This is a genomic window from Oscillibacter sp. MSJ-31, assembly GCF_018918025.1.
GTDB lineage: Bacteria > Bacillota > Clostridia > Oscillospirales > Oscillospiraceae > Hominicoprocola.
This window is the reverse complement of sequence record NZ_JAHLPT010000001.1, coordinates 1-57,671: the sequence shown is the minus strand read 5'-3', so window position 1 is coordinate 57,671 and position 57,671 is coordinate 1. Positions and strand designations below refer to the sequence as shown.

30 protein-coding genes and 1 tRNA gene (1 of these 31 running past the window's edge) are annotated in these 57,671 nt (G+C 56.1%); 4 read left to right on the top strand and 27 right to left on the bottom strand.

Annotated elements, in window-relative coordinates; translation table 11 throughout:
- The 9 genes from KQI17_RS00150 to KQI17_RS00110 all read right to left on the bottom strand — a co-directional run.
- Window positions 1–42, bottom strand: partial view of a glutamine--tRNA ligase/YqeY domain fusion protein gene (locus tag KQI17_RS00150; protein ID WP_022019101.1) — the 5' portion only. The gene continues 1,686 nt to the left of window position 1, outside the view; only the first 42 of its 1,728 coding nucleotides appear in the window; its start codon is at window positions 40–42; its stop codon lies beyond the left edge, outside the window.
- A gap of 64 nt (window positions 43–106) precedes the next feature.
- Window positions 107–712 (bottom strand): toprim domain-containing protein, encoded by a 606-nt coding sequence (locus KQI17_RS00145; RefSeq protein ID WP_216494205.1) that lies wholly within the window; start codon window positions 710–712, stop codon window positions 107–109.
- A gap of 2 nt (window positions 713–714) precedes the next feature.
- On the bottom strand, window positions 715–1,758 hold the full coding sequence (gene holA / locus KQI17_RS00140; protein WP_216494204.1) for a DNA polymerase III subunit delta: 1,044 nt from the start codon (window positions 1,756–1,758) through the stop codon (window positions 715–717).
- An 8-nt stretch (window positions 1,759–1,766) separates the two neighbouring features.
- The gene (locus tag KQI17_RS00135) at window positions 1,767–4,010 is read right to left on the bottom strand and encodes a DNA internalization-related competence protein ComEC/Rec2 (protein WP_216494203.1); all 2,244 of its coding nucleotides are present in this window, start codon (window positions 4,008–4,010) and stop codon (window positions 1,767–1,769) included.
- A complete protein-coding gene (locus tag KQI17_RS00130; RefSeq protein ID WP_022019105.1) occupies window positions 4,007–4,210 on the bottom strand; it encodes a helix-turn-helix domain-containing protein in 204 nt (67 codons plus the stop codon). The genes KQI17_RS00135 and KQI17_RS00130 overlap by 4 nt, the downstream gene beginning before the upstream one ends.
- 625 nt (window positions 4,211–4,835) lie before the next feature.
- Window positions 4,836–5,177 carry a histidine triad nucleotide-binding protein gene (locus tag KQI17_RS00125; protein ID WP_216494202.1) on the bottom strand — a complete coding sequence of 114 codons (342 nt, stop codon included), beginning with the start codon at window positions 5,175–5,177 and terminating at the stop codon, window positions 4,836–4,838.
- A 15-nt stretch (window positions 5,178–5,192) separates the two neighbouring features.
- Window positions 5,193–5,369 carry a DUF4250 domain-containing protein gene (locus tag KQI17_RS00120; RefSeq protein ID WP_022019107.1) on the bottom strand — a complete coding sequence of 59 codons (177 nt, stop codon included), beginning with the start codon at window positions 5,367–5,369 and terminating at the stop codon, window positions 5,193–5,195.
- Window positions 5,369–8,035, bottom strand: coding sequence for an alanine--tRNA ligase (gene alaS / locus KQI17_RS00115; protein ID WP_216494201.1), 2,667 nt, complete (start codon window positions 8,033–8,035; stop codon window positions 5,369–5,371). Before alaS ends, KQI17_RS00120 begins: the two co-directional genes overlap by 1 nt.
- A gap of 35 nt (window positions 8,036–8,070) precedes the next feature.
- Window positions 8,071–8,517, bottom strand: coding sequence for a DUF3887 domain-containing protein (locus KQI17_RS00110; protein ID WP_216494200.1), 447 nt, complete (start codon window positions 8,515–8,517; stop codon window positions 8,071–8,073).
- Window positions 8,518–8,848: 331 nt separating this feature from the next.
- Between KQI17_RS00110 and KQI17_RS00105 the strand changes: the two genes are divergently transcribed.
- Window positions 8,849–9,799, top strand: a complete 951-nt coding sequence (locus tag KQI17_RS00105; protein WP_216494199.1) for a DMT family transporter — start codon at window positions 8,849–8,851, stop codon at window positions 9,797–9,799.
- A 51-nt stretch (window positions 9,800–9,850) separates the two neighbouring features.
- On the opposite strand, the gene KQI17_RS00100 is transcribed toward KQI17_RS00105, so the two are convergent.
- Together KQI17_RS00100 and mltG are read right to left on the bottom strand one after the other, a co-directional pair.
- Entirely contained in the window at window positions 9,851–11,074 is a 1,224-nt protein-coding gene (locus KQI17_RS00100; protein ID WP_216494198.1) for a U32 family peptidase, read from the bottom strand.
- A gap of 56 nt (window positions 11,075–11,130) precedes the next feature.
- Window positions 11,131–12,315: an endolytic transglycosylase MltG gene (gene mltG, locus KQI17_RS00095; protein ID WP_216494197.1), complete on the bottom strand. Its 1,185-nt coding sequence runs from the start codon at window positions 12,313–12,315 to the stop codon at window positions 11,131–11,133.
- A 113-nt stretch (window positions 12,316–12,428) separates the two neighbouring features.
- Between mltG and KQI17_RS13735 the strand changes: the two genes are divergently transcribed.
- Entirely contained in the window at window positions 12,429–12,557 is a 129-nt protein-coding gene (locus tag KQI17_RS13735) for a hypothetical protein (protein WP_256445936.1), read from the top strand.
- A 71-nt stretch (window positions 12,558–12,628) separates the two neighbouring features.
- On the opposite strand, the gene KQI17_RS00090 is transcribed toward KQI17_RS13735, so the two are convergent.
- The 5 genes from KQI17_RS00090 to KQI17_RS00070 all read right to left on the bottom strand — a co-directional run bounded on the left by KQI17_RS00090 (window position 12,629) and on the right by KQI17_RS00070 (window position 18,232).
- The gene (locus KQI17_RS00090) at window positions 12,629–13,300 is read right to left on the bottom strand and encodes a thymidylate kinase (protein ID WP_216494196.1); all 672 of its coding nucleotides are present in this window, start codon (window positions 13,298–13,300) and stop codon (window positions 12,629–12,631) included.
- On the bottom strand, window positions 13,297–14,019 hold the full coding sequence (locus KQI17_RS00085) for a WecB/TagA/CpsF family glycosyltransferase (protein ID WP_216494195.1): 723 nt from the start codon (window positions 14,017–14,019) through the stop codon (window positions 13,297–13,299). The genes KQI17_RS00090 and KQI17_RS00085 overlap by 4 nt, the downstream gene beginning before the upstream one ends.
- A gap of 138 nt (window positions 14,020–14,157) precedes the next feature.
- Entirely contained in the window at window positions 14,158–14,979 is an 822-nt protein-coding gene (locus KQI17_RS00080; protein ID WP_216494194.1) for a VanW family protein, read from the bottom strand.
- A gap of 27 nt (window positions 14,980–15,006) precedes the next feature.
- Window positions 15,007–17,844 (bottom strand): M56 family metallopeptidase, encoded by a 2,838-nt coding sequence (locus KQI17_RS00075; protein ID WP_216494193.1) that lies wholly within the window; start codon window positions 17,842–17,844, stop codon window positions 15,007–15,009.
- A gap of 1 nt (window position 17,845) precedes the next feature.
- A complete protein-coding gene (locus KQI17_RS00070; RefSeq protein ID WP_216494192.1) occupies window positions 17,846–18,232 on the bottom strand; it encodes a BlaI/MecI/CopY family transcriptional regulator in 387 nt (128 codons plus the stop codon).
- Window positions 18,233–18,448: 216 nt separating this feature from the next.
- Here KQI17_RS00070 and KQI17_RS00065 point away from each other — a divergent pair.
- Window positions 18,449–18,524, top strand: a tRNA-Ala gene (locus KQI17_RS00065).
- 583 nt (window positions 18,525–19,107) lie between these two features.
- On the opposite strand, the gene KQI17_RS00060 is transcribed toward KQI17_RS00065, so the two are convergent.
- From KQI17_RS00060 to KQI17_RS00020, 9 genes are all read right to left on the bottom strand, one after another.
- A complete protein-coding gene (locus KQI17_RS00060; protein ID WP_216494191.1) occupies window positions 19,108–24,186 on the bottom strand; it encodes an InlB B-repeat-containing protein in 5,079 nt (1,692 codons plus the stop codon).
- A gap of 97 nt (window positions 24,187–24,283) precedes the next feature.
- Complete coding sequence (locus KQI17_RS00055) at window positions 24,284–28,699, bottom strand: leucine-rich repeat domain-containing protein (protein ID WP_216494190.1); 4,416 nt, start codon at window positions 28,697–28,699, stop codon at window positions 24,284–24,286.
- A 124-nt stretch (window positions 28,700–28,823) separates the two neighbouring features.
- Entirely contained in the window at window positions 28,824–31,571 is a 2,748-nt protein-coding gene (locus tag KQI17_RS00050) for a leucine-rich repeat protein (RefSeq protein ID WP_216494189.1), read from the bottom strand.
- A gap of 242 nt (window positions 31,572–31,813) precedes the next feature.
- Window positions 31,814–39,853 (bottom strand): InlB B-repeat-containing protein, encoded by an 8,040-nt coding sequence (locus KQI17_RS00045; RefSeq protein ID WP_216494188.1) that lies wholly within the window; start codon window positions 39,851–39,853, stop codon window positions 31,814–31,816.
- A 72-nt stretch (window positions 39,854–39,925) separates the two neighbouring features.
- Window positions 39,926–41,893: a hypothetical protein gene (locus KQI17_RS00040; protein ID WP_216494187.1), complete on the bottom strand. Its 1,968-nt coding sequence runs from the start codon at window positions 41,891–41,893 to the stop codon at window positions 39,926–39,928.
- Window positions 41,890–43,257 carry an O-antigen ligase family protein gene (locus KQI17_RS13825; RefSeq protein ID WP_216494186.1) on the bottom strand — a complete coding sequence of 456 codons (1,368 nt, stop codon included), beginning with the start codon at window positions 43,255–43,257 and terminating at the stop codon, window positions 41,890–41,892. Before KQI17_RS13825 ends, KQI17_RS00040 begins: the two co-directional genes overlap by 4 nt.
- Before the next feature lie 129 nt (window positions 43,258–43,386).
- Window positions 43,387–48,441 carry an MBG domain-containing protein gene (locus KQI17_RS00030; protein WP_216494185.1) on the bottom strand — a complete coding sequence of 1,685 codons (5,055 nt, stop codon included), beginning with the start codon at window positions 48,439–48,441 and terminating at the stop codon, window positions 43,387–43,389.
- A gap of 492 nt (window positions 48,442–48,933) precedes the next feature.
- Entirely contained in the window at window positions 48,934–49,608 is a 675-nt protein-coding gene (locus KQI17_RS00025; RefSeq protein ID WP_216494184.1) for a dockerin type I repeat-containing protein, read from the bottom strand.
- Between the two features lie 35 nt (window positions 49,609–49,643).
- Entirely contained in the window at window positions 49,644–50,753 is a 1,110-nt protein-coding gene (locus tag KQI17_RS00020) for an S-layer homology domain-containing protein (protein WP_216494183.1), read from the bottom strand.
- A gap of 203 nt (window positions 50,754–50,956) precedes the next feature.
- Here KQI17_RS00020 and KQI17_RS00015 point away from each other — a divergent pair, with 203 nt between their 5' ends.
- On the top strand, window positions 50,957–51,283 hold the full coding sequence (locus KQI17_RS00015; protein WP_216494182.1) for a helix-turn-helix domain-containing protein: 327 nt from the start codon (window positions 50,957–50,959) through the stop codon (window positions 51,281–51,283).
- Window positions 51,284–51,343: 60 nt separating this feature from the next.
- Here the strand turns inward: KQI17_RS00015 and KQI17_RS00010 are convergent, their stop codons facing one another.
- Entirely contained in the window at window positions 51,344–55,183 is a 3,840-nt protein-coding gene (locus KQI17_RS00010; protein WP_216494181.1) for a hypothetical protein, read from the bottom strand.
- Window positions 55,184–55,695: 512 nt separating this feature from the next.
- Window positions 55,696–56,991, bottom strand: a complete 1,296-nt coding sequence (locus KQI17_RS00005; protein WP_216494180.1) for an ATP-binding protein — start codon at window positions 56,989–56,991, stop codon at window positions 55,696–55,698.
- Window positions 56,992–57,671 lie beyond the last annotated feature (680 nt).

Sequence of the window (57,671 nt, the reverse complement as noted above, 5' to 3'; positions counted from 1 at the left end):
GCCTTCGCTCTCGGCGACGGCGGCCTTGACTTCCTCAGCCATACTGAATCCTTCCTTTCTTCGCGCCTGCCTGCGGCAAGCAAAATAATGTTTGATTATAGTCCCTTTATTCCCTGTTTGCAACAATTTTATTGCATTCCTCGACAAGTTCTTCGCGCGTCGTCAGCGTGCCGAGCACGTCGAGCAGCGCCGCGGTGGACAGATGCTCCGGCAGCGCCAGCGCGCGCAGCAGCGCGGCGCGCTTCGCTTTGCTCCCCGCACCGATCAAGCCGAGGTCAAGAAGGTCCGCGTGTGTAACGGGATTTTCCTTTACGCTCGTCCCCTCTCCCTCAAAGGTCGCGCCCGCCGCGCGGAGCGCGGAAAGCAACACCTCGGGCGGCATCCCCTCCACGCCGAGCTTGCCCTCCTTGCCTGCTTTGCGCTTGCGCTTTTCCTTGCCGTACACATCGGGAACATAGGCGTGCAGCACGCGGCCCGTCGGGATAGCTCCCTTGAGACGGTTGCGGATCACAAAGCCCGCGCCGTCGGGATCGGTGAAGAGAATGATGCCGCGCGTCTCGGCGAGACGGCGCAGCAGCGCCGTTTTCTCGCGGTCGTTGAAGATACCGAAACCGCCCAGCTCCAAAACGGAGGCGTCCACCACCTGCAAAAGCGTATTTTTGTCGTAGCGGCCCTCGACCACGATGACCTCTTGGATTTTCGGCTTTTCCATCGTCACGCCCTCTGCGCGAGCTGCATGAGCAGCAGCTTCAGCTCGCCCTCGCGGTCGATGCCCTTTTCGCTCTTCATGCGCCGGTCGAGCTTCTGGCAGAGCGCCAGACTGTTCGCGCACCACTCGTGCGTCGTTTTCCGCGCCGCGTCGAGCAGCAGCCGCGCGGGATAGTCCGAGCGCATATTCCACAGGTCCATCAGCCAGAGCTTGTCCTTGCCCGAATCGAGCGCGAGACGCGCGGTGTAGAGCCGCCGCAGCTCCTTGGAAATAACGCCGAGGATCATGATCGGCTCCTCCTGCTTTTTGAGAAGTTGCCCCAGAAGCTCGCTCGCACGGTCGTAGTCGCCCTTTGTGACGGCGCTCGTCATGTCGAACACCACCGCGTCGAGCACCGGATCGGCGACCGCGTTGATGTCCTCGACCGTCACCGCCCTGCCCTTGGCGTAGGCGCCGATCTTCTCGATCTCCGGCACGAGGCCGGTCATCAGGCTGCCGCAGGTGAACATCAGGTGCTCCGCCGTGCGGGCGTCGATGTCATGTCCCGTTGCACGGAAGCGGCGGGCGATCCAGTTGATCAGGTCGCTCTTGTCCTGCGGCTCGAACCGGACCTCCTGCACCTTGTCCGAAAGCGCGGCATAGAGCTTTTTGTAGGTCTTGTTCGGCTTATACTCCACCAGATCGTAGACGAAGATCAGGCAGCAGTATTCCGGAAAATCGCCCAGCAGGGCGATGAGACGCGTCCGCTGCTCCTCACCGAGCTTATAGAGGTCGCAGTCCGTGACGACGATGAGCGTGCGCTCGGCCATCATCGGCATCGCCTCGGTCATCTCCGTCAGCTCCTCCATCGTCAGGCCCTTGCCTGCGACGCGGTGGAAATTGAACTCCTCAAAGCCCGCGGGGACGAGCTTCTTCTGCACCTCCTTGAGATAATACTCGCGCAGGTAGCTCTCCTCACCGCAGAAAATATAGACCTCGCCGAGCGTGCCGCCCGCCAGGTCGGCCTTGAATTTCTGATAGCCCTTAGCGGCTGTTTTCTTCTCTGCCATGATCCGCCTCAATTCACTGTGATATAAATATTTCCCTGCAGGTCCGTCCGGTAAACGGTCACGCCCGCGTCCGTCAGGCGCAGCAGCGCGTCCCGCGTCGGATGCCCGTAGCTGTTGCTGCCGACGCTCACCACGCCGACCTCCGGCGTGACGGTCTCCAGCAGCTCCTCGCTCGTCGAGTAGCGCGAGCCGTGGTGTCCGACGAGCAGCACCTCAATGTCCGGCAGCGGGTAAGCATCCAGGAGCGCCCGCTCCGTTTTGCTGTCCATGTCGCCGGTGATGAGCGTGTCGAACGTGCCCAGTGAGCAGACGATCGTCAGCCCCAGCTCGTTTTCTCCGCCCTCGCCCACCGGCGGATAGAGCGTCAGCGACGCCTCGCCGACGGCGGTCTGCGTTTCCTCCGTCACATAGCGCACCTCCACGCCGTAGCGCTCCGAGAGCGCGAGAACCTCGGACTTTTCGCCGTCCTCCTCCGCAATGTCGGGAAGGTAGAGCGCATCGACGCCGACGCGGGCAAGCAGCAGCGCCAGACCGTTGGCGTGGTCGGCATGGTAGTGCGTGAGCACCACCGCGTCGAGCCGCCGGATACCGGCGCTGAGCAAATGATCCGCGGCCACATCGCCCGCGCTGATGTAGGAATTGCTGCTGCCGCAGTCCACGAGCACGCCGTGGCGCTCGGAGAGCAGCGCGACGCTCTCGCCCTGTCCGACGTCGAGCGCCGTGACATGCAGGCTCCCACGCTCAAATTGCAGCGCGTTGAACCGCGCTGTCACAAGAAGCATCGCCACGGCCAATGCGCCGGCGATCCACCAGCGGTACCTCCCCCGCCGCGCGATGGCGCAGACGGCGAAGAGCGCATAGACATAGAGCAGCCACAGCACGGAAAGCGCGGTGTTGAAATAGAGCGCGTGGAGCGGCAGGCTCTCCAGCAGCCCCGAAACAAAAAGCACATACCGCACGCCGAGCGACACGAGCGGCACAAAGGCCGCGCCGACCGCCGGGACGGTCATGCTCAGCAGCAAGCCGAGCAGCCCCGCGCCGAACACAAGGCTCACCATCCACAGGCACAGGAGATTGCTCAGGAGCGAGACCACGGAGAACGTACCGAAATAGTACGCCCCCAGCGGCGTGGAGAACGCCAGCGCCCCGAGCGTCGTCGCGAACGATGTGAGCACGAAGCGCAGGAGGCGGCTCTCGGTATGGATGGCCCCTGTCAGCTTCGGCGTCAGCCACACAAGGCCCGCCACCGCCGAGAACGAGAGCTGCAGGCTGATGCTCGCGATGGCGTATGGATTTTTGAGCAGGATCAGCAGCAGCGCAAGGCCGAGCGCCGTCGGCGGGTCCTTCTCCCGCCTGAAAAGCGGCGCGAGCTGCGTCATCGAGAGCATCACGCAGGCGCGCAGAATGCTCGGCGACGCGCCGACCATCACCGCGTAGAGAAACAGCAGTGGGATCGTCACCGCGCAGCGTGTGCGCCGGTGCGACGCGCGGAGCAGTCGGTCAAGCAGCTCGACGAGGAACATACAGTGCAGGCCCGAGACGGCGGTGATGTGATAGATGCCCGCCTCGCTCAGGTTCGACGAATCCTCCACGTCAAGATAGCGCTTGTCGCCGAGGAGCAGGGCGCGCAGAAAGCCGCCCTCCCGCTCGCCGTAGACGGTCTCGATGGTCTCGCCGAGCTTCCTTGCGATGCGCTGCGGCGCATAGCGCAGCGCGCCCGCGTCACCCGTCTCATACGACGGCTCGCCGCGGCTGTAGAGCAGCAGATAAACGCCCTTGGACGTAAAATTGCGGATGTGGCTGCCGTCGCCCGAGGGATCGGTCGCGCTGTTGAAAAGCACCGTGTCCCGCACGTGCTCGCCCGGCTCAAGGGCGAGCAGGTCGAAGCCGCCGTAGTAGACGGCTCTCCCGCGCAGGCCGCGGCCCAGGATACGCACCGTCGCCTTCGCGCCGTAATTCGTCTCTACGGCGTAGGAGCAGAGCTCCAGCTCCACGTCCTCCGTCGCGCCGATGAGCGCCTCGTTCGGCACGGCGATGAAGCGCGTGTAAGCGGCGTTCCAGCCGAAGGCGAACGCCATGCCGAGCGCACACAGCAGCACGCGCCGCATCGGACCGCGCAGGAGAAGCCCGAGCGCCCCGAGCACCAGCACAATGCCCGCCGCCGGAAGCCACAGCGCGGGCGCGAGAAAATACTGCGACGCGATGCAGCCGAGCGCAAAGGCGGCGCAGAAGCAAAAGAGCGGGCGCGTCACGGCTCGTCCTTCAAGCCGAGCAGATAGTCGGTGCTGACCCGATAATACTGCGCGAGCTTGACAATGACCCATGAGGGCGTTTCACGCTCACCGCTCTCATAGCGTCGGTACACGCTGCGGTGCATATTCAAAAGCTCTGCGATCTCCTGCTGGGTCTTGTCATGGTCCTCCCGCAGGTCGCGCATACGCTTGATCTCCATGTGCATCACCTCAAGGCGATGTTACCAAATGGAAACATTCTCCTCGAAATAATGTGCCCATGCGGAGCCATGCTTAATATAGCAGTTTTTTCCAAAAGATGCAATCCGCATTTTGCGCCGTGCGACGCAAGGGATTTGCCGCGCAAGGCGCGGCTACCAATCAAAGGGGACCATTCTTGACGGAAGAATGGCCCCCTTTCAATCCCCCAAGACCGCAAGGTCTGCGCCCTTGACCTGCCATTGACTGTCCCTGCAAGAGCAAAGCTGCACGCGCTGTGCAAAGGAATGCCTGCCAGTTTTTATTGCGGCTTTCGGTTTGGCTTGCGCCTATGTCCGCTTGGCCGCTACCGCTGCGGGGTTTCGAGAGAAATTTTCAACGGCAGCTCGTACCAGCACCGCAGCAGCGGCTGAGCGGAAAGAGAAGCACGCCAAATCGTTCAGAAGAAAAATACCGACATACGGTTGCTGAAATGAAATGAAACATCGGCAGTTCGGGGGTCAAGGGGCTTGCCCCTTGCGCTCTCTTGGGGTTCCAAAGGGGGGATTCTCTACGGTAGAGAATCCCCCCTTTGATTTGTGACCGCGCAGGGCGCGGCAAGCCCATACCTTTCGGTATGTTAAGTTCTCAGCCCGGAGGCCACGTCATATCCCGCCCCGCGAGCACATGGAAGTGCAGGTGCGGCACGCTCTGCCCCGCCTGCTCGCCGATGTTGGAGACCACGCGGTAGCTCTCGATGCCCATTTCCTTTGTCACCTTGGCGATGACCTCAAAGATGTGCGCGACCACGGCGCTGTTCTCGGCGTTGATGCCGGAGACGGACGCGATGTGTACCTTGGGGATCACAAGGAAGTGCGTGGGAGCCTGCGGCGCGATGTCGTGGAAGGCGTAGCACAGCTCGTCCTCATAGACCTTGTTCGAGGGGATCTCCCCCGCCGCGATGGCGCAGAACAGACAATCGTTCTTCATGGTTTCGTTCTCCTTTCAAAGAAATTGATTCCGGTCGGAATGGTAATGATAATCCGCCTCGGCCAGACGCGCACAAAGCTCTCCCTTGTCCACGTCCAGCGAGGAGCACAGCTCATCCAGGCTCTCGTACTCGTCGCGCAGGCGGGCGTTGCAAAAGCTCATGAGCATCACAGGATCGTTCGGCAGCTGCATCAGCCGACCACCTTGAGCACCAGATCATCCACCGCCGCGAGCGCGTCGTCGACCTTGCTCACCTCGGTGCCGCCGCCCATGGCGCTGTCGGGCTTGCCGCCGCCCTTGCCACCGCAGATGGGCGCGATGGCCTTGATGATGTCGCCGGCCTTGACGCCCTTGGCGACCGCATCCTTGCCGCAGACCGCCAGCAGCGTGACCTTGCCGTCGTGGACGGAGGCCAGCACGCCGACGACGCCCGGCTCCTTATCGCGCAGGAAGTCGCCGAGCTTGCGCATGGCGTTGGGGTCCATGCCGTCGCGCTGGGCGGTGATGACCTTCAGGCTGCCGACCGTCTTGGCGGCGGTCAGGAAGCTGCGCGCCTCGCCGAGGGACGCCTCCTCCTTGAACTTTTCGAGCTTCGCCTTGATGTCCTTCAGCTCGCCGATCTGGGCCTCGAGCTTGCTCTCCAGCTCCGCCTGCGTGGTCTTGAGCATCTGCGCCACGCGGACGATGCGCTCCTGATTGCGGCGGATCTCGGCAAGCGTCTGCTTGCCGGTGATGGCCTCGATGCGACGCACACCGGAGGCGACGCTGCCCTCGCTCTTGATGCGGAACAGGCCGACCTTGGCGGTGTTGTCAAGATGCGTGCCGCCGCAGAATTCCATGGACACATTGCCCATCTCGACCACGCGGACCACATCGCCGTACTTTTCGCCGAACATGGCGACGGCGCCCTTCTTCTTCGCCTCCTCGATGGGCAGCACCTCGGTCACGACGGGGATGCCCTCGAGCACGGCGTCGTTCACAAAGGCGTCGATCTCCGCGAGCTGCTCGGGCGTGATGCCCTCGAAGTGCGTGAAGTCGAAGCGCAGGCGGTCGGGCTCAACAAGGGAGCCGGCCTGATGGACGTGGTCGCCCAGGACGTGCTTGAGGGCCGCGTCGAGCAGATGGGTGGCGGTGTGCGCGCGGCGCACGCTCTTGCGGCGCTCGACGTCGATGCTCGCGGTCACGGTGTCGCCGAGCTTGAAGCTGCCGGAGACGACCTTGCCGGTGTGCATATACTTGCCGCCCTTGTTCTTCTGCACGTCGGCAACTTCAAATTTTGCGTCGCCGCAGGTGATGACGCCGTGGTCGGCGACCTGGCCGCCCATCTCGGCATAGAACGGAGTCTTGTCGAGCACGACGATGCCCTCGACACCGCTCATCATCTCCTCGGCCTGCTCGCCCTCGACCACCAGCGCGACGAGCTTCGCGTCGTCGATGGAATCGTGGTCGTAGCCGACAAACTCGGTGGACGGAATGTCCTTACCGAACTCGACGCCCGCCCAGCCGAGGTCGCCGAGCGCCTTGCGCGCCTCGCGGGCGCGGTTCTTCTGCTCGGCCATCGCCTTGGCGAACGCCTCCTCGTCCACGCTCAGCCCCTCGTCCGCCGCCATCTCGCGCGTGAGGTCGATGGGGAAACCGTAGGTGTCGTAGAGCTTGAAGGCGTCCTCGCCGGAGAACTTTGTCTCGCCCTTAGCCTTGTGCTCGGCGAGCATATCGGAGAAGATCTTCATGCCGCCGTCGATGGTCTTGGCAAAATTTTCCTCCTCGGTGCGGATGACCTTGGTGATATAGCTCTGCTTCTCGCGCAGATCCTTGTACTCGCACTCATTGACCGCCACGACGGTGTCGACGATCTCATAGAGGAACGGCCGATTCACGCCGAGGAGCTTGCCGTGACGCGCCGCGCGGCGCAGCAGGCGGCGCAGGACGTAACCGCGGCCCTCGTTGCTCGGCAGCACGCCGTCGCAGATCATGAAGCTCGCGGAGCGGATGTGGTCGGTGATGATGCGCAGGGAGACGTCGCGCGCGTTGCTCTCGCCGTAGTGCGCGCCGGTGATCTCGCTGACCTTGTTGGTGATGTGCATGACGGTATCGACGTCGAACAGGGAGTTGACATTCTGGCTGACCATCGCCAGACGCTCCAGACCCATGCCGGTGTCGATGTTCTTCTGCTTGAGCTCGGTGTAGTTGCCGTGACCGTCGTTGTCGAACTGGGAAAAGACGTTGTTCCACACCTCAACATAGCGGTCGCAGTCGCAGCCGACCGTGCAGCCGGGCTTACCGCAGCCGTACTCCGCGCCGCGGTCGTAGTAAATTTCGGAGCAGGGGCCGCACGGACCGGAGCCATGCTCCCAGAAGTTATCCTCCTTGCCGAAGCGGAAGATGCGCTCGGCGGGGATGCCGACCTCGTCGCGCCAGATGGCGAAGGCCTCGTCGTCCGCAGGGGTCGTCTCGCTGCCGGCGAACACAGAGGGGTACAGGCGGTCCGGCTCCAGGCCGACCCACTCGGGGCTGGTAAGGAACTCCCACGACCAGGCGATCGCCTCATGCTTGAAGTAGTCGCCGAACGAGAAGTTGCCGAGCATCTCAAAGAAGGTGCCGTGGCGCGCGGTGTGACCGACGTTGTCGATGTCGCCCGTGCGGATGCACTTCTGGCAGGTGCAGACGCGGCGGCGCGGCGGCTCCTCCTCGCCCTTGAACCAGGGTTTCATGGGGGTCATGCCCGCGTTGATGAGCAGGATGGACTTGTCGTTCTGCGGGATCAGGGAAAAGCTGGGCAGGCGCAGGTGGCCCTTGCTCTCAAAGAAGCGGAGGAACATCTCTCTCAGCTCGTTGAGGCCGTAAACAGGATGGGACATTGTTGATTTCTCCTTTGTATGATAAATTTTTTGTCTTATTTTTTCTTGATCTCCATTCCGATCAGCTGCATATCGGGGTCAAAGGCGATGCGGAAATAGACGCTCTTTTTCTCGTACTTTCGCCGGATGACCGCGATGGCGTGCGGCTCGTCGGTGTCTGTCACGCCGGTGACCATCGTGTCCGTCACCTCCTTCGGCTCTCCGAGGCCGTCGGTCGCCGTGTCCATCACGTCCTCCAGGGCCGAAGCGGTCGTCGCATCGCGCACATCGCTGCGCAGTTCCTCGTAGACCTCGTCGTATTCGCCGCGGATCAGCTGGTCCATCACGCCGAGTCCGGCGCTGAGGACCGCGTCCTCCTCCATTCCCTTTGGCAAGGGATTTCCCTTTACCGCGCACGCGGTACAGAGGAGCAGGAGCGCCAATGCCGCAAGCGGCAGTCCTATTTTCTTTTTCGTTTTCTTCACCTCGCTTTGTAAACACAAAAAGACTCCGCCCCGAAATAGGGGCGAAGCCTTGCTTCACGGTACCACCCTAATTATCTCCCCGCAGGGAGCATCTTAGCCGTCCGATAACGGGGACGAAGCGTTCCGCTCATCACGGACTGCTCAAAAGCGGCTGCCGTACATCGTTTGCCGAGGGCTTGCACCGTTCCCCTCTCGCTGAAGGCCCGTGTGTACGACTGACTTTTTCATCGCGTTTATGGAGCTATTATATCCGAATTTCTTTTTTTGTCAAGCGCCCGCTTGCAATTCCTCCGCCTTTGCCGTATACTTTTTACACTTGTGCTACCGTATTTTGAAAAGAGGGAAACCTATGAAGCGTTCCTATTCCGGCTATCTGTACATCGTCCTCTGCGCCGTCATTTTCAGCACGATGGAGGTCATGCTCAAAACCGTTCACGGTGTCTTCGCGCCCATGCAGATCACCTGCCTGCGCTTTCTCATCGGCGGTCTCCTGCTCATTCCCTTTGCCCTGCGCTCGATGAAGAAAAAGGGCGCCGCCTTCACCCGCGCCGACGCCGGCTTCTTTGCGCTCACGGGCTTTCTGTGCGTGGCGTTCTCGATGGTGCTCTACCAGATGGCGGTGACCTACACCAAGGCGTCGGTCGTCGCCGTTATCTTCTCCTGCAACCCCATCTTTGTGACCGTTTTGGCCAGTCTTCTGCTGCACGAGCGGATCCACCGCAACCACCTCATCGCCCTCGCGCTCGAGCTGCTGGCGGTTCTCATCATCATTGACCCGCTGCACGCCTCGCTCGATCCCACCGGCGCGTTGCTCGCCATTGCCTCAGCGCTGGTGTTTTCGTTCTACAGCGTAGTCGGCAAGAAGCGCACGCCGCGCTTCGGCGGCATCGCCGTGACCTGCTTCAGCTTCCTCTTCGGCTCCGTGGAGCTGCTGGCTGTTCTGCTGCTCGGCCGCACGGCGGCGTTCGGCGGACTGTTTGCCTCGCTGGGGCTGGACATTTTTGTGAATGTTCCTCTGTTCTCCGGCATCCCGCTCTCCGCGCTGCCCGCGCTCGCCTACATCTGCGCGGTCAATTCGGCGGCAGGCTACGTCTGCCACATGATGGCGCTGGAGAAGACCAGCGCGCAGGAGGCGTCTCTCATCTTCTTCCTCAAGCCGATGATCGCGCCGCTCTTCGCGTTTCTCTTCCTGCGCGAGGAGATCACGGCGAATATGCTCCTCGGCATCGTCTGCTTCCTCGTCGGCTCCGGCATTGCCATCCTGCCGGGCCTGATCGCGCAAAAAAAGCAGCGCACCTGACGCATTCCGTAAAAAAATGCCGCTATCGGACGACAGCGGCATTTTCTCTTTTCAATCCCTTGCGCTCAGGTCGACCGCGTGGCGCACAAAGCTCATCGCCGGCACGCTGCGCGGCAGCTGCATGGTGAATATCATGCGGGGATTTCTCGGCTCGAGCAGCGTGAAGCCCTCGCCGTCGCGCATCTCGGGAACGACCATGGAGAACGGCTTGCAGTCCGGCCCCACGACCTCCACCGTGTCGCCCGCGCGGAACTTGTTGCGCAGGCTGAGCGTCGCCATGCCGTTCGCGTCGCAGCTCTCGACCACCGCCACGACTTGCCAGTCGCGGATGTAGCGGGAATTGTCGTAATACTGCCCCGGCTGACCGTAATAAAAGCCGGTCGAATAGTGGCGGTGACTGACGTGCTCGACCTCGTCGAGCCAGACCGGGTCGGGCGTCTCCCCCGCCGCGACCTCGTCGAGCACATGGCGGTAGGCCCCCGTGACGATGGCGGCATAGTATTCGCTCTTCGCGCGGCCCTCGATCTTGATGCAGTCGATGCCCGCGTCCATGATGTCGTCCAGATGACCGATCATGCACATATCGCGGGAGTTCATGATGTACGTTCCCTTCTCGTCCTCAAAGACCGGGAAGTATTCGCCCGGCCGTTTCTCCTCCATCAGGGCGTACTGATAGCGGCAGGGCTGGGCGCAGGCGCCGCGGTTGCTGTCGCGCCCCGTCATGTAGTTTGAGAGCAGGCAGCGGCCCGAATAGCTCACGCACATCGCGCCGTGGCAGAAGGTCTCCAGCTCCAGCTCGGGTGGGAGCTTCTCCCGCATTTCGCGTATTTCCTGTAAAGACACTTCCCTTGCCAGCACCACGCGCTTCGCGCCCAAATCATACCACGCCCTTGCGCACTCATAGTTGGCGATGCTCTGCTGTGTGGAGATGTGGCGCTCGCACCTCGGCGCGTACCTCCCCGCCAGCGTGAACGCGCCGAGGTCGGCTAAAATCAGCGCGTCGACGCCCAGATCGTTCAGCCGCTCCAGATGCTCGGGCAGCCGCGCGACCTCGTCGTTGCGCGGCATGGTGTTTACCGTGACGTGGACGCGCACGCCGTGGTCATGCGCGAAGCGCACGGCCTCCGGCAGCTCGTCGGCGGTGAAGTTGCCCGCGAACGAACGCATCCCGAAGCTCGTGCCCGCGAGATACACCGCGTCCGCGCCGTAGAGCACCGCCATTCTCAGCTTTTCCATATCGCCCGCAGGGGCGAGCAGCTCCGGTTTCTTTCGCATAGTAGCTCCTCTCTCAAAAGCAGCATGGCCTGTGGCCATGCTGCTTTTTTCGGTCCTCAGCCGCCGTACTGGCTGGAGTTGACAAAGTTGACGTGCTCGCGGTAGGTCTTGAAGAAGTGATGCACGCCGTCCTTGCCGAGCGCGTAGAAATAGTAGTTCGTGTCCGCCGGCTCCAGCGCCGCGCGGATGGACGCGAGGCCCGGATTGCAGATGGGCGTGGGCGGCAGACCCTCGTGCATACGCAGGTTGTAGGGCGTATCCTTATCGAGGTCCGCCTGCGTGAGCGGGCCGGCATAGTTCTCGCCGTTCGCGTAGCCAAGACCGTAAATGACCGCCGCATCGATCTCGAGCTTGTGGTAGGTCTCGCCGACATTGTTGAGGCGGTTGTAGATCACGGAGGCGATGTTCGTGCGGTCCTTGCCGTCCGTCTCCTTTTCAATGAGCGAGGCAATAATGAGGATCTCCTCAAGCGAATAGCCGGACTCCTCCACCTGCGTCATCAGCTCATCGTCCATGCGCTGCGAGAAGTTGTCGAGCAGGCGGCAGATGGCGTGAGACGGGTCCTCGTTGACGAAGAACTCATAGGTGTCCGGGAAAAGATAGCCCTCGAGCCTGGCGATGCCGGACTTGCCGGAGTCGAGGAAGCTGTAGTCGAAGCTCCCGCGCTCCGCCGCACTGAGCAGCGCATCCTCGCTGTTGACGCCGTACTTGGCCAGCAGCGAAACGATCTGCCGCACGCTGTAGCCCTCCGGGATCGTAACGGTGACGGTATCGGCGTTGATGGTCGCGTTGCGGTTGCTCATGCCCTGAATGAGCGCGTTGTAGTCCATGTCGGTGTTGAGCTCATAGGTGCCGATGCCGATCTTGTCGCCCGCGTGGCGTACCGCGCCGAAGAGCTTGAAGAACCACTTGTATTCGATCAGCCCCTCGTTTTTGAGCTTTGTCGCAATGGAGTTGACGTCGTCGTCCTTCGTGACCTCGATGGTCGCGGTGACGGGCTCCTTATTGAACGCGCACATATCGTTCGCCAGCAGCCAGCCGACGCCCGCCAGGATCGCCGATACGGCGACCACAAAAATCAGCCAAAGCAGAAAGCGGCGCTCGCGGCCCTTGCGGCGGTTCCGCCGGCGGCGCTCCTCGCTCGCGGCGCTCTGCGCGGAATGGGCCGGACGCTCGCCGCCCTCGCGGCGGACCTGCCCGGCGTCCCATCGCGCGGTGTTGTATTTTTCCTCGTGATCCATAAAAGAACAGCACTCCTTTTCAAGAATCCTAAAAGTTTTTTCAGCGGTCAGGCCCCCATTTGCATTTTCCCGCATAGGATAAGGCAGAGCATGACAAGTGAGGTGAAACGTAAATGTGCAACAACAATGACTGCTCCTGCGTGTGGCTGATCCTGATCATCATTCTGATCCTCTTCGGCTGCGGCGGCTGTGGAAACAGCTGCGGCTGCGGGAACAACAGCAACAGCGGCTGCTGCTGTTAAGCGCGCTCGATCCTCCTGTGAAGATGGGACGCACCGCGTCCCTTTTCACATGCCGCCGCGCGGGACAGGCCTCAGCCCAGCAGGGCCTTGACGCGCGCATAGACCTCCTCATGGATCTCCTCGATGCCGCGCATCCGACCATCCCGTGTGCAGTCGACGCGCTGCCAGCCGCAGCGCGCGGCGACACCGCGCGCGTTCTCGCGGCACTCGCGCAGATAGGCGTCGTCCGCCTCGTGGATATCGGCGGCGGTGTGCGTCGCCCTTTCGCGCTCGCGCATGAGCCGCTCGGTCACCTCGGTCGGCACGTCGAGATAAAAGACCAGCGACGGCTCGGGAAGCCCGAGCAGCCCGTACTCAAAGCCGAAAAGCCAGTCAAGAAATTTCTCCCGCTCGCCGTCCGGCAGCTTGGACGCCTGATGCACGGCGTTGGAGGTCGTGTAGCGGTCAGCGATGAGCAGCCCGCCCGATTCGTAATAGCCGCCCCAGTCCTGCTTGTAGGAGGCGTAGCGGTCCACAGCGTAGAAGGTGGAAGCCGCGTAGGCATTCACATCGTCGGGATGCGAGCCGAACGCGCCGCCGAGGTACAGCTCGACGAGCGCGGCGGACTTTTCGCCGTAGCGCGGGAAGTTGAGCTTGCGGCAGTCCACGCCCTCGCGCTCCAGCCGCTCAAAGAGGAGCCGGGACTGCGTGGCCTTGCCGGAGCCGTCCGTCCCCTCAAAGACAATGAGCCTTCCCTTGTTCATTTCCGCTTCTCCCCCGCCACATGGACCAGAAAGAGCGGCAGCTTCATCATGCGTCCCGCGCGGGACGGATTTTTGATGAGCCGGTAGAACCACTCAAGATTGTGCTTGCAGTAGAATTCCGGCGCGCGCTGCGCCACGCCCGCGAACACATCCAGCGAGCCGCCGAGACCCAGCAGCAGCTTTGCACCCGTGGCCGCGCCGTACTGTGCCATCCACTTCTCCTGCTTCGGCGCGCCGAGGCAGACGAGCGCCATGTCCGCGCCGCTCGCGCGGATCTCCGCGGCGATGGCGTCGGATTCCGCGTCGGTAAAATAGCCGTCGTGCGTACCGGCGATCTGCAGCCCGGGCAGCTTCTCGCAAAGGTTCTTCGCCGCCTGCTCCGCCACGCCCGGCTTCGCGCCGAAAAGATAGACCCTTTTCCCGGTCTCCGCGCAATGTGCGAGCATCGCCGTACCGAACTCAATGCCCGGCACACGGGACTTGAGCGGCGTGCCGAGGAGCTTCGCGCCGTAGATGACGCCGATGCCGTCGGGCAGCACGAGGTCCGCGCCGTTCACAGCCGCCATCGCCTCCGCGTCCGCGCGGCAGGTCTCCACGATCTCGGGATTCGGCGTCACCACATAGTGCGCGCCCTCACCCGCAAGCAGCTCGCAGCCGCGCGCGACCGCCTCGGTCATGGTGAGATTGTCAAAGCCAACGCCTAAAATATCAATACGCATCGTATCGCCTCATTGTCTCATTTGTGGTAATTCGCCTTAGTATACCACGCTTGTCCCGCCGCGTGCAACACAAAAGCAAAAAGTTTCCGAAATCTTCAAAAAGAAAGGCTTCCCGAAATCGGGAAACCTTCTTCTTTTTTACCGGTCCATGATCTCCAGTCCCGCCGTATCGTAGAGCACGCGGGCATGGTTGCGCCGCAGCAGCTCGCGCGAGAGCACATTCCCGGTGGTCTTGTCCACCATCGTCCGATACACCTCGCCGCAGCGGTAGACAACGCCGTCCTCACGCACGAAGCGCTCGTTCTCCGCCGCGATGTGGTATTTGACCGCGAGCGGCGCATCCGTGCGCAGCTCGCCGCACAGGTGCGTGGGCGTCGTATGGACGAGAAGCTGGTACGTCTGCTCCGTGTCGTTGCGGAAGCGATAGTCGAGGTAGTTATAGAAGATGGACGTGCCTGTGCCGAACGGCACCTGACGGCCGAAGTCCGGAAAGAGGTCAAACTGGTCGTGGTGGTGCTGCTCCGTGATGGTCAGGGGCGCGTGGAGCACCATCCAATGGATCAGGTTGCTGAACTGGCACATCCCACCGCCGACGGCTTCGCCGGTCTGCGCGTTGGCAATGACCATACCGGTGCGGTAGCCGTTCGCGGTGCTGGGCCGTCCGACGAGGTGCCAGAACGAAAACGTCTCGCCCGGGCGTATGAGGATGCCGTTGATCTTCGGCGCGGCCAGCGCGAGGTTGACGGCCTTGTTGTCCTGCAAAACCGGATCGACCCTGCCGAGCGTGCGGCGGATGAGCGAATTGTGCCGGCAGACGAGCGCGGGAAGCGGCGCCTCCATGCGCAGCTTCGGAAAGCGCTCCGCGGAAAATCCGTCGCGCAGCGTGCGGAGTGCACAGTTTTTTTCGACCGAGATGCGGTACGCGAGCGGTGAAAGCTCGCAGAACAGTCTTCGGTGCATGATGCTCTTACCTCTCTTCTCTCTTTCTTACCAGCTGCCGTTGCCGAGGATCTCGCCGTACCAGCCGCCGTCCGCCGCGATGAGCCTGCAGCGGTAGAACGTGGTGTAGGTCCCTGCGGGCAGACCGTCTCCCGCCTCCACCGGCTGCATATCGTGTTCGTCATAGCGCGCCGTCAGCTCCTCCGCGTGCGTGGGGACAAAGTACCCGTTCATATAAAAGCCGTATTCGCCCTCTCTCAGCTTGCCGAGCCGGCGCATCTGCTCGTTGTCGTCATCGCTCAGGAAGCTGTACGCCTTTGCCCTCACAAAGCCGCAATGGTAAACATTGTCCTCCGGCACGCGCGTCAGCGCGTTCCAGTAGGCGTCGGCCCAGCTCTGCGCGGCCTCCTGCCACGACTGCCCCTCGTCGGCGATGAAGATTACCGGCGCACGACGCACATCAGCAAGCTCCAGCACGTCGTACCATTCGCGCACCATGCCGTAAAGCGAGGTCCCCTCGACCGGCACGATAGAGCCGTCGCCAAGTCCCGCGCCGCTCGCCATATAACGGCCGAGCAATGAGCCGTCGCTCCGGCAGTAGGAAATGAGGTTGGAGTCCTCGTAGACCTCCAGATAGCAGCCGTCGGAAACGGTCAGGCGGATCGCCTTGTCTCCGCCCGCGTACACAGCATCCTCCCACGGTGTGTAGGTATATTGGCCCAGCGGGCAGAACCCACCTGAGATGGCAAAGTCGTTTCGACAGCTCCCCAGCTCTCTTGCTCCGCTGAGCAGGGTCAGCTCCACGCCCGTGCCGTGCGCCAGACAGTCGATCTCATATTGGAACCTCTGCTCCGTCGTCCAACGCAGGCTCTCGTCCGGCGTAAAGCTCGTGAGCGCGGCGCGCAGCAGCGCCTTGTCCTCTGCCGACGTAACGCCGTTCACCGAGTAACAGGAGAGCACATAGCAGTGATCGCCGTCGATCGGGACAAAATACAGCTCCTCATGCGCGTAACCGTATGCGGCATCATAGCCGCCCCCTACATTATAGTAATAGTCCAGCGGCGCGCTCAGGTCGGTCTCAAAGCGCCACGCGCCGATGGAGGCGTAGTACGCCTTGATATCCTCCATGCTGCCGTCCGCTCTTGTGACCTCAAAGTATGTGCTTCCATCCGCGTCCACGCCGGAGAGAGGCTTCCATTGCATCCATTGCGGCGTGAATAGCCAGTCGGTCGGCACATAGACGGACCAGCCGTCGCCCTCGTAGCGGTGGAATGCAGCCGTCTTCCTGACCGCGCTGCCGGTTCCGTCCGTATCGGTCAGCGTAACTCTGTGCAGATAGCGCGGATAGTCGGTCTCGTCAAGCGCAAGGTGGTCGGCGCACCAATCGTAGAGTGCCTCGCGGTAGTACGTCCTGCCGGAATCGTTTATGTAGTCCTTTACCATCCCCCGCGTTCCGGTGTACAGAATGCGATAGCCGTCCGCGTTCGCAAGCACAACGAGCACATCGTACTGCCTGTTGTCGTACCAGCCATCGCCTATGCTGTACCAGTCTCCCCGATCTGCCAGCGGAAGGCTCTCCTCGTCCGCAAAGCGCACCGCGTAGTCGTAGCGCCACAGCTCGGGTCTGCCGTCCAGTTCCGGAAACACGCCGTCCAGCACGGCAGCGCGCTCCAGCTCGGTCGCCCGCACGTCGCTCACCGCGGCGACCGCCGCGCCGCCGTACTGCGAAAATAGGGCAACGCCGCTCTCGCGGACCGCATTGGCGCGGTCGAGGGCATAGTCCTCCATCGTGAGCCAGACGTCCGCGTCCTTCGTTTTCTCATCTGTGCCGCTCTGCCATGCGATCAGCAGCGCGGAAGCGGCCACGGCCGCGACGGCGAGCGCCGCGAGCCACAGCCCGCGCCTTTTCTTTCCGCCGAGCACATTCGCAAGCCGGTGCTTGAGCCGCTCCGCCGTGCTGCCGAAGCTCGTCGTCATCGGCACCGGCGCGATCTTCGCCTGCACCGCCGCGAGCAGCGTTTCGCCGTAGGCGGTCTTTTCCGCGTGCGCCATGCCCTCGGTCGCCCTGCTGTCGCAGGCAAGCTCCACATCCTCGTCCGCCTGCCGCAGCATCCAATAGACAAGCGGGTCGAACCAATGGACGCCGTTCGCCGCCGTCAGCACGAGCTTATAGGCAAGGTCGTGCCGCTTGAGGTGGCAAAGCTCGTGGCGCAGGATGAAGCGCAGCGCGGCGGGCTCGTAGTCCTCGTGCGGCAGAAGCAGAACGGGATGAAAAAGTCCGCTCATCATCGGCGTTCCCACCGCCTCGCAGAGAAGGAGCCGCGGCTGCTTCACGCCAAGAGCGGCACTTTCGTCCGCGAGCAGCCGCGCGTAATCGCTCCGTGTCGTCTCGTGCCGCCAGCGGCGCACAAGGCGGCAGAATCGTTTGTATTTTACGATCTGTAAAGTGGTATAGCCTGTCGCGCCCATCCCCCAAAGGAGGAACAGCAGCCCTGTGAGCGGAACATTTTTCGCGCTGTTGTCCAGCGCGGTCCTATCTGCGTCCCCGAGCGTGACCGGCGGGTCGGCCGGCAGCGGGCTCGTATCATTTTCGCCGGTAAGAACCGTTTCCTGCCGGCGCGGCAGCTCGTCGGTCCGCACCACGCTCGGCCCGCGCTGCGCGGAAAGGATCAGCGTGCGCTCCGCCGGCGGCTCCACCCGCACCGGTGCGTCCGGCACCGACCAGTCCACCGGCAGCAGCAGAAAGACCGCCAACGCCAGCCACAGCGCGCAGCGTGACCGCGCGCCGTAGCGCTCCCGCCAAAGCGGCTTTGTGATCGCGGCCAATGCGAGAACGGCAGCCGCGAGCAGCGAATGCTTGGAAAGCGTCAGTAAAAACGGCGCCATCTCACTCCCCCGCTTTCCCGCTCATTTCATCCAGATAGCGCCGCAGCTCGTCGATCTCGCTCTGCGCGAGCGGCTTTTCCGCCGTCAGCGCCGCCACAAAGCTGCCAAGTGAGCCGCCGTAGAGCCGCTGCAGGACGCTTCGGCTGTCGAACTCGCGGTACTTTTCCTGGGAAACGAGCGGCGAATAGAAGTTGCTGCGCCCCTCGCGGCGCGCGCTCAGATAGCCCTTGTCGCACAATCGCGTGAGATAGGTGTTGATGGTGTTGACGCTCCAGCCGTGGGACGCCAGCGCGCCCTCGATGTCGCCGCGGCTGACCTCCCCGCCGTGCGCCCAGACCGCCTGCATCACGCTCAGCTCGGCGTCCGGCAAACGTTTCCTTCCGTCCATGCAAAAGCCCTCCTGATTTTACTACAAAAGTCGTTTTCTTATTTATACTACATTCGTCGTAATTTGTCAAGCACCCGATTTGACGGAAAATTGCCGCGGCTCTTATCCTCTCCGCCGCATTTTATCCGGTGTAAAAAAGTTGAAAAAAGGTCTTGACAGCCGCCCCTCCCTATGCTATACTTTCCATTGTTCCGAGCGCGAAAGCCTTGAACCGATGGGGGTTTAGCTCAGCTGGGAGAGCGCTTGACTGGCAGTCAAGAGGTCAGCGGTTCGATCCCGCTAATCTCCACCACGAAAAACCTTGAAACCGTATGGTTTCAAGGTTTTTTCATGTCTATGGCAAATTGCACAAAGCTGTTTTTGTGTTGAATTTGTGTTGAACGCGCGGAAATAATGTGGGGAAACTCCGCTTTTTAATTCTGCAATTTTGCAACTATTTCTCTATTTTGTATATTTCTACATTTTGTACAAATGTATTGATATCAAAAGGGGTTCTCACATCCCACTTTATGGTGTGCTCATAAATTCTGAATCTTTTAGCATATTTCAATTTTATTTATTTTCGGTTGAATTTTTGTTGAATTCAAAATTTCCGCTACTGTTTTTTATTAGGTGTAGATTCCGAGCACAGAACCCCACCCAAATGGAAAAAGAGCCCCACACTCACGAAGACCTATCTCCACCGCCACGAATGTGGGGGCCACGGTGAGCAGAGGGGCTTTGCCCCTCTGCTCACCGTAGAATCACATCACATCCGATTCCAATTGCTTTTATCAAGGCAGGGATATGGGGCCGTCTAACCGACATTTTCATTTCACCTAAAGCAATACCGCCCATTATCGTTTCTATGAGAGCGGCAAGGACGGGCATGACCGCTACTCTTTCAGTGGAAGGCTCAACGTCTCGCTTACCGGTTGATAGCTTTCATTCAGAAAGAATACATTGAGCAGTTGCTGTTCGGAAAGCTTTTCCGCAGAATACGCAACCGTCGTAAAATCTTCTCCCGCCGTGATCGGGCTGACCCCAATGGTCAAAAGCTTTCCGTCGGCGGCGTAGATCGCGGCAATACACTGATCTGCGCCCTTTCCGGCCGTCTTGACGGTGACCGAATTCGTCGCAAGGATCATCGCGGTGTCGTCCGATGCATCGAGCAGCTCAACGACATAGGTTGAAAAATGCTTCAGCACCAGCGTCGCAATGCCGTTTTTATACGTCACGTCGATAGCCGTCTTGTTGCCGTTGTCATCGATGTAGTACGCGCAGAGCAGGCCTTGCATCGACCATTCAAACGGAATGTCGATCGTTACATTGCCGCCGCTGAAATCGCTGATTTTCTTTCCGTCTGAAGAAAGGCTGACTTCGATCACGGACAGATCCTTTGCCTTTGCAACCGCTTCATGCTGTGCGCCTGTCAGACTTTCTCTGCCCCCGATATTGACGTTCAGGCTGAGACTCTCTCCCTCGCTTTGCGCGGCGACGGCGGAAAGCGCCTTCTCGTCAAAGCTGACAGACGCTCCCGGAAGTCTAATAGTCAGGTCATCTGCGCCGCGAGTGGAAATCTCCTGAATGACCTCTGTCGGCAGGGAGACCTCCTTGACTATGGCTCCGGCCCCGGACAAATCAAGCGCAGCGGAGTTCTCTCCTCCGCTCTCCGTGAGCAGCTTGTCCATATCCACATCTTTGATCGTTACCGTACTGTCGGAAACGGTATAGCTTGCAGAGCCGTCCGGCGTTTTCTCCGGCTCGTCAGGCGTAGTAGGCTCAGAACCGCTGTTCTTTGTCCACTGAGCGAAGAAGGTCAGGACCTTGCCCACCATGACGTCAAACCAATCCTGCTTTTCCACAAGCTGCTGTGCCGTATAGCTCGTACCGCTGCCGTCCGCGCGGTCATTGTAGCTTTGAAGAGAGTATCCGTCGCGCGTAAAGGGCGAGTCTATCAGCTGCAGATCTCCGCTGGAGGCTTCGGTCACATAATACTTTGAACCACTGGCCGTCGTACCGCCGTTGCCGTCGAAAATCAATGCAAGGAGATTATACGAAGTATATTCCGCGACCAACATTTTTTCATTACCTTCGATCACATCGCCCGGTCGATACCATACGGCATTGTCCCAATCGGCACTTCCCTTCTGCCGCCACGCAACAAATTTCATGCCATTCTTATTCTGCATGGAAGGAACCGTTTGTCCAGCTTTCAGTATAAGACTATCGCTGATACGAACATAGCTTTGATCATTGTAAGCGCCGGTAAGAACCGCATCGCTTTCCGAGCTGCCCGCAAAGAGCAAAGAATCAACACCGATATTTACAGCCTTCGCTTTCAGCGTTGGCTGCCCAATATCGCTCCGCATGATAAGGGACATTCCACAGCTGTCCCAGAGATAATTTAAATCAACCGTCAGCTTTCCAGATACCTGAACAGCAGGCGCTTCCGCTCCACCGGTTATCGTAACGGTCTTTTGTCCATCTTCAGGCGCATCACTACGGATCTGAGCATTTCCATCTACCAAAATAGCCGGTTGACCATTTGCTCCCGAAATGTTTCCATTGAGCCGAATATATGCGTTGCTCGGGATGATGATCAGCTTGCCGGAGTAATTCTCATAAACAGTAAGCTGCACTTGATTATCCCAGTATCCATATCTGTAGGCAGGTTCATACTCCCAGCCAAGGCTGCGGCTGCCACATGCCTTGTCCATGCGGTAGGTCTTGCCGTCGATCGTCAGTGACAGCACTTCATACACCGCGGTAAAGCTCCTGCTCTCGTCCACGCTGATCTGCTCACCGACAGAATGCATCGTTGCGCCATCGCTCCAGCCCTTGAACGCATAGCCTGCCTTATAGGAATCCGGCAGTGTGTACGTCGTTCCTGCGCTGACAGCATCAGTGAAGTATTCGTAGTAATCGTAGTAACTATAGTTTTCGCTATCTTTTTCATTTACTTGGCCGAAGTCGTTCAGTACAATACCTTTCTGGCTGTCGCTTTCCCATACGGCATAAAGGTCCGTCTGAGACACACCGTTATCAAAGCCAAACCCAACATTTGATTCGTTTGCATAATCGATCCCGGCTGCACCTGCATTTCTCGACCAGCCCAGCAGCACTTTTCCGTCGCTGGAGAAGCTGTTCCTATATTGACTGAGATCAATATAGCCTTCTTTTGTATCAATAGAAATACTGTCTTTTCCATCCGCCTTGCCGCCGCTGCCGTGCAGCGTCAGCGTCTTGGTACGGATCTCATAAGAAACGTACTGCTGGCCCGAGTATGTTTCGACCTCTACGGCATCATCTGGATTCGTGCCTGCGGTGATCACACAATCATATCCGCGCTCATTATTGATGCAGGCCGCTGATATGGCGGCAGTATTGCCGCCCTGTGCGGAAAGTCTTCCCTCGCCATAATACCAAAGCGTTAACTCACCGTCTGTCTTAATGGCGGGACTGCCTTCCGCACCAGCAACAGAAAGCACTGCACTATCCGGTACATTTATATTCATGTCGCCTTGGGACATAAGCGCAACCCCATCGTTCGCGCAAACACTCAAGGAACCAATGTCAACATTCCCATTAACGTAATGCCACGCAATAAGATTAACTTCAAGATGCGGTGCGCAGATGCTGCCTGTAACAACACTCTTCTTAGATTCACAATTAACCCTCAGTTCCACATCCGACTCGATTGACCCGCCAATATACCCGTCGAGGGTAAGCTCATTATAGTTGTTTTCATAATGGCGGTATACCCATCCCGCACCGTTCCAATTCTGCGCGGCGTCATACTGCTTGCCGTCGATGGTGATGTACAGCCCACTCTCCTCGATCTTCTCCCACTGCGCGTATAGGATTTGGATTGGGTCCATATCGGCCGTTACCGTGCACCTGTTGAGCGCGTATTCCGTGCCGCTGCCGTCCGGTTCGCTGTTGTAGCTGACGAGCGTGTAGCCCTGACGGGTGAAGCTGTAAGCGTAGTTGATCACATCTCCATTACCAGCAGACCACGCTGCAACAACTCTGTTGGTGTTATACCAATTTCGAATTCCGTTATCATAATAGTTGTCACGGTATGTTCCGCCGTTTCCGTCAATGATTACTGTGTGGCAACCGTCTTCAATGTTGCCAGAGATATCCGACCAGAATACACTTCCCGAAGCAGGTGTATAGCTCTCTCCGCCGTAGAAAAGGCTCCTATCCACAGCATTCCACCAAACCGTTCTTTGCTGTTGCCCATTAAGCACAGCTACTGGCATAGTAAAGTCGTCATCAATTGCAACACTGTACCCCTTTGCCAAAGTGGATTTCTCATATGCACTTTTGTAGGTCGTAAGTGACGCTCCACTAGTTGTCCTAAATACTATGTGGTTTTCGGGCACTTCCAGCCAAACCGCATAAAGTGTCTGATATCCCGTCCGGCTATACGAGGTATTGCTGCTTTCCGAGACGAAATCGCTGCCATCTGCGTCGGCGGCCCAACCGATGAGCACATAGCCCTCGCGCGTGAAAGCATAATGGCTCAGATCCAACTCGTCGCTCACACTATAATCACAGCTGATCGTCTTTTCCCCTTCAAATGTGCCGCCGTTGCCATCAAGTGTGACGTTCTGATCGATTGCATAGGTCGTCAGCGTTGTGCCGTCATCGGAAATCGTGTAGCCGATGCCATCGTCACAAGTGATCTTTGCATCCTCGCGCACAGCCGGTTCGCCTGTTATGGTCAGATTAGGGGAGGCGAAATAGAGGCTTCTTGCATCTATACCAACGGCGTTTTCGGTACTGATCCGGTAAACGTTGTCTACGCCCATGAACATAATTCTTACCGCATGAATCGCAGGAATATCTGACGTGATAACATCTATACTCGTCTCTGTACGGTTTCCGTATTCGTAAAAGCACAGTCTGCCATTTACCTCAATTTGTCCCGTGCTGATGGTACCACTAAATCTAATATCCAAATCGTCATTATATGCCATGCGATCAAACGCATATGGCGTAGATGTGCCATATGGAGAACTAAGACGCAAGTCATTCCATGAGTAAAAACGCCAACCTGATCCATAGCTCTCAGCATTTCCTTCCAGCAGCTCGGTCATATCATCACCGTCGATGACGAGTTCCGTGCCATTGACCAGCTGATACGCCGAGTCCCACTGTGCGTAGAGCGTAATGATCCCATCGCTGTTCGGAATGCAAAGGCCAATCAATTCCCCATTGTCCCCTACAACAGTATTGCCATCACTGTTTGCCCAGCCAGCGAGCAGATAACCGTCCTTGCTGAAGCAGCGAATCCTTTTACCGTGGTCCCAAACCGCTGTATTGATCCGGCTGTTTCCTGTCGTCCCCGCAAAGAAAAGCGAGCTGCCGAATGCACTTTCACCACCGTTCCCATCAAGCAGGATGGGATAATTTCCAGTAGAAGCATAGACCGGCTGATACTCCTCGCCCGCATGTACAGCGCTGCCCGCTTTATAAAACGCCCCGGTATGATCGTACCAGCCGACAAAGCCGACATCGTTTACTGTCGGCAGCGTCGCGCTGTTGAGCGCATAGTAGCCGCTGAGTGGGGTCGAATTCGCAATGTACATGTTATATAGCGCGCAGTTCGTTCCTTCGCCCCAGACGGCATAGAGATCGAGCGGTTCATCTTCTCCAACGTCGCCGCCCCAAATGGAATGAAAACATGTATAGTCAAGCGTGCTCGCGTCCTCATTTTCACTCCAGCCGAGCAGCGTATAGCCCTCTCTGGTGAAGATATAATCCTCCAGATAGAGCGCACTATACCCGTAACTGATGGCCAACGTTTCATCGTTCCCATAAGTGCCGCCGTTGCCATTGAGCACAACGGTATGCAACGGGCCGTCATCGTCAATGACAATATCGGCAGCCTGAACAGGTACCATCGTGAAAAGCATCGCAAGCACCAGATTCAAGCTGAGCAATCGCATTTTCTGACTGTGCATACTGATTTTCTCCTTCTTACATATCACTTTTATCAAGCCGTGCCGGTGTCAGGTAGGAGTATGCCGCTGTAATAGCCGTGATATGTATGTATTTTCTTTATTGCAATCCCTCATTGGTTTCTGCGTTACAGAGCGGAACTTGCGTATCACTCAGAACAAACACTTTTGTGACTGCAGCCATACCCACCGCAAACTCCACAGATGTTTCTTCGCCTGCACTCAGTTTTTGACTTTCTACTTTCAGCATCTTCCCATCAGCGTTATATGCCGCGCAATACACGGTTGCTTCTACCCCCACTTCGCAGTATATAGTCGCAGCGACTCCTTTTGCTGTTGACTTGACGCTCCTGATTGCTGTTGGGAAATACGGTGCAAGAATGTGCATCGTTGCCTCGTTGTTATAAGTGTATCTCTCGGTCTGGTCGAGCATGACCTTTGCGGAAACATCGCCACCTACGGAGCTATCGGCCACATCGTACGACGCAATGGCAACATCGCCGGAGGCCAGATCCTCAAATGTCCTCTTCGCAACCGGATCGCCGTCCGCATCATAGAAAACCACACTACCGCTTGCGGTCTCAATGCCCTGATTCGTCACAGTTGCAATCAACATCTTACTTGTGCCAATTTGCTGATAGGCAAGCTCTACCGTCGCGTCCACATAGCCGATGCTGATTTCACAGCTGTTATCGAACGGCATATAGTCGTCCTCGTCCGGCTCTCTGACTTCAAACTTGTAGCTGGTCAGCACAGAAGGGCAAACGACAGCCGTCGTGATCTCTACGCTCTGCCCCGGCAAAAGGACGACACTTTCCGTTTTCACCAAGCTGTCGTTCAGATGCAGTTCGATGCTGTTTACGGTATGGTCGCCCGCATTAGTGACCATCAGTGTGACGGGAATACTTTCTCCCGCGGCAAGGACACTGTCATCATAATCAACATCGTCGATGCGCAAATCGCTGACCGGCAACACGCGTGAATAGACAAGATTCTTGGCATCTTCCACGCCGTTCTCAGTAATCGAGACCGCCGTATGCATCCCCAGCACAAAATCGTTTTCACCCAAATGGGCCACAGACAGATTTTCCAGATAACGGCTGTCGCCGGTAAGCTGGATCGGCAGGCTCCACCCTTCATCGGTATACTGCAGCACAGCCAAGTTCGCGCTGTTCTCAGTTGCCATGCTGAAATAAACCTTATCGCCGACGATCACATACTCATGCGAGATGCCCTCAGCGGAAATCTCGTTACCGTTCGCGCTTTTCAGTACGTCGTTGCCGTTCCAGAGGAATACTGCTTCGCTCGTCCCTGGCAATACCCCATAGGTCACACGTCCGAACACACCTTCGGCAAGGGCAGTGGACGGATCTGCCGTGGTGTAAAGCGCTCCGTTCAAAAGATACGCGGCAACAAGCTTGCCGTCCAAAAGTCCCGGTGTCACGGACTGGATCGCACCACTCACATCTGCCAGTACAGATACTTCGCTCCACGTGTCATCGGAATATGTCGCACAGCAAACCGCACCGCTCGTGGGCAGCAGGACGCTGTCCTCGTCCGTCAGAGCCGTATCCGCCCACATCAGGACAGGCTGGTCGTTGAGTACGGCAAGCCGCTGCATATGTGCGAATCCGTTGCCTGTAAATGCTTTACTCTCTGTAAAGACCAGCGTTTCCGGGTCGATGGATCCGACCACGATCGTCTGATTCTGCGCATAGGCTAAAACCGAATTGCCGGGGTCACTGGTCGTTTTCGCGTAGGCTATCCAAATCGTGCCGTCATCATCCACACACAGTGTCGGCGCATCGTCTATGATCGCGTCGGCGTCGACGCGGACCGGACTGATCCAGCTTACCCCATTCGTGGACTTGGTAACAACGACATAGCGAGCGCCGGTTTCCGCATCCGCGCGGATAAAAGCGGCATACAATGCATCACCACCCGATACCATGACCGGCTGCGCGTTGCGGTAGGTGTCCGTCAGCAGGTTCTTAAACTCAGTCTTTGCCACAGTGGAAGATGCCATTAACAACGGTCGATGGTTTGTGATTCCGCCCAGCCAGTCAGATTCCTCTGCAAGATAGCTAAGATCGTCGACTCGATATCGTGAGGCGTCATTTAATCCTTTGTCCCATGGCACCTCAGTCGTCCGCATGGCGGTGTGAGCCTGCACATTGTTCGCAGAGTAAAGATGCCATGTGTTGTGAGCGAATGGACGCTCACGGGTCATCATGCCCAAATAGACTTTTAGCCCGAGTTCACCTGTAAGGTCAACGCTTTTCAAATAAATCGGTGCTTTGATCAAGTGTGTTGACGTTTTTAACTCCGCCTCTCCATAAGCACCGACTCCCACAAATCTGCTTACGCCTACTCCGCCAAAAGCGGTCAATTTCATTGAAAAATCAAAGTCCAAAGAACCCAACAAGGTAGCGTTCGCCCAATCGTAAGAGATCTCTCCGACAAAACCGCCTTCGACACCCAACTTGACTTGTACAGTAACCGGAACAACTACCCATGTATTATACTCAAAATCGGCGACATCAAGTTTGAATTGCAGCATGACCTCGCCTTTTGCTGTCGAGCTGCCAAGATCTGCTTCTGCATAGCCAAGAAAATTGACTTCGCCGTTTTTGAAGAAAGACACTTTGTTCTTATCCGCAATCAGCGACTTGAAGATCTTCTCGTCCTGACCGCTTAGTTTTCCCAGATTTATATCGCCGGCTCTACGGGCTTTTCTAAACAAGTCCTTCGCCGCTCTAATCTGTTCCTTCTCCGTTTTTCCCCCTGCAACATTCAGATTGAACCCAAATTGAAATTTATCATCTGTCGAAGTTACTGTTATTTTTGATCTGATAGGCAGCTTGAATTTATATGTGGAACCACCTAAAAAGGGAGTATCATCGCTCACCTTAAAGGAAATCTCATTGGACGACAGCGACAGCTCCATACCCTTATTTATAGAACTCTCTGCAAACTCCAGATTAATATGGGTATCCACCTGCTCTCCGTCGCTCGTCACGACGCGAACAAAGCATCCGCCGCCCTTGGAAAAACTTGTAACGGACAGTTGGCCAAACCAGCCGTTCTCATCTTCGGCGATCTTCCTATCCCTTTGCCACAGTTCATAACGGACGATTCCGTCGCTCGCACTTGCGGAACAGCCGATATAAAAGTCTCCCCGATCCAAATCGCCAATCATATCGCCAGTATTCTTAAGGCTCAGCTTTTTCGTGTTGGTCAGGATATCTATGCTTCCCGTCATCAAGTTGTTGTTAGCATACCGTGCTTCGTGAAGCTTATATACGCCGTAGCTTTTGTCATAGAGAATTACCGTCTCATAGTGGCCGGGCGATTTTTCCCAGTTGCTATCTGCGTTGCTCCATGTAATATAGTCCTCCTTCTCCACGGTGATCAGTGGCTGCCCAATGGTAAACTTCTCAAACAATGCGAGACCATTCTTGTCCGTCTCTTTCTTTTGGCTCCCATAGGTGACCAATGCACCCTCGATGGGTATTCCAGCGTTGTTTATAACCAGAATACCATACTGGTTGGCAGATATCTTCTCTGCGATATCAGTGGTAATCTGTAGATATCCGTCCCACGTCTTCAAAGTGAGGCCATTCCACATTCCAGTAGAAGCGTCATATGCGTCGGTGTCTGTCCAGCCGGTGGTGCCAGGGATGTAGTAGAGAGTGGACTTCCTATCAAAGGATAAAGCCTCAACTGTGGGGGCATTACCACGAAAGTAAACATCTCCGCTAATGCCGTCAAACGCATAGTAACCGATACTGGTCACACTATCCGAGATCGTTAGGTTGCCAGTAAAGCCACTGCACCCTTCAAACGCATAGTCGCCGATACTAGTTACTCTATTCGGTATCGTCAGGTCACCTGTAAAACCGCTGCACCACGCAAACACAGCATTTTCGATACTTGTCAATCTATTTGGAATGTTAAGACTTCCGGTAAAGCCACTGCACTTGGAAAATGCACCGCTACCAATGTTAATCACACTGTCAGGAATGGTCAGGCTGCCTGTGAAGCCCTCGCAGTATTCAAACGCAAAGTCACCGATATCAGTTACACTATCCGGTATCGACAAGTTGCCGGAAAAGCCATAGCACTGCCCAAACGCTTCCTCACCGATACTAGTCACACTATTCGGTATGGTCAGGTTGCCTGTGAAGCCGCTGCACGTCTGAAATGCATAGGAACCGATACTGGTCACGCCACTCCTGATAACAAGTGCCTTTAAAACCGATCGATAGTTGTACCATGCCGGTTTTCCATCTTCATCCGAATACGCCGTTGTATAATCCGCCATTTTCCCCTGTCCGCTGATAGTCAGCACCCCATCACTGTCCAGCACCCAGGTCAGGTTGCTCCCATCTCCCTCTGCGCCGCAGTTGCCAGAGGCCACAATATCCGCGGCGGACACCGTGACCGTCAGCAGCAGCAACAGCAGCAAGCAGCTGAGCAGAAGCCTTGTAAGTGCATAGTAGCGTGTCGTTTTCATTGTGCTTTCCTCCTTGAAGAGCGGTTGTCCATTTCTAATCCAAAACACACCGTGGTAAATTAGTCTCAAATTAACCGACTATATCTCTACGCCGTTCGCTATACAGAATGGACGCCGCCCGCTTCTATACCAATGGTACAATCACAAACGTATACGAAGTGGCTTCATCTTCATACTGCATCGCCGCGCAGGCAGGGGTAAGGTCATTCTTATGTACAACATACAGCTTTGCACAGGCAGCGCCCTCGCAGCCGTTCAACCGCAGCGTTTGGACATTGCCTTGAGACAACGGGCCGGTTTCTCTTACTTCAACTGCGATCTGCTGCTGCGCGTCAGAATAGTACGAGGCAATCAAAACATATTCCTGCTGACCCTCACAAACGTTTTCGATTTGGAAGGCCGTGCTCGGGATGTCCTGCGGGCCGGAGATCTGAGACTCCGCCGTAAGTACGGCATCGCAGCTGCGAACGACCGTTACTCTGCCGTCTGTCTTTCTGTACTTCTGCGGCACAACTCCGTTTAGGCCATTGCTCAGGTAGAGCGCGGTAGCGTCCACCAAGGTCGTCGAGCTTTCTATTCTGTCGGTTCCCTCTGCAAAAGTATAATATGCATCTCCGCCTTCCATCAAGTAACTATTGGCTGCAATCGTATATGTATCCGTTGTTGAAAATGTCTTTCCTCCTATACTGAAAATCTCCACGCGTCTGCCAATAGACGCTGGTTTATAATACGGCTCGTAGGAGATACTGCACAGATACTCTCCCGTGCTCTGAAAGGGTATGTCGGAATGAACCGCATAACGCATCCCCGCCACATGCAGAAGTGCAGATGTCCCACTCGGCAGCTTTTGACAGGCTGCCTCCATGGCTTCAAGGAGTTGTTCTCCGGTCACCTTGAAAATCCCGACTGTATTGCCGAATGGCATCACCTGTGTGAGCATATCCTTAGTGATCGCTCCAGACGGAATATCTGTACGAACGCCTCCACCATTCAGGATGGCAATATCCACATTCTGACCCAGCACGGTGTTCGCATACCAATATAGGCCATCCACCACCAAGTCACAGAGGGGCGTTTCGCCATATCGTGAGCCCGTATTCCGGCTTCCAAACAGATCAAAGCTGCTCACAGCAAGTGGCTCTTGGAGCACCGGTGTCTTGCTGCCGCACCAGGCCATACCGTGAACGTCATAATCATTTTTATTGAGCGGAATATCGCCCTCATAACGCTCCCCATTGCTGTAATAGCCCACTGTCTTCACAAACAGAGCCGAATAAAGCATTTGGCACATATCGTCCTTCGACAAGACATCGCTGTATGACGTGCTCACACCGTGAAACAGTCCGAGTTTGTCGGCAAGCTTTATGGTTTTGATCATCCAGTCTTGTCCATTCAAACCCTCCGCCTGTTCATCGTAACCTAAAACGAGAAGCAGGATCTTCGCAAACTGATAAATCGTAACGTTATCGTCCGGGCTAAAAATTCCATCATCCGTACCGCGCATATACCCTTTTTCGACGCAGAAGGCAATGTATGGATAGAATGCATTATCCGCAGGAACGTCGTTAAAGCCGACACTGCCCTTGTAGTTCTCCGTGCCGCACAGCCGCGCAATATACTTGCACACCTGCTTGCGCGTCATGGACATTTGCGGTTCAAAGCTTTCGGTCGACGCTTCTTCAACGCCTATGCTCTGCAAGCAAGCAGCCGCATCGTAGTGCTGAATGTCCGCCTTGTCCGCAAAGGCGAGCAAATCACTTCTGACATAGCTCTCCCAACCGGACGCCCCGGCCGCATAGTAGACGCGTACACTTCTCTTTCCCTCAAAAACGCTCTCACCCATTTGGGGTGCGCTGCCCTCAAAAATGACCTGTTTGAGTCCATCGCTGTAGCCAAAGGCCATTCGCCCAATTTTCGTTACACTATCCGGCACCGTGATCTGCGTCACCTGTGCAGAATGAAATGCACAGTCTTCAATTTGCTCCACACCGCTTGGAATGGTATAGGCCGTGTCTCTCTTTGCCGGCGGATAGGCAACCAACATTTTCCCATCCGCGGAGAAAAGCACACCGTCCACGCTTTTGTAGCTTGGATTTCCATTCTCGACAAGAATGCTCTTCAGTTGGCCGCAAAAGCTAAAGTCCCCTATTTTCTGCATACTTGCGGGGATCGTCAGCTCTGTCAGCTTTCCGGCGCAGGCAAATTCCTCTCTCTGCACGCTGCCGGTCACACCGCTTGGGATTTGATAGGCTCCTGCCCGTCCCGCCGGATATTGGACGAGCGTTGTGCCTGCTTTGTCGAAAAGCACACCATCTATATCGCAATAAACCGCATTGTCCTTTTCAACATGGATCATCTCCACTGCAACACAGCGGGCAAAGGCTCCTGCTCCGATCTCTTTCACAGAAGCAGGAATGGTGATCTCCGGTATTGCTCTGTTCCAGTAAAATGCGCTTATCCCTATCGACTGCAATCCCTGCGGGAGCTCGATGCTTTTCAAGTTATAGCACCAGCCGAACGCCGCGTTCCCCAAGCTTTGCAGGCTGTCCGGCAGCGAAACCGCCGTGATCTCTCTACAGTCGTAGAACGCATTGTTTCCTACCCTTGTCACTCCCTCGCCGACAATTACATTCTTGATGTCCCCGCAAAGGCCGCTCCAAGGCGTCTTGCCACGTTCATAATCCGATATCGCACCGCTGCCGCTGATGGTCAGCACGCCGTCGCTGTCCAGCGACCATGTGAGGTTGTCCCCCTCCGCGCCACAGGTGCCAGAGGCCACGGTATCCACTGCGGACACCGTGACCGTCAGCAGCACCAGCAGCAGGCAGCTGAGCAGAAGCCTTGTAAGCGTCTGGCAGCGTGTCGTGTTCATTGTTTTTTCCTCCTTGAAGAGCGGTTTTAATACGGAAAAGGTACTGCAATTCTATTTCATAAACAGAAAGCCCATCTCATGTTGGCCCCACAGGCAATCAACCGTCAAACGCTTTCCGAAAAATTTCAAAGGTTATCGGTCCCATTCTGGGATTTTGAAAAAGATTGAAGATGGATGCTTCCGCACCGCGGACCGCTTAAGCGGTCCGCGGTGCGGAGCGATTTGGGGTGTGCTGTTTTTGCTCAGGTCGTTGTCTGATCCAAAGATGCGCATTGCGCCAAAGGCGCGTTTGTCTCGCTGTTGAGCAGGAACACACGCAGCTTCGCTCCGTTCTGCATTTGGACAGCCGCCGTGGCCTCTGTGCCGTTCACTTTCAGCGGCGGCATGGTGACCGCGATCATTCTGCCGTCTGCAGCGTAGAACGCCGCAATGAGCTTGATGTCCTGCGTTTTCAAGCCGCTGACCTTGATGTCACCGTTGGCTGTCACACTCACCTCGGTGGGAGCTTCTGCCAGCGTCGCACTGTAGCTCACGCGCTCTGCCGGCATGGTGAAGCTGTAGCTGCCATTGCTATTGCTGCTTACCGCATAGCTCCTTCCGCTGTCTACACCGGTGACGCGAATTGCCTCGAGCATATAGCCGCTCGCCGCACTCGCTGTCAGTGTAACGATTTCGCCGGCCGCCGCACTGCTCTGATTGCAGTAGATCGTCGCGTTTTCGACCACAGTCGGGAAAATTGTGTAGGACTTGCTGGTGTCCGGTGTCATGCTGAAGTTGATATCCGTGCGGACCGGCGGGATCACAATGGTCGTCACACCGTCGCTTGAGCTGAACTTCAAATCTTTCAGCGAGTCATAGGTCTGATAGCCCTCCTTGCTTGCGAGAATGCGGTACTTTCCCTCCGGCACCATCCAGCCGTAGCGACCATCCTCGTCCGTGACCTGCGGGTTGACCTGACCATAGTTCTCCGCGTCAAAATTCACCCACTGACCGTCCTCCTTCAGGACCTGGCAGTACACTGTCACGCCTGCGAGCGGGTTGCAGTTCGTGTCCGTCACAACGCCGCTCGGATCGATGAGCAGGTTGACCACCGCCACAACGAAATGCAGCGTTTCATCGTTGGTCGTCCTCACATCAGCCGTCAGATATTTCAAGCCGGAGGCGCCCCACGTTCCCCCTTTGAAGGCCGTCGTCCACGCACCGTCAGAGGACTGCGACGCCGTCTGCGTCAGGCCGCAGAAGCTCAGTTCTACGCTTTGGATACCGCTTCCGCTGAAAGAAACACTGACCGGCAGATCACCGCCCATCATATACAAATCGACATACTGCCAGAAGGTATATGCATTCAGGCGCTCATTATACGCCGCTTTCTCGCCATAGGTTCCATAGGTCACTCCACCGACCGCGATGGGATCGTTGACCACCTCGACCGTTACCTGTGCGGAGCGCACGGTCCCGTCGGTAGTCTCCGCCACCAGCGCAGCCGATCCCGTAAGCGCGAGTTTCGCAGAATAGTAGCGTCCCTTCGCCTGCACCACGGCAAGGATCGTGCCGGTATCCGCATTTCGGATCGTGACCAGCTCGCCCTCAGCGGCTTCGCCATAAACCGTGACCTTCTCGCTCGCTCCTACTTGCACAGGCGCTGTGAGCATCAGCTTGGCAACGGAAAGATTCGCTGTACCGAACAGGGCTGTTTCATCGCCCAGCGTTGCCTGCACCGGAATACGCAATGCGCCGGCTGCGTTTTTATCCACGCGCAGCGTCACATGGAAAACACCTTCTGTCGCTTCCTTCTCGGGCTTCAAATTGGTCGTCTGAGCACTGTTCTGAGCACTGTTCGCAAGCGTCACGCCCGACGGCAGGGTCAGCGTAAAGGTGGGCTGGACAGCCACTCCGCTTTCAGACGTCCAGCGGATCGCCAGATCGACCAGCTCACCGCCATAGACCTCCGTGCGGTCGATCGTCACGCTGCCGGTCAAACTCTTCGCCGTTTCCGCAGGCAGCGAGTAGCTCAATGTTTTCTCGATAGTTGTTGCAGCATTTTCTGTGACTTCGAACAGCTCCACATCAGTCACAAAGCTCTCATAGCCGCTGTAGTAGCCTCTGGAGAGGTCAGTGAGCTGCAGCCGATAAGTACCAGTTGCAGGAATCACATCCTCCAGCCACACCACCGTACCGTCCGCGCTGGCACAAATGGTGGAGGAAATGTACTGCCACGAATCGCCGTTCTTCTGCTCCAGCAGCAGATAAGCATACTTTCCGATCTGTTGTTCCGCGCTGATCGTTACCTTCACACTGGGCAGACGCACCAGCTCCGCGGTAATAACATTATTACCTCCTTCGCTAACGGTAAATTCAGTCGCGCCATCCGTCCCGATGCGGACCGGATACTCCTGCTTGCCAAACGCGCGCAGTGTATAGGGACCGGCAGGAATGCCGAACTTAAAGTCACTGTTCTTCACCCATTGGCTGGCAACACAGCCGCCGTTTTCTCTGTAAACCTCCAGCCAAACACCGTCGGTCGGTACATTGGTCAGCGTGCCGGTGACGGTATAGGTTTCCTCGGGCGTGATGGTGACCGTCTGCGTAGGATCATTCTCCGTCAGCGTGACGACCTTCTCAAAGGAATATCCGCTTGTCGTCGTACCGCTGATCAGATAGGTGCCATTGGTCAAATACGAGAACGATACCGTATTAGTACCGGAAGCCGACGAATTTCCGTTCGTCCAGTAATCCGTCTGCCACGGTTCGCTTCCTGCGGCACTCACATAAGTAATGTTGCCTTCGCTGAGCTTCACAGTAATTGTACCATGAGCGCTCACGCACACCGGTGTTAGGGTGATGTCCTCCTCCGGCATAGTGAAGTATCCCTTGTAGGTGCGCAGTCCTTCTCCACTCTCGTAATGGTAATCGGAAAGGCCCAGTTCTATGGTGTATACCCGGCCGCTTGTTCCCACGCACCGCAGTTCGGTGCAGACAAAGCCAGCCTTGGCTACAAATTTAAAGGTGACCTCGCTGCCCGCCGCTGCACGGCCGGTGCTTTCCGTGCTCGTCCAAATGTTCCATTCTTGAATCTTCTCCGCATCATACACGCTGTCGACCACATAGGACGCGGGGATCGCTCTCCACTTGGCATACAGGATGAGACTTTTGTATATCTTTGATTCGGATGTAAACTGCTTTTCATAGTGGATGTCGCCGTACCAACCGTCAAAGGTATAGCCCTCGCGCGTCAACGCATTTTCAGGAGGCAGATCAACAAACTCCTCACCGTATTGGACGCTGTATTCCGTTTGATATTTCGTATCGGTGAAGCTGCCGCCGTCGAGGAAGAGTGTAACGGTCATTTGCTTTGCCTTGTAGACCGCCGTCAGAGTCATATCCGCCGTGATATTGGTAAAGTCGGACACCATCGTGCCTGTGCTGTCCTTCCAACCGATAAAGGTGTAGCCATCCCTCACAGGTGCGTCCGGCGCAGTCACGCTGCCGCCCGCGGCAACCGTCTGACTGATGATCAGCTGTCCGTTATCATCGAGGAATTCGACCTTAAAGGTGCTCTCCGAAAGCTTCTCCACCTTCGCGTGGAGGGTGATGGGCACTGCCGGCATATTCAGATACCATCTGCCATTGTATTCCTCATACCATACCCTGCCGCCATCGGAGGCCGCGCCACCGCCGGACGAGCTGCCGCCGGATGTACTGCTTTCCGTAGTACCGCCAGTTGTGCTTTCCACAACCGTGCCGCTGCCGCCGGATGAACTGCCGCTGGATGCCGCAGTCGTGTACCACACATCCTTGATCGTATAGCCTGTCTCTGCCGTGACGGGAATGGCAAAGGTGACGCCCGCAGGCAGTTCACTTACTTTGAGGGCCCATACCGTACCCTCGGTCGGTGCAGCGGTCACAGAATAGCCCTCCACGCCGACTGCGATGACGCTTGCTTTGGTATAGTCCGTCGAGATCTGCGTTGGCGTTCCGTCCTCTTCGCGAATATAGGCAAGAATGTTTGCACCCGCCTCTGTGTAGTCCGCCAGCGTCTTGCCATCCGGCAGGGTCATAATGCAGTTATCCCCGTCGAAGAAGAAATACGCATTGCGGATATCCGCCGTACCATCTTCCTCAATGCGCAGCGCAGGCGTCGTGAAGCCCGAGACGATGGTCGGCTCTGCTTCGTATGCTGCCATTGCTGCCATCATTTCACTGGCGGGTGTGCCGCTTTGGATTACAGCGCTTGCGCCCGCGCGGATATGCACGCCGCCGTAATAGCCGCCGCCGAGCACGGTCAGCTTGCCGCTGCGCACGTCCAGCGCACCGCCGCTCTCCCCTCGGATGCCATTGGTCCATTCAACTGTGTCTTGGGAGCTTCTGCTCACGCCGTCAATGGTGAAATCGGCGTTTGCACCATCCACCACGATCGCCGCCTCGGTGCCGTTATCATAGTAGATATAGTATCTGTCCAGCAGGAGCCTGATCGTTCCGCCGGTGATGCGCAGCGGCTCGGTCAGCGTCACATCAGCGGTAAGCCGCACCGTAACGCTGTCCACCAGCTCCGCCTTGCCGCCGAGCGCCGCAGCAAGGCCGACCGCGTCCTTTATCTCGCTTCCCTCGCCGCCAGTGGATTCCGGAGCGAAGACCGCCTTGAGCGTCACATCGCTGTTGGGCATGATGAAGCTGTAGACGTCGTTTGCGTCGCAGGTAAGCGTGACCTCCGCGCCGGAGCCATCCTCTATACACACCAGCTGAACGAGCTTCGCGCCGTCATTCACCTTGACCTTAAACTTGACTTCGCTGCCGACTGCCGTTGAACCGCCGCGAAGGCCGCCCATCTCCCCCTCGTCCCGCAGCGAGCCATACGTTCCGCCCTCGACCAGCAGCGTGAGCATTTTGGACTCCGGCGTGCGGTTCTTAAAGGTACCCCAAACCTTGACTACCGAGTCGGGCATCACAAAGGACCATGTGCCGTTTGCGTTTTGGGTAGCCGTCAGATCTGTACCGGTCTCCTCCACTCGTGCATAAACTGCCGAAGCGTAGTAGTTGCTGGCCGGCGCCGCCGTCACGGTAACGGTCTCTCCGGGATAATAGAGGCCGCTGGTGCGGTCGAGCGTCAGCGTGCCGTTTGCGACTGCATCCACTGTGACCTGATAGCTCTTCTGCTCAGAATAACTGATATAGAAGTCCACCGCGTTCGCATACGGCAGGGTAAAGCGATAGGTATCCTCCTTTCCCTCCTCCCGCGTCAGGTCAGCAAGCCAGATCTTAACGTCCTCGTTTGTTTCTTTATTGTTATAGGACAGATACGACCCCGTCTCGTTCAGCGTATAGGTTCCGAATCTTCCCGTCATGGTCTGCGGCACATACAGGAAAATATCCTGATTTTCCTTCACCGCTCTCCATTTCTCCATTACGGGATTCCCGGCTGCATCGGTCGCCGTGATCGAGTTTCCAAGGTCGTAATCGCTGCCAAGGCCATAGACACTTGAGGTTATTCTCACATAGTCGTATTGACGGAAGCGCACATGCACCTCTACAGCAGCGTTCGGCATGACGAACGAAAGCGTACCGTCGGCATTTTTCGTCAATGCTTTCGTCACGGTATTGCCGTTCGCATCTGAATACTTGTAGTAGGTATTGTGCTCATACATATCCACCGCCGCGTAGCCCTCCGCCGGAACGGCCGTGATTGTGACGGTTTTGCCCGCCGCGGCACGCGCTTTGTCCGCGATCGCAGTGCCCTCATAATCCGCCGCTTTCACCGTGACCGTATAGGTGCTCTCGGGGATCTTCTCGAACTCTGCCGTCACGGTGCAGTCCTCCAGCACCGGGAAGCCGCGGCCATAGAGGGGATAGCTCTCCGTCCCCGTAAGGATGCGGACCGAGTTCGCCTTGAGGCGGTAGCCCTCCGCCGGCTCAGCGAGCACATAAAGCTCTGTATAGGAGGGATATTTCTCATCCTCCGTCATCTCCTCGGGCGCGAGAAGCGTCAGCGTACCATGCTCCACGCTGCTGTCGACCTTGACCGTACAGCTTTCATTGCTTTGATTCCAAAACGCGGATGGGGCCAGATAAATGTAATCGCTGGCGTTGCCGACCGGTCCGCTGGTCAACGCGGCGTTCACGCTATAGCGCAGATAGCGGTTGACAGCAGACAAATCATCCGCCGTGATCTCATAGCCGCTTCCCGGATCAAGCGTGATCGACGCATCCGCCGCTGCCGTCCTGTTTGCTGCTGTAAAAAGCTGTAATGTCAACGACTCCCTGCCGACGTTATAGGCATACAGGCTCGTAGTATATCTGACCGCGCGATCAGGCAGGCCGACGTTTGAAGGATGAACATTCGGCAGGCCGGAATTTTGAATTATGTACTGATTCGCCGCAAACACGCCGCTTCCATTTGCGTCTGTCACGAGCTTGCCGTCAAAAAGCAGCTCTGCGCCGCCATAGCAGCCCTTCGGCAGCTGCGAGGCATCGAAATAGAACTGAAAATTTCTGTTTCTATTATTTGCCTCGCTCTTCTGCGTGTTCAGCGAAAGGGTCAACGTTTCCGCCCCTGTCATATCAGTCAAACGAAGCTTGAAAAGATCTTGCCACGCTTTTTTTGTCAGCGCGGCATAATCTGTCTCGCTGAGTCCGTTGAGCCACACCCGCAGCACGCCGTCATAAACAGCAGCGTTAATACTTGCGCGCTGATAGGTCAGTGGCAGTGTTTCGTCCGCAGTCGGCGTTTCCTCATTGTTCCCCTCGCCGGCCATGCTCATCAGAGCCATGCTCGACGTGATCTGCTCCACATTACGGTTGTAAAGATATTTTTCATACTTCTGTTCCCCGCCGTACTCGCGTTTTGCAGTCACGACAACACGATATCCTCCGTTCGCTTCAATGGGATACGGCTGGCCGTCCGTGCCGCGGAACTCAATCTCCCAAACGCCGTTCTCGTCGGGAGAGGCGGTCGTTTCCGCAAGCACGGTGTCCCCGCTGTTTCCTTTCAGCTGGACCGGATAGATCTCCTGCGGGTCAAAGCCGGACGAGCGCAGCACCACGTTTGCATAGAAGTGGCTGGCAAAGCAGGCATCCTCTAAAGCTCTGTCGCTTACATATAGTGTCCCCGGCTCGCGCTTATACTCAAACGTTTTTTCAGAAAAGACCTCCACGCGGTAATTTTCCCCCTTCAACGCTTCGGTCAGCGGCACGATGTAAGAAACACGAACATCCGAGCTCGAGGTTTTTTCCACACGATACTCGTTCGAGGTGCCGATACAGTTTCCATTCTTCGTGTAAACCTTTACGCCAAAGTCCGACGGATTCCCGCCGACCAGACCGACCTGAATGTAGGCCGTCGTCGCGCCGACTGTATTGGCAGCGATCCCGCTGTTTCCGGAAGCCGAAACCAACGGACAGTCATACACCGTTACGGCATTTTCCAAGCGGGCGATCTCCCGGTCTCCATTGTACACCGCAGCGGTGTAGTTTCCTGCATCCAGCGGCTTTCCAAGGTAGACCTGCGCATAGGCACTTTCATAGCTTGTTTTATAATAATGATCTGTTTTGAAAAAAGCATAGCGCGCATCAGTCATACTTCTCTGATCACCATAGAACTGCCCACTGCGGCTGACGCCGCAAAGCGCACCGCTCTGGTCAAACAGCTTCATGGTCAGGTCAGACTTGTTATATTCGCTGAGCGTCCCTACTGGCAGGTTGAGCCACGCCTGCACATTCAGCTGCTCAACGGATGCTTTTTCCCGTTCCTGCGTCAGCTGTGCGAAAGTGGGCGCAGGGAATTTTTCCTCCGTGGCCAGATAGATCGGAATGCTTTCGCCTTCGGACATCTCATAGACCACCGTGTTTTTTTCCGAATATTGGCTGTCCTGTACCTTCACGGTAAAGCTCCCACTTCCTGTTTCAAGGCTGTTGCCGTAGGACCAGTCGTAAAAATAGCAGCCATTGACCCAACTGGTGTACAATATTTTTTCACCCAATACCAGCAAAAACTGCTTGCCAGCCGGCAGGCCGCTGATCTCCATATGGATTTGTGGGCGTTTATCCACATTGATAACGTTGGGCGTCACCAGTGTGATGGTCTTAGGCAGCGTGCTGCCCTCCGGCAGCTTCGTAGCCGTCAGCGTTGTCTCGACCGCCTTGATCTCGGTCGGGCAGGCGGTTGTCTGCCCTGTTTCCTGTCCTGCCGTCTCCTCGCCGGTCGCCATCGCCGGCGTCACCAGCGAAAGCATTAGGCACAGCGACAGCAGCAGAGAAAGGAGTCTGCGATTTGTCTGCTTGTTTTTCATGTTCTTCCCTCCAGATTATTCTTGCAATGTGATCTCAACTAAGGATACCGGCAAAGCGCTTGCCGATGTGGTTTATTCCCTCATTCTGACCTCCGCCGCCTCTCCGGCAGGCTGATAATCCGCATCAAGCGCAAACAGCCGTATTGCCGCAGGGACAGCTCCGGCATATTTCATTTCGACAAAGCCTGTCTCCTCAAGCTCCGCCTTTGACGAGACTGTGCAGCTCATCATCTGCCCGTTCTCATCGTAAGCCGCGCCAATAAAATACACCGCTTTTCCCTGCTTGCTGTACCACTCGCTCTGTGGCTCTAACCGAATCGTTTTTGCTGCGCTGTCTACCCATGCGTTGACACCTTTGCCGCTGTGACAAACTCCCAGCAGCTGCCATACCGCATACAGCTCCAGCGCACTGCCCATTGTCACCGGAAGCATGGTTCCTGTCTCATAGACGACCACTCCCTGCTCCTGTGTCGCCCAGCCCGCAAAGCGGTAGCCCGCAGGTGCGTCGATATAGTCTTCTCCCTCGATCGCCTTTAAATCGCTGGGGGACGCAGCCTGAACAATCAGGTCACTGCCCGTTGCCGTCTGCCCCTTTGTCGTGTGGTAAAGGGCATAGGCAGCAACGGCTGATTTTTCTTCCGCATAGAGAACGACCGGACCATAGAAGTTCGGCTGTACGCTATCTCCCGGCGCATACCACACGCTGTTCTTTCCCAAAACATGGTTTTCATCGGTGCCGATCACCACGTCCGTGTGCCACCCGATCAGCGCTTCTTGCGCATCCCTATAAGTAAGCGTTTCCGGCAGCGTCACAGACTGACCGCTGGTTTTCCGCCAATATTTTCCATCGTCAAATGTATCCCACACACCGTTGAGCAGAATATCTCCGGCCTCGGTTTCCTCCCACATCGCACGAAGCGAGGTACTCGTTGCAGGCGTATAGTATGCTATCAAAGGAACCATGTCTCCGCTCGCATCTGTCCAAGCCACTTGCGTGTGGCCGTCGCGGGAAAAGGTATAGTCTCTGAGTGCATAGCTGCTCGGATAATAGTCGTCCAAGGTAACTGCGGGATTGTTGCCCCACCGTCCACCAGAGCCATTCAATGTCAGTTTATTTCGTTTCACATAAATCGAGATTTCCGAATTAGTCCTGTAACATGATGTGCGTCTGTCATTGTAATGCCAAGTCTTATCCGTAACATCCAATGCAAACTGAATCGCATAAGGGGCATCCCCTGCCGCATTCTTTCCGCTCCGGATGCTTGCGTTGATCGTACCAAATTCACAGCTTCCGGTAGAGAATATTGCCGGCTGCGGGTAATTCCCATCTCCTCCTTGCAGCCTAACATCTAAGCAGTCAAGGAATATGCTGTTCGCACAAATTCCGACACCGCCGTAGCTCGTTGCGTTTCCACCTATCGCAGTAAACTTCACCGGGTTATTCCTGTTGTAGGGACTGACAAGATATGCAATGCCGTTAACGTTTAATCCCCAGCCTCCCTGCATTGTTCCGCGTCCGCCTGTTGCGGTAAAGGACCCGCCCAACATATAAAGAGCCAAATTTCCGCTAACTGTTACCGCATTCTTACCAATATAACTTATTCCGTCGCTTCCTAGGACCGACACGGAGCCGGTGGAATAGATCGTCAGATCACCACTTGCGGAGATCGCTCCTCCGTTATAGTTGTTTAGCTCAAGCACTCCATCTCCGTCATAAAACCAGCCATTTCCGGATCTTGTCTGGTCTGAGGTAAAAGCTGTTCCGTTGATAGATATATAATATCCCTGCACCGCATTAGCGGCGGAAAGCAGCATTGGAGCAAGGACGTCCTCTTCGTTGCCCGCGTTCTCGCTGTCGATCGCTTCCTCCGCCACACTTAGCGCGATAAGATATTCTGAGCCAACCCCCGCCCATTCTGTTGGGGCTGCGCAAAGTCTATCGTCCTCCTCCGTCTCAGCCGCACGAACCGGCGGTACAGCAGTAAGCAACATGAGCAGCGCAAGATTCAAACAAGCAAGCCGATACCTGATACGTTTCATAAGCGCCTCCTGAATTTTTCTTTCATCTTATATAACTGCCCATCATCAGCGTTCAATAAGGCAAGTATCATCCAAAGGTAAGGTGCGGAAATGGGAGAACTGATTCCGAAAAACGCCTGTATGCAGTAGCCCAATACCGCGCAGCCGCAAACAGCCACCGTTAAATTTTTTCGCGCAAGCGTCAGCCATCTGACCGCAGAAGCCATCAGGATCGCAACATATGTGAGCAAGCCAAACGACCCCTGATTGATAAGGATATTGAGGTACTCGTTATGTGCCGTATCAATGGCGCTGTGGATCAGGATCCCAAGCGTTTCGTCGTATCGTTCAAATGCCGCATCCGTGCGCAGGCCCAACGTATCCGGTCCGCCGCCGAAAAGTGGGTGCTCGGGAACGAGCTCCATGACATTTCTCCAGATATACAGACGCCCGGAGCCAAAGTCATCCTTCCAACGTCCATGCATCAGTTCAGAGGCCTCATACAAAAAGCCGCCCATTCTCCCGCCGAGGAAATACACGGATACTACTGCGGTCAAGAGTATCCCTGCCACAATAAGCCATGCACGCCTTCTTGATCTCTTCCCATTAAGTAATACCGGCACAGAGAGCAGCAGTGCGCCGGAAATGCCAAGGATCCCTCCTGCAACAAATGCTTTTGCCAATACAGCAAGTGATAGCGCGAGCGGAACAAAAAAGAGGAAACGTGTTCTGCCCTTCATACGAAAAATAGCTGCTGCAAAAGCCGGTATGGAAAGGCTCAACACGGCAGAGAGTATATCAACATTTCCTACCGTTCCGAGAAATTCACCCGAATACCGTGTGTATGCGTCGTAATAGTTCATACCCTCAGGGTAAAGTCGGAGCGGATTGCGGCCAGTAAACTGTATCATTGCCAAAATGCAATTCACACTGACCGCCGCAGCAAAAAGCCAAAGCATCCATCGTTTCGGACGGGCAAATATTGAAACCAGCAGGAAGCTCAAACAATACAGTGTGATCGTGAGCAAGCCCTCACAGCGCCCACTCCCCCAAACCGCTACGCTCCGGTAATCAGACAATAGCGTTGAAACAATGGCTGCTGCCAGATAGCCCAGCACAAGCTTTTGCGGCAAACCAAGGCTTTCCTTGCCCTCCCGCAGAAGCTTGATGCTCTTTCCACCCACGATGAACAGCTCTGCCGAAAGCAGCGCCATTAAAAAGATGTATGCACCCGTCAAGACAAGATACATCTGCCATTTCTGTGCAGTGATGCTCTGATAGCCCCCCAATCCCGGATAGATCAGATACACACCGAGCAGCATCGCAAGATAGGCATTCGTCAGCTTTGAGAGAAGCGTATTTTGATCCTTTTCATTCTGTTTCACAAGATAACCTCCATGCCTCTCCCGCCCTGCTTCAGCCATCAAGACCGTCAGTAGGCAAAACAGGGGGGCGTCGTGACGACGCCCCCCTTGTTCTCATGGGCGTATACCCATTCAGTTTGGGATGTTTGCTTACTTGTCCAGCGTGAGGAAGCGCATGAGCATCGCAGCGACCTCAGCGCGGCTCGCGTTGTCCGTGGGATTGAGCTTATTGTTGCTGCCGTTGAGGATGCCCTTCATCACGCACCAGTGCATCGCTTCGTCCGCCCAGTCGCTGATGGAAGCCGCATCGTCAAAGCTCAGCGGGAAGTACCAGCTGCCGGTGAAGCCCTCGCCCTTGCTCTGCGCGACGCGATAGAGCATGGTTGCGAACTGCTCGCGCGTGATGGCGTTCTCCGCGCCGGTGCCGTCGGAGATCTTGTTCTCCATAGCCCACTTCATGCCGGCCTCGTACCAGGTCGCGCCGGTGGAGGTGTCCACACCGGCGTCACGGGCGAGAACCGTCCAGATCATCGCTCTGGTGGTCGTGGCAGAGGGCGCAAACTTGTCCTCGCCCACACCGTTCATCAGACCGTTGTCGAAGCAATACTTGACCGCGTCGTAGTACCAGCTGTTCGCGGCAACATCCGCGAAGCTCATAGCGCCCTTCTTGGCGAACTCCGCCTTGATGCTCACCTTGCCGTCGGGCATCACAAAGCTGTACTTGCCATTCTTGAGGGTCACGTCGAGCTTTTTGCCGTCCTTATCCAGAACGGTGACGGACGCAAGCTCGTAGCCCTCGTCGGGCTTGACCTCGATGGTCACGGTGCCGCCCTTGGCCGCATTCTTGGGGCTGACGGTCACGGTGCCGTTTTCAGCCTTGTCAACGCTCACCGGATAGGTCGCGGCGCCACCGCCGCCACCGCCGCCGCCAATGGAACCGCCGCCGTTCGGCGTGTGCTGAGCCTCCAATGTATGCGTGCCGTTCAGCGCAGTCAGCATTTCATCCGTGAGGGTGCCGGAGTAAACAGTCTCGCCGAGCTTCCAGCCATTAAAGGTATAACCACTCTTGCTATCGTTCGGGAACGCCTCACCGAGATTGGCTGCCGTGTAGATCTTGGTGATGGTCGATTTATCGTCCTTCTTGAACGTGATCGTCGCGGTACGGGTATCGGACACCAGCGTGACCTCGGAGAAGCTGCTCTGCTGCCACTTGGCAACACCATTGTTCAGCGCGTCCGGATCAAGCTTGATCATCTCGAAGCCACCACTTGCCAGTAGATGCTTAGCAAAGTTTGGTGTAAAGCCGGCCGGCAGCTTGACTGTGATGGTCACGGGAGCCTTAATATCGCCGTTGGCAATAGTCAGATTTTCCTTTCCCTCGATTGCCGCACCATTCTCGTCCTTGTAGGTTACAACTGGGGTAATTTTCAGTCCGAGGACTTTCTTCCCATCCTCCTCTTTGTAGGAAATCGGCTCGATTTTCAATGTGACTTCAATTCTCTTAATCGTCGCATCCTTTTTCGCTTCCTCAAGCAGCTTATCAGAGGCGGCATTACCAAGGCCCTCGCCCTTGGTCTCGGCATTGTTAATAGCACCAACAACTTCGTTATCAATGCCAGCTTCGGCGTTTTCAGTCACATCAGGCTGTCTGCTTTCATTCAGCGTTGCTCCAGTCTCATTGACCACTACTGCACTATCGTCAATGGTATACTCCACGTCATGAACGGTGAGCTTGCTATCGGCTGCTGTTGCGCTGTCATTACCCGTTACGGTCACGACTTCGTTCTCGCCACGGTAACCCGTCAGCTTGATGGTCAGGCCGTCAATGGTCGCGGTGATGGTGGATGGGGTAACGGTGACAGAGGTCAGCGCCGCTTCGATCTTGTATGCCTTCGTATTATCAGCAGGCAGCTTGTAGTTGCCAGCCTTCGCGCCGGTCAGACCGGTTGCCGCTGCGCTGTACGAGCCAATAGCGGTCTGCTTGCCGCCGGCAACCGTGACCGTGATTGCATCATTGCTTTCAAGGCCGGTAGCCGTTGCGGTGACGTTCTTCGCCTTGCCGTCGTAGTAGAGCGTACTGGCATTATTCCAAGTCAGACCGACTTCCTTCTGCTCGACCGTCAGCTTGCCGGGCACGAACTTGATGTCGTAGTTGGCCGCCGTCGCGCCCTTCGGGGTGATGGTGTAAGCGCCGACATTGCCGTACTGGGTGTAGTTGTACTCGTAGGTCAGGTTATTCACGACATCTGCGCCGTCCTCGTTGTTGACCAGCCCGGTGTAAGTCACGCCGTCATTCGCCGGAGCAGCGCCGTAAGTGATGGTCTTGTCATTGGCCTTGATGGTCAGCGGCGCCTTGGTGATCTGGAACTTGACCGCCGAAGCGACAGCCTCCGAAATATTGCTGCTCTCTTCGATCTTACCGGAAACCCAGTAGACACCGACATTGGCGGGAGCGCTATTCAGCGTGTCTCCCTTGGCACCATTATTGTCCTTATAATAGGTCAGCCTAACCTCGTCGGCATTCCTGCTCGGAGTAACGTTCTCCTTGGCATAGGGCTGGCCCGTGTATACTGCGTTCTTCGCAGTCAGGGACAGAGGAGTTGCCGGCTGCTTCGTGATGGTTACATTCGTCGCAGTCTGCTGACCGTCTGCAGCGAGCGCATAGTTGTCCTTCGATGCACCGCCGAGCATTAGGTTAGAGATCGTGACATCCTTGTCGGTGCCAACATTGGCATCAGCCATCGTGCCGGTCGCGGTGATTGTCAGGGTATCGCCCTCGATCTTGCCCGTGAACACAACATTCGTATAATCCAGATCAACAGTTGTCTCGCCGTTGTAGGCACGACCCACAGCTATAATACCGGAGACGGTGATTTCCTTCTTCGCGATGGTGAAGGTCTTCTCCACACTGCCGGAATAGTTGCCCATACCGGTGATGACGACCTTTGCAGTGCCCGCATTGGTGTTATTGCTGTATGCCGCGGTGTAGTCCGTGCCAGACACCAGCGGCTTATCGCCGTCCTTGACGGTCACGTCCGGAGTCTGCGCCGTGCCGTTGTAGGTCAAGGAGGCCATATCCTGAATCATTCCAGCGGTCAGAGGTTTCGCCGTGATGGCGAACTTCTCTGTGCCGTTGACCGTGATATCATAATTCGTCGTGGTCTGCGCGTTCTTTGTGATGTCGTAGACGCCCGCATTGCTGCCCTTGCTCGCAGAGGTGGTCAACGTCAGGCCAAGCCCCTCCTTGGTGTCATTGTTGACCAGAGCGCCCGCGGGAACCTCGAAGTCAAACGCGGGAATATCCGCGCCATAGACCGCAGAAGCCGCGTTTGCCGTCACGGTGATAGGCTTCGCCTTGACCGCGGTAATAGTATAGCCGTGGGTAAAGGTCCCGCTGATGCCGGTATTCTCATCAGGTGTGAACACCAGCGTCACCGTGGTAGCTCCGGCATTGGGATAGCTGTCCGCATCCTTCACAGAGAGCTTGCCGGGAACATTGACCGTCGTGTGGGCCGTGTAGCTCGCATTCCTGATCGTCAGAATGTCGCTGTTCTTGTCGCCATAGACCGGGGCGCTCTTGAGCGTGATGTTGTCATTTTCGATCGCATCCCAGTCAATGCTGATGTCCACCGTCTTAAAGGTGATCTCCACCCTGGCATCCTGATAGTTCCTGCTCGAAACCGTAGCGGTGACCTTTGAGGTCTTACCGGTATCAGCCGTGCCGGTCGGTATGTAGCTCAGTTCGCCGTTGGTGACCGTCGGCTGTGTGCTCAGCACCCTATCACCAGTCATGCCGGTAACGGAAACGAACTTGACATCCGTCCAGCCATCAGCCGGGGTGCCGGTCAACGCGGAAGCGCTCAAGGTACCCGCTGTGCGGTCCTCATGATACAGTGTGACCTCACCGGTGATACCGGTCGGCGCCGCCGCCTTTTCGATGGTGAATCTTACCGCCTCAGTCGTACCAGCCTCGTAGTTGGCGGTCTGTGCAACAGCCGCCTTCACCCAATAGGTACCGGCATCTGTGGGCTTCGTCTGCGTAGCTCCGGTAGTGCATTCCGCATTGGTGTAGTAGGTATAGGTCACAGCACCGTTGCCGGAATTTCCAGTCACAGTGGGAGTCTTCACGCTTTCGTTATAGGTCCAGTCTTCCATGCTGACCGCTGGAGTGATCGAGGCACGTGCGATCGTAAAGGTCGTGCTTCCTTCTGCGCCGGCATAATTGCCCTTACCCACTGCCTTCACCGTTGCCGTACCGGCATTGGTGTTGTTGGAATAGGTCAGCGTGTAGTCCGCCGCTGTCAGGGTGCTGCTGCCGCTTTGGACCGTAACCTCGGGTTTCTTTTCATTGCCATCGTAGACGATGGCAGCCTCAGCAGAAGCCAGCGCCACGGTCAGCGCCCCTGTATTGGGCGTGATCGTCCATGTAAGGGTCTTGTCCTCAGAAGTACGGTCGGACCAAGCGGTCTCGCTCTTGTCCTTCAGCGCAGCGGTAGCCGTGTAGTCCTTTGCATCCGTGCCCTTGAGCTCACCGGTGAGGATATACCTATCAGAAGGGTTGCTGTAGGTAAAGGACTGTTCCTGGCCGTTGTACTGATAGCTTCCCGTCGCCGCAGGGATCGCCACCGAGATCGGCTTGACCTCCAACGCATTGGTCTTCGCTGTTTTGCCGTCCGCTGTAACGATCAGCGTCTTGCTGTCATGATCCTTCACCGTCAGGTTCGTGCCAGCGGCGACATCCGTGGTATACTCCGTAACCGTCTTGGTCTTGCCGCTCTTGCAGGTCGCCACAACGACCATGTCGGAAAGATCCAGCGTTTCGCCGGAGGTATAGGCCAGCTTAGGCTGTTTCGTCACGGCAATGGACTCGATCTCGTCCTTGATTGCTGTGACCTTGATCGTCTCACTGATGCCGTTCGCCGTGACGGTCAGATCATTCTCACCGACGGTCAAGCTCGTTTTGTTCAGTGTGAAGCTTGTAACAGCAGACTGCTTGCCGGAGGCATCAATATACTGCACCGTCAGGGCGTTTTTGATCTCCTCTGCGGTTGAGGTGTCGTAGAGGTCACCCTTTACTGTAACACTCAGCGCAGGAGCCTGAACGAGGGTAAATGTTCCTTTATTTCCATCCTCAAGGAACGTCGGCTTTTTGTCGGGTGCTGTTGCTACCACAGTAAACGCAGCATGTAGTTCAGCTTCGTCCATGCCAGTCTTAGCCGTTGCTTCTATAGAAGCAAGAATTCCCTCACTTTGCAGAACTTTCTTTCTCCCCTGCGTCATCGCAAAGCCATCAAGGGAATTCCAAGCCACCATAATCAAATCTGCTTCATACCCATTATTGGGTACCAAAGTACCCGCACAATCACTGTTCTCATAAACATCCGCGATTGTTATTTTATTAGGATCGTACTTGATATACAACTCGCAGGCTTGAACAGAGTTCTTTACATCATCTGTCGGGACATTTGCAAAGTTTATATCTGCATAAAAGCTGGCACCGCTATTTATGCTTGTGATTGGCACAGGTTTTTCGTCCGTCGTTGTCGTGGTGAACGATAGATAGATCGTTTTTTCATTAGTACCTTCTTTTATCGTAGCTGCATCCGCAGGAATCACAGCGAAACTTAAAATCATTGCCATCGATAAAAGCAGAGATATGAATCTATTCGTATTTTTCATTTTCATTCGCTCTCCTTTTTAGTCCCAACCGGTAATCAGCTTTGCCGAATACTTCAAAATCATCAACGCATCTGATGCATTGATAATATCATCGCCGGTTGAGTGTGCTGTAACATTTGCTGCGAGTTTCTGTGTGTCAGTCAATGTTTCCAACTTTGCCGAGAATTTTAATACTAGTAGTGCGTCTGATGCATTGATAATTTCATCCCCGTTCACGTCGCCCAGCGTGTAGGGCTGATAGTAGCTGAAGCTTGCCGTGGGGGTTCCCTGACTATAGGCGCTGTTCTCGCCCACGACATAAACGCGGTAATCGTCCTTTGTCAGGCTGCTGGGATAGGCGTTGAAACTCACCTTGCCGCTGCTGTCTGCCGCCCGCTGGTCGATGTACACGATGTTCTTCTCGCTGGGCGCCTCGGTCCCCTTGACCACCAGCAGCAGATACTGCGTGCCTTTGGTCAGGCCGGTCTTTTCCACGCCGAAGCGCACTGCATTGGCATAATAAGCGTCGTAACCTTCCTGCGTCTTATCAGGCGTAATCGTGTTCTCATTCGCCTCTTGCGGCGTCAGCGTCACGCCATTGCCATCGGTGACACCGTAAATGCCCGCCACCGTCGGCTCTGCCGCCAGCGCTCCTACGCACAGCGCGGCGGTCAGTACCGCGGCAAGCAGGAGCGATCGCAAAAGTCTCTTCATGTTCTTCCTCCTTCAAATATGTAAATGATATTTGCTCACTTGGAATAACGCACAAGGATCGTCGCAACCTGCGCGCGCGATGCCGTGCCCTCGGGACTGACCGTCGTATCGGACGTGCCGTTGATCACGCCGTTGTAGACCGCCCAGTACACCGCGCTCTTTGCCCACGGCGCGATCGTGCCGCTGTCGGTGAACTGGCTGTCGTAAACGCCGGTCAGCATCGCCTCCATGCCGCTCGTGCCGCCGCTGTAGCGGAACAGGATGGTGACCGCTTCCTGACGGGTCACCTTGCCGTCCGGGCCAAAGGTCGTATCGGACGTGCCGTTGACAACCTTCTTTTCCGCCGCCCAGTTCACCGCGTCGCGATACCACGCATTTGCCGGAACATCCGTGAACGGCGCGGCCTTTGCCGCCGCGGGCTTGCCCGCCATGCGCCAGAGCATCGTAACGAACTCGGCGCGCGTCATCTCGCGGTCCGGTGCGAACGTGCCGTCGGTCATGCCGTTGACCAGTCCCTTTGCCGCGGCCGCCTCAATGTACTCATAGCCCCAGAAGGTTTTGGGAACGTCCGAGAAGGTCTGGCTGCCGGTTCCCGTCGCCGGCTTTTCCGGCTCGGCAGGCTTTTCCGGCTCCGTCGGGTCCGTCGGCTTCACCGGCTCTGTCGGTCCGGCGGGCGATTCTGTCCCCGCGGAAGCCGATGGGATATTGGTCGTGACCGACGCGCCGTTCCCATCGGTAAACACACACTCGGTCAGCGCAAACGCGGTCGTTCCCTTGCCCACGACCTTAAACGTAAACTCGCCGATGGTGCCGTCGCCCGCTGCGGGTGTCACCGTAGCCGTTGCGACGATCGCGCCGCCTGCCGCCTTCGGATTTGTCGCAGACAGCGTGCCCGCAAGCACGGCGCCGACCGACGCGCTCTCACAGGCTACCACGCTGCGGTCAAAGGTCAGCGTGTACTGCGCCGCGCAGAGTCCCGGGTTGCCGCTGATCTCCACCGAAACGGTAAAGGTCTCCCCCACTTCCGGTAACGTTTCCGGCGCATGGATACTCAGAGTCGTCCCCGCTGCCGAGGCCGGCAGCGTCAGCAGCGCCGCCAGCACGAACAGCGCGAGCAGTCTGCCTATTTTCTTTTTTGATCGCATTTTCTACCTCCTCAATATGTGCGGTCTCGCGGTTTAGTATGCCGCAAATGTTTATACATTTTTAACACTTTAGACACATTTCCATTTATGATTATATATCCATAGATTAACTTAGTCAATCTATGGATTGTTAAATTCTACCTCTTTAAATTGTATTATTTTACCAAAAACCTCGATTTCCCCTTGATACAAAGGAGTAGAATATGACAAATCCTCAATTACTCAAGGATCTGGGCAAACGGATCAGCATACAGCGCAAAGCTCTTGGCCTCACGCAGGAGCAGGTCGCCGAAAAAATGGATGTCTCCGTTCAGATGATCTCGAACCTGGAACTTGGGCACAAGGCGATCCGCCCCGAGAATCTCGCTAAAATCAGCACCATCCTGCACGTCAGCACAGACTACCTGCTTTTCGGACGCGGCTCCCGCGGTGAAATCTCAGAGATCGCGTCAAAAATTCAATCTCTGTCCGCTGAGCAGCAGACCGCCGTGGGACAGATCGTTGACCTCTTTCTTGATTCAAATACATAAAAAGAGCATTGCCCCACCTGGATGTAATCAGCAGGGCAATGCTCTTTTTCATTTTGGAAGCTACGGTTCGATCGCCGCGTTCATCGGAACATAGCTCGTACCGTTGAAAAGGAAAACCTTGTAGGTATCACTCGCGGCCGCATCGGCAAACACAGCGGTGATCGTCTGCGTACCGGAAAACAAGTCCAGCGTAGGCTGGCGCATTCCCATCAGCTTGCCCGCAGCGTCATAGCGGACGATCAGCAGCGCCGCCTGTTCCGCAGCTCCGGCGCCCACGGTAGCGCTGACCGTAACGGTACCGTTCTCACGCTCCGCGTCAAGCCCGACATAGGAATCCGAAACCAGCTGGACATAGCGGCTGCCCGTTGTCAAAAAAGCGTCCTTCGTGGACTCTTTTGCGTCGGAGCCGTCCTCCGCCGCACCGGCATAGACGGTGCAGTTATCGGTGATGATCACACCATCTGTGTCATCCATTGTGACAGGAGCCATTTTCTTTGCACCTATTTTTATGGTAATAGTGCCGTTGGCAATCGTAATGTTATCCGGGTCTTTCGTATCACTGTTAATGTCAATATCAGTATCCTCATGCCGGATGCCATATCCGAGTGTAGACACAAGCTCCAGCCTGCCGTTGCTTACAGAGAGTTTAGAACCTCCATTTTTGATACCATACGACGCTATATTCAGCGTAGTCAATCTCAAGGCAGGGTATTCCGTAGCATCTTCCCTCCACTGCTTACCCGAGCTGGTTGAGGCAGTATACTTATATCCACTGCCCGTACATTCAGCTCTCACGCTTCCGCCTTCAATGTGCAGATAACCAGCAACGAACGCCTCATGATGGCTGCCGATTGCAATGACCTGCGCATTATCTTTGATCGTTGCAGTATAGGGAACGTCAATGGCGGAGCATTTCGCATTGCCTCCATCATTCGCGTCGTCGACCTTGGCATAAATTACGCTGTTATCGTAAACATTCAGATCACTGGCATTCAGTGCCCCCGGCTGTGTCTTTGTAAGACCGCTGGTGTCCAGACTATTTTTGCAGGTGACATTGATGCTGCAATCCCCTCCGACATCCATTTGGCCGCTCGCTCTAATCGTAGCAATGCGCGGATAATCCGCATGTGCATTCAGCGTACCATCGCCAAAGAAAGCGACCGCGTTGCAATAAATCGCCATTTTTCCGCTGACCGTTGTGCTCAGGGTGTTTTCTCCAACCAGTTTAATGGAAATACCGTTTCCGATACCAGTCGCGGTAATAATCGCGTCTTTCTCACCTGTACCCGTCAAGGTTACGTCATCAAGTGTCAGAACGTTGGTCGCCGGGTCATAGGACACCTTGCCCTCATAGGAAACTCCGCTGTCCTTCAGCACGTCCGCTGCGTTCTGTTTGGTGAGTTGTATACCAGCAATATAAACCTCTGGAATGTCAGGACCAGCTTCTACTTTATCTGTCTTGTCACTCACCAAACTGCCCGCATAACCGACACAGGTCGCTACACAGTAAATCTGATAACCAATGTCCGCCGCCCCCAAGGTGTAGGTTGCATAGACTGCACCACTGATAGCGGTCGCCGCGCCATACCGATAGCGATACCACCGATAGTTTACTCTTCTGACATCCACAACATTACTACCATCAATCGTTGCAGTCAATTTATCATCCTTTTCCAGCGTGCCCGAAATTTTGAGCGTGCCCTTCAATACCGGCTCGCCATTGGGGTTGAACGCTGCGCTGCCCTTGATCCACATGGCATCGTCCATTGCAACACGGTTGCCCTCTGCGTCCTCGCAGGTATAGCCGAGCGCCCACTTCATATCGTTGTAGGAAATGCGGTAGTTGCCGTTGCGGCCGTTGTTTTCGACGTACACATAGCCGCCGTTCATCTGCACCACACCATAGCCAGTCGCGCCCGCGGTGAACAGATGGCCGCTGTAGCCGCCGACGGTCTGCACATGGTACTGCGTGCTGCTGTTCTCATTCTCACCGGTAACGCCGTTAAACGTGATGTCGTCGCCCGAGGAAATACCGGTCACGTTGGGGTAGCCGTTCGCCTGCTGGGTGAGCAGGCTCGGGTTGATGGTCACAGGCCCGGTGATGCCGCGCACAGTAATGTTCGTATCCACCGCACCGATGGTCACATCGCCGTCTTCCAGCACGGCGCTGGAGGCGTCGCGCACCTCTTTGGCGTAGATACCGAACGCGGTCGCCGCGCCGACGACGTTGATGTTGAGCTTCGGCGTGACCTTGCAACCCTCTGCTGCGTCAATGGTCAGGTCGCCGTAGTTCAAAATGCCGTAGCAGCGCCCGGTGAGCGGCGTACCGCGGACCACCTTGTCACCATTTTTTTCAGTTTCCGAATCGCGGACTAGATCACGGTCGCGCGCGTAGTTTTTCATGTTGATGTTGACCACCGCGCCGTCCGCCAGCACGATGTGCAGCTCCGCGTTGGAGTAAATGCCCACCGCCTCGCCGTAGCCGATCGTCTGGCAGCCGTGGGTGATCGTCACCGTGCCGCCGAGTGTCAGCGTACGGCTGGCCGAATTATAGCTCATCCAGCCATCGTCACCGCCAACTGCTTTGTAGGCAAGGTCTTTACTCTTGTCGATGGCAATGCCGTCCACACTCAAGCCGGTGTATACCGAAACGTCGTTGTCAGTCGTGACCGCGTCAACAGGCATAGCGACTGCGATGGCTTTCGCTGGACCTGCGGCATACTCGGTCGTGGCGGCGGTACGCGCATAGACCATATAGGTTTTGCGCGGCGTCAGCCCCGTGAACAGGGTCTCCTTCTGCCAGCCGATGGACGGCAGATTGGCGTTGTATGAGCCGAGCGCGTACTCGATCTCCTGATTGCCGGGATTGCTGCCGTCGATGCTCGCCGTCGTGACTGTTATGGTATAGGGCGTTTTTGAAAGCTCGTCAAAGCTGCTTTCGTTAATACTCGCGCCCGTTTTCAAATTATGCTTCACGGTGACGTAGGTGTACAGCCCGTTATCCATGGCGTCGTATGCGGTATAGTTCTCACCCGTGCGATCCTCACTGCCCATCAGCACGGAACTGCCCATGGGAGAATACAGCGGCGGCAGGCTCAACGCTACGGCAAGATCTGCCTCGCCGCAGTAGGCGGTGAAGTCGCCTTCAAATTCCGCACCCTTTACGTTGTAGTTCCACTCTGAGAGCAGCATTTTGCCGTACACGCCAAAGCTCGACGCGCCGCCGAAGTCCGTGCCCGCGATGAGCGTACCCGTGCGCGGGGCGATGATGGCGTCGTTGTCTTCCATCGAGCCCTGATTGTAGATACCGGCGCTGCCCTTGTTATAGCCGCATTCGCCGCCGAGGAGCTTGACCGTGCCCGTACCACTCATTGTAACGGACGCCGTGGCGAGCGCGCCAAAGCTGTTGCCGCTCGTTTTTCCGCTTTTCGCGGTGAGGTTGCCGTCACCGGTAAAGGTCAGCCACTGATACTCCTGGCCGAGGGCGATGGCGGCGCAGTCGGCGTCCAGCGTGCCCGCCCCGGTGAGGTCGATGGTGTTCTCGCCAATCAGGTTAATGACGAGCGAGCCGTCCGTATGGATACCCGCCCAGATACCCGCCTGATTGATATACCCGACCACGCCATAGCGCGACCAGCTGTATTTCTTAATGCTGGCGTTGTTCAGCGTCAGGCTGTGCGTGCCTGCCGTGTAGGCGACGTTATAGTCGCTTGCCGACGCACCCTCTGCGGTCAGGCCGCCATCCGCTGTGGTCTTCCAGTAGCCGCCGCCGATGACATTTGTCCCGCCGACGTACAGCAGTGTGGGGACGGCGTTCATGTCTAATGCCGAGGTCATCGTCGGCAGCAGCGTCGTGATCAGGCAAAACGCCATCAGCAAACTTACTATCCGTTTCTTCATACGCGATCTCTCCTTACGTTTTCTTGTCCGCAAAGAAACTTGTGCCTCTCCAAACGGAGAGGCACAAGGCCCATGGGCCTTGTGTGAGGCAGGCTGTGCCGCCCCAACTCTGACGATCCTACCGGGTAAAGAGTAACAGCTTTCTTATCTTTCTGCACACAAGAGGCACGAAATGTATGAATTTAGTGCGCGAAAATATCGGCGCTGGATAGAGTAAGCCGGCGCTTTATAATATGGATAACCGCCGTTTTCCACAGGCGGTTATCAAGAAGCTCTGCGATGGTCTTGCAATCACACCAGCCCGAGTTTTTCTCTCCGCGCCGGAGTTTGACGCGTTGGAGCAGGAGCTCAAATAAGAAGCCTACTGATAAAAATAACCAAGTCGGGTATCGAGGGTGAACTACCTCAATTAACCAACTCGGTTATTTTTTCAACCGATTTACTTGGCGGCCGCTATCCGTGGCGTTGCGTCGGCAATGAGAAGGGGCCGGTAAACATCGGTCCCTTTTCCCTCAGATACAAAACGCAGCATAGAGAGGAACGATCTTCTTATTTCCCTCACAGCCGAAGTTTTTCGCAGAGAGCTTAATGGCGTAAGCGGGCTTGTAGGTGTCCATGTAGACCCGCAGGCTCTTGGCCTTGGTGTTATCTGCGGACTTGACCTCAATGGGAACGAGCTGCCCGTCACGCTGAATGATAAAATCAATTTCAGCTCCACGCTCGGACTCCCAATAGTAGGTGCGGTAGCCGTTGATGGTAAGCTGCACATTGACATAGTTCTCCGCCATACCGCCCTTGAAGTCATTGATTTCCTCGACCATATAGAGAATGTCATTGGCTGCCAGATCCTTCTTGGCGCAAAGCAGCCCTAAGTCGGACACATAGATCTTGAACGCGTCAATATCACGGTAGTTTTCAAGCGGCTTTTTGATTTGCTCGACCTTGTAGACCTGTGACACGATGCCGGACAGGCAAAGCCATTCAATCGCATTTTCAAATTCGGAAGCCCGTCCGCCCTTCTTGAGCAGCTTATATTGGAAACGGGTATTCTTCTTGGAGAGCTGAACGGTTATATTGTCGTATGCAAGTCTGGTTTTCTTGATCTCGTTCAGGTTATTATACTTGCTCATATCGTTGAGGTAGCTGGCAAGTATCGTATCCTGTATGTGACGGACAAGAATATAATCCGTTGTTTCAGCGAATTGCAGCACGCACTCCGGCATACCGCCGACCACAAGGTATTGACGGTAAAGCTGCATGGCGGCATCGTGCAAGGCAGACGGCAGCAGCGTATCGGTATTAAAGCACTTTTTAATCTGCTCTACTAAATCGTTCTCCCCGAGCGCCAGCATAAACTCTTCCATATCCATGGGATACATCGTTTTCATATCGACTTTCCCAACGGGGAAAGAAAATTTTGCCCGGTTGACCGCAACGCCGAGCAAGCTGCCTGCGACAATGATGTGATACTCCGGAGCGTCTTCACAGAAGTATTTGAGCGAAGTCAATGCTCGTTCGCAGAGCTGCACCTCGTCGAATACGATGAGCGTTTTTTCCTTTACGATGGTCTGACCTGCAATATGAGACAAAATTGGGATCAGGTAATCGGGGCTGATATTCTCCGCAAAGGTCTCATTCAGTTTCGGATTGGTTTCAAAGTTGAAGTACGCCACATTTTCATAGTGGGTACGACCGAACTCCAGAATGGAATAGGTCTTTCCGACCTGTCTTGCACCCTGTAAAATAAGGGGCTTGCGGTGTTCACTTTCTTTCCACGCTTCCAGAAATCCTGTAATTTTCCGATACATATTCAGCCCTCCTCAAAGGTACTGAGAATACTATAACAGATATTCGCGTAAAAATCAACCGGTTCTGCATCAAATATCGCATTATATGACGCAAATATTATCCATGACTCTGCGTGATTCGACGCGAATACCGCATTTTCTACATTCGAAATGCAGCAGAGCAGATCGTTGCAGGTGTTTAGAGAATGAAGCTGTGATAGCGCATTCTCATATTTTATTTTGTGTAAAATGGGTGCGAAATGGGAATTTCGATGATAGGGAAATTCAAAACTCTCTGGTACACAAGGCTTTTTCGCACTGTCATAAAATATTTTGTCTGAATGGCGCCGGCAGGAAAGAACGCACCCTATTATATCACGGCTCCAATGACTGCTCCCCTGCCCCGTGGTATGCTGGAAGAAAATGTGGGAGGACAGGCTTATGGGAACCTTTGCGGATTACATTGGGGAAATGGACATCCCGGAAAATCAGCGTGCGGAATACGCGTAGCGGATGCTCAAGCTGCTCCATGCGAGCGGCATGATGTCGGTGGATGAGGTGGGCCTCTTTGGCCACCGTATTCGCCTGCTCTATCCGCCGGAGTTGGATGAGACCGGACGCGCGTGGGGCTGCTATAACTACTTCGAGGACGAATTCTGGGAGAGCTGGGGTCTCAACGCCGACAGGGGCACATTTTCCTC

Coding starts and splice junctions, on each gene's coding strand:
- KQI17_RS00145 (WP_216494205.1), bottom strand. CDS start 712: ATGGAAAAGCCGAAAATCCAAGAGGTCATCGTGGTCGAGGGCCGCTAC.
- holA (WP_216494204.1), bottom strand. CDS start 1,758: ATGGCAGAGAAGAAAACAGCCGCTAAGGGCTATCAGAAATTCAAGGCC.
- KQI17_RS00130 (WP_022019105.1), bottom strand. CDS start 4,210: ATGGAGATCAAGCGTATGCGCGACCTGCGGGAGGACCATGACAAGACC.
- KQI17_RS00125 (WP_216494202.1), bottom strand. CDS start 5,177: ATGAAGAACGATTGTCTGTTCTGCGCCATCGCGGCGGGGGAGATCCCC.
- KQI17_RS00120 (WP_022019107.1), bottom strand. CDS start 5,369: ATGCAGCTGCCGAACGATCCTGTGATGCTCATGAGCTTTTGCAACGCC.
- alaS (WP_216494201.1), bottom strand. CDS start 8,035: ATGTCCCATCCTGTTTACGGCCTCAACGAGCTGAGAGAGATGTTCCTC.
- KQI17_RS00105 (WP_216494199.1), top strand. CDS start 8,849: ATGAAGCGTTCCTATTCCGGCTATCTGTACATCGTCCTCTGCGCCGTC.
- KQI17_RS00100 (WP_216494198.1), bottom strand. CDS start 11,074: ATGCGAAAGAAACCGGAGCTGCTCGCCCCTGCGGGCGATATGGAAAAG.
- mltG (WP_216494197.1), bottom strand. CDS start 12,315: ATGGATCACGAGGAAAAATACAACACCGCGCGATGGGACGCCGGGCAG.
- KQI17_RS13735 (WP_256445936.1), top strand. CDS start 12,429: ATGTGCAACAACAATGACTGCTCCTGCGTGTGGCTGATCCTGATCATC.
- KQI17_RS00090 (WP_216494196.1), bottom strand. CDS start 13,300: ATGAACAAGGGAAGGCTCATTGTCTTTGAGGGGACGGACGGCTCCGGC.
- KQI17_RS00085 (WP_216494195.1), bottom strand. CDS start 14,019: ATGCGTATTGATATTTTAGGCGTTGGCTTTGACAATCTCACCATGACC.
- KQI17_RS00080 (WP_216494194.1), bottom strand. CDS start 14,979: ATGCACCGAAGACTGTTCTGCGAGCTTTCACCGCTCGCGTACCGCATC.
- KQI17_RS00075 (WP_216494193.1), bottom strand. CDS start 17,844: ATGGCGCCGTTTTTACTGACGCTTTCCAAGCATTCGCTGCTCGCGGCT.
- KQI17_RS00070 (WP_216494192.1), bottom strand. CDS start 18,232: ATGGACGGAAGGAAACGTTTGCCGGACGCCGAGCTGAGCGTGATGCAG.
- KQI17_RS00060 (WP_216494191.1), bottom strand. CDS start 24,186: ATGCACAGTCAGAAAATGCGATTGCTCAGCTTGAATCTGGTGCTTGCG.
- KQI17_RS00055 (WP_216494190.1), bottom strand. CDS start 28,699: ATGAAAACGACACGCTACTATGCACTTACAAGGCTTCTGCTCAGCTGC.
- KQI17_RS00050 (WP_216494189.1), bottom strand. CDS start 31,571: ATGAACACGACACGCTGCCAGACGCTTACAAGGCTTCTGCTCAGCTGC.
- KQI17_RS00045 (WP_216494188.1), bottom strand. CDS start 39,853: ATGAAAAACAAGCAGACAAATCGCAGACTCCTTTCTCTGCTGCTGTCG.
- KQI17_RS00040 (WP_216494187.1), bottom strand. CDS start 41,893: ATGAAACGTATCAGGTATCGGCTTGCTTGTTTGAATCTTGCGCTGCTC.
- KQI17_RS00030 (WP_216494185.1), bottom strand. CDS start 48,441: ATGGACGAAGCTGAACTACATGCTGCGTTTACTGTGGTAGCAACAGCA.
- KQI17_RS00025 (WP_216494184.1), bottom strand. CDS start 49,608: ATGAAGAGACTTTTGCGATCGCTCCTGCTTGCCGCGGTACTGACCGCC.
- KQI17_RS00020 (WP_216494183.1), bottom strand. CDS start 50,753: ATGCGATCAAAAAAGAAAATAGGCAGACTGCTCGCGCTGTTCGTGCTG.
- KQI17_RS00015 (WP_216494182.1), top strand. CDS start 50,957: ATGACAAATCCTCAATTACTCAAGGATCTGGGCAAACGGATCAGCATA.
- KQI17_RS00010 (WP_216494181.1), bottom strand. CDS start 55,183: ATGAAGAAACGGATAGTAAGTTTGCTGATGGCGTTTTGCCTGATCACG.
- KQI17_RS00005 (WP_216494180.1), bottom strand. CDS start 56,991: ATGTATCGGAAAATTACAGGATTTCTGGAAGCGTGGAAAGAAAGTGAA.